Origin of the sequence: Duganella sp. CT11-25, from assembly GCF_047302815.1 — a bacterium.
In the GTDB taxonomy this organism is placed as follows: domain Bacteria; phylum Pseudomonadota; class Gammaproteobacteria; order Burkholderiales; family Burkholderiaceae_D; genus Rugamonas.
This window is the reverse complement of sequence record NZ_JBKBFD010000001.1, coordinates 3,878,176-3,935,846: the sequence shown is the minus strand read 5'-3', so window position 1 is coordinate 3,935,846 and position 57,671 is coordinate 3,878,176. Positions and strand designations below refer to the sequence as shown.

Annotated in this window: 47 protein-coding genes and 1 tRNA gene (2 of these 48 only partly in view); 33 read left to right on the top strand and 15 right to left on the bottom strand. The window is 65.3% G+C overall.

Annotation, left to right across the window (positions count from 1 at the left end):
* A protein-coding gene (locus tag ACEN9F_RS16880) for a Spy/CpxP family protein refolding chaperone (RefSeq protein WP_413421501.1) crosses the window boundary here: on the bottom strand, window positions 1-311 show its 5' portion. 178 nt of this gene lie to the left of the window's left edge; 311 of the gene's 489 nt are visible here — the first part of the coding sequence; the start codon lies at window positions 309-311; its stop codon lies off the left edge, out of view.
* A 198-nt stretch (window positions 312-509) separates the two neighbouring features.
* Here ACEN9F_RS16880 and ACEN9F_RS16875 point away from each other — a divergent pair, with 198 nt between their 5' ends.
* The 6 genes from ACEN9F_RS16875 to ACEN9F_RS16850 all read left to right on the top strand — a co-directional run bounded on the left by ACEN9F_RS16875 (window position 510) and on the right by ACEN9F_RS16850 (window position 10,137).
* The gene (locus ACEN9F_RS16875) at window positions 510-1,238 is read left to right on the top strand and encodes a response regulator (RefSeq protein ID WP_413421499.1); all 729 of its coding nucleotides are present in this window, start codon (window positions 510-512) and stop codon (window positions 1,236-1,238) included.
* A complete protein-coding gene (locus tag ACEN9F_RS16870; RefSeq protein ID WP_413421497.1) occupies window positions 1,235-2,590 on the top strand; it encodes an ATP-binding protein in 1,356 nt (451 codons plus the stop codon). The genes ACEN9F_RS16875 and ACEN9F_RS16870 overlap by 4 nt, the downstream gene beginning before the upstream one ends.
* A gap of 149 nt (window positions 2,591-2,739) precedes the next feature.
* Complete coding sequence (locus ACEN9F_RS16865; RefSeq protein WP_413421495.1) at window positions 2,740-3,921, top strand: efflux RND transporter periplasmic adaptor subunit; 1,182 nt, start codon at window positions 2,740-2,742, stop codon at window positions 3,919-3,921.
* Window positions 3,922-3,924: 3 nt separating this feature from the next.
* Window positions 3,925-7,086: an efflux RND transporter permease subunit gene (locus ACEN9F_RS16860; RefSeq protein WP_413421493.1), complete on the top strand. Its 3,162-nt coding sequence runs from the start codon at window positions 3,925-3,927 to the stop codon at window positions 7,084-7,086.
* Between the two features lie 73 nt (window positions 7,087-7,159).
* Entirely contained in the window at window positions 7,160-9,061 is a 1,902-nt protein-coding gene (locus tag ACEN9F_RS16855; RefSeq protein ID WP_413421491.1) for an FAD/NAD(P)-binding protein, read from the top strand.
* Between the two features lie 176 nt (window positions 9,062-9,237).
* Window positions 9,238-10,137, top strand: coding sequence for a hypothetical protein (locus tag ACEN9F_RS16850; RefSeq protein ID WP_413421489.1), 900 nt, complete (start codon window positions 9,238-9,240; stop codon window positions 10,135-10,137).
* Between the two features lie 35 nt (window positions 10,138-10,172).
* Here ACEN9F_RS16850 and hemB read toward each other — a convergent pair whose 3' ends face one another.
* Together hemB and yihA are read right to left on the bottom strand one after the other, a co-directional pair.
* The gene (gene hemB, locus ACEN9F_RS16845; protein ID WP_413421487.1) at window positions 10,173-11,186 is read right to left on the bottom strand and encodes a porphobilinogen synthase; all 1,014 of its coding nucleotides are present in this window, start codon (window positions 11,184-11,186) and stop codon (window positions 10,173-10,175) included.
* A 26-nt stretch (window positions 11,187-11,212) separates the two neighbouring features.
* Window positions 11,213-11,941, bottom strand: a complete 729-nt coding sequence (gene yihA / locus ACEN9F_RS16840) for a ribosome biogenesis GTP-binding protein YihA/YsxC (protein WP_413421485.1) — start codon at window positions 11,939-11,941, stop codon at window positions 11,213-11,215.
* A gap of 148 nt (window positions 11,942-12,089) precedes the next feature.
* Here yihA and ACEN9F_RS16835 point away from each other — a divergent pair, with 148 nt between their 5' ends.
* The 5 genes from ACEN9F_RS16835 to ACEN9F_RS16815 all read left to right on the top strand — a co-directional run bounded on the left by ACEN9F_RS16835 (window position 12,090) and on the right by ACEN9F_RS16815 (window position 17,843).
* Window positions 12,090-12,770, top strand: a complete 681-nt coding sequence (locus ACEN9F_RS16835; protein WP_413421483.1) for a c-type cytochrome — start codon at window positions 12,090-12,092, stop codon at window positions 12,768-12,770.
* Window positions 12,771-12,875: 105 nt separating this feature from the next.
* Window positions 12,876-14,978 carry a cytochrome c biogenesis protein ResB gene (locus ACEN9F_RS16830; protein ID WP_413421480.1) on the top strand — a complete coding sequence of 701 codons (2,103 nt, stop codon included), beginning with the start codon at window positions 12,876-12,878 and terminating at the stop codon, window positions 14,976-14,978.
* A 39-nt stretch (window positions 14,979-15,017) separates the two neighbouring features.
* On the top strand, window positions 15,018-16,184 hold the full coding sequence (ccsB, locus tag ACEN9F_RS16825) for a c-type cytochrome biogenesis protein CcsB (protein WP_413421478.1): 1,167 nt from the start codon (window positions 15,018-15,020) through the stop codon (window positions 16,182-16,184).
* A gap of 67 nt (window positions 16,185-16,251) precedes the next feature.
* Complete coding sequence (gene msrP, locus ACEN9F_RS16820; protein WP_413421476.1) at window positions 16,252-17,232, top strand: protein-methionine-sulfoxide reductase catalytic subunit MsrP; 981 nt, start codon at window positions 16,252-16,254, stop codon at window positions 17,230-17,232.
* Entirely contained in the window at window positions 17,232-17,843 is a 612-nt protein-coding gene (locus ACEN9F_RS16815; protein ID WP_413421474.1) for a sulfite oxidase heme-binding subunit YedZ, read from the top strand. The genes msrP and ACEN9F_RS16815 overlap by 1 nt, the downstream gene beginning before the upstream one ends.
* 67 nt (window positions 17,844-17,910) lie before the next feature.
* Here the strand turns inward: ACEN9F_RS16815 and lysA are convergent, their stop codons facing one another.
* Both lysA and lptM read right to left on the bottom strand, forming a co-directional pair.
* Entirely contained in the window at window positions 17,911-19,188 is a 1,278-nt protein-coding gene (lysA, locus tag ACEN9F_RS16810) for a diaminopimelate decarboxylase (RefSeq protein WP_413421472.1), read from the bottom strand.
* 4 nt (window positions 19,189-19,192) lie between these two features.
* Complete coding sequence (gene lptM, locus ACEN9F_RS16805) at window positions 19,193-19,375, bottom strand: LPS translocon maturation chaperone LptM (RefSeq protein WP_413421470.1); 183 nt, start codon at window positions 19,373-19,375, stop codon at window positions 19,193-19,195.
* Between the two features lie 39 nt (window positions 19,376-19,414).
* On the opposite strand from lptM, the gene cyaY reads away from it, so the two are divergent.
* Complete coding sequence (gene cyaY, locus ACEN9F_RS16800; RefSeq protein ID WP_413421468.1) at window positions 19,415-19,744, top strand: iron donor protein CyaY; 330 nt, start codon at window positions 19,415-19,417, stop codon at window positions 19,742-19,744.
* A 49-nt stretch (window positions 19,745-19,793) separates the two neighbouring features.
* On the opposite strand, the gene ACEN9F_RS16795 is transcribed toward cyaY, so the two are convergent.
* Window positions 19,794-22,151: a penicillin-binding protein 1A gene (locus ACEN9F_RS16795; protein WP_413421466.1), complete on the bottom strand. Its 2,358-nt coding sequence runs from the start codon at window positions 22,149-22,151 to the stop codon at window positions 19,794-19,796.
* A gap of 353 nt (window positions 22,152-22,504) precedes the next feature.
* Here ACEN9F_RS16795 and ACEN9F_RS16790 point away from each other — a divergent pair, with 353 nt between their 5' ends.
* From ACEN9F_RS16790 to ACEN9F_RS16750, 9 genes are read left to right on the top strand one after another with little or no spacing between them, the layout of a single operon-like run.
* Window positions 22,505-23,581, top strand: a complete 1,077-nt coding sequence (locus tag ACEN9F_RS16790; RefSeq protein ID WP_413421464.1) for a pilus assembly protein PilM — start codon at window positions 22,505-22,507, stop codon at window positions 23,579-23,581.
* Complete coding sequence (locus ACEN9F_RS16785) at window positions 23,581-24,249, top strand: PilN domain-containing protein (protein WP_413421462.1); 669 nt, start codon at window positions 23,581-23,583, stop codon at window positions 24,247-24,249. Before ACEN9F_RS16790 ends, ACEN9F_RS16785 begins: the two co-directional genes overlap by 1 nt.
* Window positions 24,249-24,929, top strand: a complete 681-nt coding sequence (locus ACEN9F_RS16780) for a type 4a pilus biogenesis protein PilO (protein WP_413421460.1) — start codon at window positions 24,249-24,251, stop codon at window positions 24,927-24,929. Before ACEN9F_RS16785 ends, ACEN9F_RS16780 begins: the two co-directional genes overlap by 1 nt.
* Window positions 24,926-25,468, top strand: coding sequence for a pilus assembly protein PilP (locus tag ACEN9F_RS16775; protein ID WP_413421458.1), 543 nt, complete (start codon window positions 24,926-24,928; stop codon window positions 25,466-25,468). The genes ACEN9F_RS16780 and ACEN9F_RS16775 overlap by 4 nt, the downstream gene beginning before the upstream one ends.
* Window positions 25,465-27,663: a type IV pilus secretin PilQ gene (gene pilQ / locus ACEN9F_RS16770; RefSeq protein ID WP_413421456.1), complete on the top strand. Its 2,199-nt coding sequence runs from the start codon at window positions 25,465-25,467 to the stop codon at window positions 27,661-27,663. Before ACEN9F_RS16775 ends, pilQ begins: the two co-directional genes overlap by 4 nt.
* 45 nt (window positions 27,664-27,708) lie before the next feature.
* Window positions 27,709-29,886 (top strand): beta strand repeat-containing protein, encoded by a 2,178-nt coding sequence (locus ACEN9F_RS16765; protein WP_413421454.1) that lies wholly within the window; start codon window positions 27,709-27,711, stop codon window positions 29,884-29,886.
* Between the two features lie 11 nt (window positions 29,887-29,897).
* Entirely contained in the window at window positions 29,898-31,541 is a 1,644-nt protein-coding gene (gene aroKB, locus ACEN9F_RS16760) for a bifunctional shikimate kinase/3-dehydroquinate synthase AroKB (RefSeq protein ID WP_413421453.1), read from the top strand.
* A gap of 12 nt (window positions 31,542-31,553) precedes the next feature.
* Window positions 31,554-32,690: a deoxyguanosinetriphosphate triphosphohydrolase gene (locus ACEN9F_RS16755; protein WP_413421452.1), complete on the top strand. Its 1,137-nt coding sequence runs from the start codon at window positions 31,554-31,556 to the stop codon at window positions 32,688-32,690.
* A gap of 58 nt (window positions 32,691-32,748) precedes the next feature.
* Window positions 32,749-32,940: a hypothetical protein gene (locus ACEN9F_RS16750; protein ID WP_413421450.1), complete on the top strand. Its 192-nt coding sequence runs from the start codon at window positions 32,749-32,751 to the stop codon at window positions 32,938-32,940.
* Between the two features lie 3 nt (window positions 32,941-32,943).
* Here the strand turns inward: ACEN9F_RS16750 and mutY are convergent, their stop codons facing one another.
* The 3 genes from mutY to mutM are packed head-to-tail and all read right to left on the bottom strand — an operon-like array spanning window position 32,944 to window position 36,862.
* Window positions 32,944-34,074, bottom strand: a complete 1,131-nt coding sequence (gene mutY / locus ACEN9F_RS16745) for an A/G-specific adenine glycosylase (RefSeq protein WP_413421448.1) — start codon at window positions 34,072-34,074, stop codon at window positions 32,944-32,946.
* 11 nt (window positions 34,075-34,085) lie between these two features.
* Window positions 34,086-36,014, bottom strand: coding sequence for a dynamin family protein (locus ACEN9F_RS16740; RefSeq protein ID WP_413427090.1), 1,929 nt, complete (start codon window positions 36,012-36,014; stop codon window positions 34,086-34,088).
* A gap of 14 nt (window positions 36,015-36,028) precedes the next feature.
* Window positions 36,029-36,862 (bottom strand): bifunctional DNA-formamidopyrimidine glycosylase/DNA-(apurinic or apyrimidinic site) lyase, encoded by an 834-nt coding sequence (gene mutM / locus ACEN9F_RS16735; RefSeq protein ID WP_413421446.1) that lies wholly within the window; start codon window positions 36,860-36,862, stop codon window positions 36,029-36,031.
* 136 nt (window positions 36,863-36,998) lie between these two features.
* On the opposite strand from mutM, the gene ACEN9F_RS16730 reads away from it, so the two are divergent.
* The 8 genes from ACEN9F_RS16730 (at window position 36,999) to ACEN9F_RS16695 (ending at window position 44,400) form a co-directional block, all read left to right on the top strand.
* On the top strand, window positions 36,999-38,786 hold the full coding sequence (locus ACEN9F_RS16730) for a tetratricopeptide repeat protein (protein WP_413421444.1): 1,788 nt from the start codon (window positions 36,999-37,001) through the stop codon (window positions 38,784-38,786).
* Entirely contained in the window at window positions 38,783-39,394 is a 612-nt protein-coding gene (locus ACEN9F_RS16725) for an outer membrane lipoprotein LolB (protein ID WP_413421442.1), read from the top strand. Before ACEN9F_RS16730 ends, ACEN9F_RS16725 begins: the two co-directional genes overlap by 4 nt.
* 10 nt (window positions 39,395-39,404) lie before the next feature.
* A complete protein-coding gene (ispE, locus tag ACEN9F_RS16720) occupies window positions 39,405-40,295 on the top strand; it encodes a 4-(cytidine 5'-diphospho)-2-C-methyl-D-erythritol kinase (protein ID WP_413421440.1) in 891 nt (296 codons plus the stop codon).
* 79 nt (window positions 40,296-40,374) lie between these two features.
* Window positions 40,375-40,451: transfer RNA gene (locus ACEN9F_RS16715), tRNA-Gln, on the top strand.
* Between the two features lie 151 nt (window positions 40,452-40,602).
* Complete coding sequence (locus ACEN9F_RS16710; RefSeq protein WP_413421438.1) at window positions 40,603-41,553, top strand: ribose-phosphate pyrophosphokinase; 951 nt, start codon at window positions 40,603-40,605, stop codon at window positions 41,551-41,553.
* Between the two features lie 163 nt (window positions 41,554-41,716).
* Window positions 41,717-42,349, top strand: coding sequence for a 50S ribosomal protein L25/general stress protein Ctc (locus ACEN9F_RS16705; RefSeq protein ID WP_413421436.1), 633 nt, complete (start codon window positions 41,717-41,719; stop codon window positions 42,347-42,349).
* 107 nt (window positions 42,350-42,456) lie between these two features.
* Complete coding sequence (gene pth / locus ACEN9F_RS16700; RefSeq protein ID WP_413421434.1) at window positions 42,457-43,038, top strand: aminoacyl-tRNA hydrolase; 582 nt, start codon at window positions 42,457-42,459, stop codon at window positions 43,036-43,038.
* Window positions 43,039-43,095: 57 nt separating this feature from the next.
* On the top strand, window positions 43,096-44,400 hold the full coding sequence (locus ACEN9F_RS16695; RefSeq protein ID WP_413421432.1) for an amidohydrolase: 1,305 nt from the start codon (window positions 43,096-43,098) through the stop codon (window positions 44,398-44,400).
* Here the strand turns inward: ACEN9F_RS16695 and ACEN9F_RS16690 are convergent.
* The 6 genes from ACEN9F_RS16690 to ACEN9F_RS16665 form a co-directional block, all read right to left on the bottom strand.
* Window positions 44,363-45,751 carry a DUF3999 family protein gene (locus ACEN9F_RS16690; RefSeq protein WP_413421430.1) on the bottom strand — a complete coding sequence of 463 codons (1,389 nt, stop codon included), beginning with the start codon at window positions 45,749-45,751 and terminating at the stop codon, window positions 44,363-44,365. The two genes, ACEN9F_RS16695 and ACEN9F_RS16690, sit on opposite strands and share 38 nt — an antisense overlap.
* Window positions 45,748-48,918, bottom strand: a complete 3,171-nt coding sequence (locus ACEN9F_RS16685; protein WP_413421429.1) for a DUF2339 domain-containing protein — start codon at window positions 48,916-48,918, stop codon at window positions 45,748-45,750. The genes ACEN9F_RS16690 and ACEN9F_RS16685 overlap by 4 nt, the downstream gene beginning before the upstream one ends.
* A 78-nt stretch (window positions 48,919-48,996) precedes the next feature.
* Window positions 48,997-50,826 (bottom strand): DUF885 domain-containing protein, encoded by a 1,830-nt coding sequence (locus ACEN9F_RS16680; protein ID WP_413421428.1) that lies wholly within the window; start codon window positions 50,824-50,826, stop codon window positions 48,997-48,999.
* A 77-nt stretch (window positions 50,827-50,903) separates the two neighbouring features.
* Entirely contained in the window at window positions 50,904-52,076 is a 1,173-nt protein-coding gene (locus ACEN9F_RS16675) for an acyltransferase family protein (RefSeq protein ID WP_413421426.1), read from the bottom strand.
* 2 nt (window positions 52,077-52,078) lie between these two features.
* Entirely contained in the window at window positions 52,079-53,107 is a 1,029-nt protein-coding gene (locus tag ACEN9F_RS16670) for a hypothetical protein (protein ID WP_413421424.1), read from the bottom strand.
* Window positions 53,108-53,159: 52 nt separating this feature from the next.
* A complete protein-coding gene (locus tag ACEN9F_RS16665; protein ID WP_413421422.1) occupies window positions 53,160-53,390 on the bottom strand; it encodes a hypothetical protein in 231 nt (76 codons plus the stop codon).
* Here ACEN9F_RS16665 and ychF point away from each other — a divergent pair.
* From ychF to ACEN9F_RS16645, 4 genes are all read left to right on the top strand, one after another.
* Window positions 53,379-54,470, top strand: a complete 1,092-nt coding sequence (gene ychF / locus ACEN9F_RS16660) for a redox-regulated ATPase YchF (RefSeq protein WP_413421420.1) — start codon at window positions 53,379-53,381, stop codon at window positions 54,468-54,470. The two genes, ACEN9F_RS16665 and ychF, sit on opposite strands and share 12 nt — an antisense overlap.
* 196 nt (window positions 54,471-54,666) lie before the next feature.
* Window positions 54,667-56,193 carry an NYN domain-containing protein gene (locus ACEN9F_RS16655; protein WP_413421418.1) on the top strand — a complete coding sequence of 509 codons (1,527 nt, stop codon included), beginning with the start codon at window positions 54,667-54,669 and terminating at the stop codon, window positions 56,191-56,193.
* Window positions 56,194-56,264: 71 nt separating this feature from the next.
* Window positions 56,265-57,116 (top strand): MOSC domain-containing protein, encoded by an 852-nt coding sequence (locus ACEN9F_RS16650; RefSeq protein ID WP_413421416.1) that lies wholly within the window; start codon window positions 56,265-56,267, stop codon window positions 57,114-57,116.
* A gap of 61 nt (window positions 57,117-57,177) precedes the next feature.
* Window positions 57,178-57,671 carry the 5' end (the start) of a DUF484 family protein gene (locus tag ACEN9F_RS16645; protein ID WP_413421415.1) on the top strand. Its footprint extends 688 nt past the window's final position, so 494 of the gene's 1,182 nt are visible here — the first part of the coding sequence; it begins with the start codon at window positions 57,178-57,180; the stop codon falls past the right edge of the window.

Here is a 57,671-nt window from a genome sequence, read left to right as displayed (position 1 = left end):
ATCTTGGCCATGCGCTCCGGCGCCGGCAGCTTGGCGAAGGCGCCGCGTTCCGGCGGCGTGCCGCTCATCGGCGCCGGCTTGATCGCCGCCTGATAGGTGGCCCAGGCCGACTCCTGCTGCGCGGTCAGCTTCAGCAGATCATGCAGCCTGGCCTGGCGCTTGGCGAACATATCGGCCATCTTGGCCTGCATGTGCTCCTTGCGCGCGCCGGCGTCGTGGCTGCCGGCCGTTGCGCTGGCGTCCTGGGCGTGGGCGGCGGCCATGCCCAATACCGTGAAACCGATCAGTATGCTTTTGCGTAAGACGTTCATGGTCGTTCCTTTATCATTGAGGTTGAGGTCATCGCGGCTCGTTTGTTGCCGCGCTTGAACCCATGTTGGCAGTCCAAGGTTGCCCTTACGTTTCTATGGCCGAAGTTTTTGTATCCAGATGTTTCGTCCCTAGGGGGATATACAAGACGATACAATTGGTGATTGGTCACGCGTGGCCGAACTGGGGATAATTGGCACATGGAACCCACATCTACTATTCTGATCGTCGACGACGATCGCGACATCCGCACTTTGCTGGCCGACTACCTGGAATCGAACGGCTACCGCGCCCTGTGCGCGGCCGATGGCACGGCCATGTGGAAGCTGCTCGATGAAGCCCGCCCGGACCTGGTCGTGCTCGACCTCAACCTGCCGGGCGACGACGGCCTGACGCTGTGCCGCAAGCTGCGCGCGCACTCGACCCTGCCGGTCATCATGCTGACCGCGCGCAACGAACCGCTGGACCGTATCCTCGGCCTGGAGATGGGCGCCGACGACTACCTGCCGAAACCGTTCGAGCCGCGCGAGCTGCTGGCCCGCATCCGCAGCGTCCTGCGGCGCAGCAACGCCATGCCGTCCGGCAGCGGCGCCGACAAGGCGCAGCAGATGCGCTTCTCCGGCTGGACGCTGGACCTGACCGCGCGCCACCTGCTCAATCCGGACGGCATCGTCATCATGCTGTCGGGCGCGGAATTCCGTCTGCTCAAGGTCTTCCTCGAACACCCGAACCGCGTGCTCAACCGCGACCAGCTGCTGAACCTGACGCAAGGCCGCGACGCCGATCCGTTCGACCGCTCGATCGACATCCAGATCAGCCGCCTGCGCCAGAAGCTGGGCGAGGATGCGCGCCTGCCGCAAATCATCAAGACGGTCCGCAACGGCGGCTACGTGCTGGCCGGCCAGGTCACCGTGGAGCCGCAAGCGTGAAAGCCTTCCTCGGTTCGATGACCGGGCGCGTGTTCCTGGTCCTGCTGCTGGGTATCGTCGCTTCGGCGGCGCTGACCCAGTGGCTGGCCGTGGGCGAACGCACGCGCGCGCTGGAGCGCTACCGCGACTTCCATGCGCTGGAACGGGCCGAGCAATTGATCACCACCGCCGACGTCATGCCGGACAGCGCGCGCCCGACCTATCTGGCCGCCACCAGCCGCGGCACGGTGCGGCTGGAAGCGACCGACATGCCGGTCGCGACCGCGCTGCCGCCGACCGATTTTTCCACCTCGCTGCAGCAGCGCCTGGGCGAGCGCTACAAGCTCGGCCCGCTGGACGAGCACCCACCGGCCTGCGACCTGCCGCGCCAGAGCAGCAACATCTTCGCGCCGACCCAGTGGCGCGGCACCTGCGAAACCATGAACGTGCAGCTGCACGACGGCCAGGTGCTCAAGCTGTCGGTGCTGCCGCCGCGCCCGCCGCCGCCGTCCACCCATAGCGAACTGCTGGCCATGCTGCCTTTCCTGCTCAGCATCGCCTTCCTGGCCTACCTGGTCACGCGCATGACCATGCGGCCGCTGAAGCAGCTGGCGCAGGCCGCCAAGGACCTGGGCAACGACATCAACCACCCGCCGGTGGTGCTGAGCGGCGCGGCCGAGATCCGCCAGGCCAGCGCCGCCTTCAACGCCATGCAGGCGCGCATCCGCCAGCACATCATGCAGCGCACGCAGATGCTGGCCGCCATCACCCACGACCTGCAGACGCCGCTGACCCGCCTGCGCCTGCGGCTGGAAAAGGTCAACGACGCCGACCTGCAGCAGCGCCTGATCGACGACCTGTCGGCCATGCAGCAGATGGTCAAGGAAGGCTTGGACCTGGCGCGCAGCATGGACACCACGGAAACCATGCAGGCGCTGGACCTGGATGCGCTGCTCGACAGCGTGTGCAGCGACGCCACCGACGGCGGCCAGCAGGTCGAACTGCGCGGCCGCGCGGCGATGGCGCTGATGGGCCGGCCGCTGGCGATCCGCCGCTGCCTGGTCAACCTGATCGACAACGCGGTCAAATATGGCCATTACGCCAACGTTACCGTCGAGCGCATGGTCGGCGCGGCCCGCATCCGCATCCGCGACGGCGGTCCGGGTATTGATCAAGATCAAATGGCGCGCGTGTTCGAGCCGTTCTACCGCATCGAGACATCGCGCTCGCGCGAGTCCGGCGGCACCGGCCTGGGGCTGACCATCGCCCGCAATATCGCCGAGCAGCACGGCGCCAACGTCATGCTGTCCAACCATGCGGACGGCGGCCTGGAAGTGACGCTGATCGTGCCGGAGTACTACGCCGGCCACTAGCCGATTGTGACCACTTCATGACCAACACTGGTCGATAAAAAACCGTCTGGCGGTAGCAACGACGCGGTTTTTCGCACAAATACTATGCGACAATGTTCCGCCTTATGCACGGCGGCAATATTTTTCAGCGGCAAAACCTAGTTCAAAAAATGAAAAAATCTTCCTTAGCATCTCTGGTCGGCGCGGTCGTCGTGGTCGGCGGCGGCATCTGGTATCTGACCCACGGCGCACCGGCCCATGAAGCCGGCGGCAAAGCGCTGAACGGCAACGGCCCGCAAGGTCCGACCACGGTCAGCATCGTCGCGCCGAAACGGCAGGATGTGCCGGTCACGCTGCAGGCGAACGGCACCGTCACGCCGATCAGCACGGTGGACCTGCATCCGCAAACCACCAGCACCATCGCCAAGGTGCACATCAAGGAAGGCCAGTTCGTCAAATCCGGCGAGCTGATGTTCACGCTCGACGACCGCAGCGAGCGCGCCAACGTGGACAAGGCGCAGGCCCAGGTGGCGCGCGACCAGGCCTCGCTGGCCGACTACGAGCGCCAGTACAAGCGCGCGCTGGAACTGCTGGACAAGAAATTCATCGCCCAGGGCGCGGTCGACACGCTCAAGAGCCAGGTCGATTCGGCGCGCGCGCTGCTCAACGCCGATATCGCCGCCGCCCGCGCGGCCGGCGTCGACGCCAGCTACACCGTGATCCGCGCGCCGATGAACGGCCGCGTCGGCGCCATCAACGTCTATCCGGGCAGCCTGGTGCAAATGGCCACCTTGCTGGCCACCGTCACCCAGCTGGACCCGATCACCGTCGCCTTCACCTTGCCGGAATCGGCGCTGTCCGGCCTGATGCAGGCGCAGCAGGACGGCATGGTGCCGGTCACGGTCGCCACCGGCGGCGGCGAGCAGCAGATCAGCGGCAAGCTGAGCTTTATCGACAACACGGTCGACCCGGTGGCCGGCGTGATCCGCGTCAAGGCCCAGTTCGACAACAAGGACACCAGGCTGTGGCCGGGCCAGTACGTCAACACCCAGCTGGTCTCGCACATCATAAAAGATGCGATGGTGATCCCGCAAAACGCTATCATTAGCAATACCCGCGGCACCTTCGTCTACGCGGTTGATACGGACCAGTCCGCAAAGGTGGTCAATATCAAGCGCTTGCATGGCTTTGGCGACAGTGCCGCCGTGTCCGGATTGAGCGGCAATGAACAAATCATCGTCGACGGCAAGCAAAACCTGCGGCCGGGCGGCAAGGTGCGCATCGCCGGGGCCGACAAGCCTGCCGATGCCAAGATTGGCGACAAGGTTAGTGACACTAAGCAGAAGGGCTAAGCGATGAACCTTTCAGAGTTGTGCATACGGCGTCCGGTGATGGTGGTGCTGCTGTCGCTGAGCCTGATCCTGGCCGGCGTGCTGTCCTACTTCTACATCCCGGTCGCGGCGCTGCCGAGCTATAACACCCCGGTCATCAACGTCTCGGCCGACCTGCCGGGCGCCTCGCCCGACACCATGGCGTCGTCGGTCGCCTTGCCGCTCGAAAAGCAGTTCTCCACCATCGCCGGCCTGTCGCTGATCACCTCGACCAACACGCTGGGCAATTCCTCGCTGACCTTGGAGTTCGATCCCAGCATCAACGTCAACGAAGCGGCGGTCGACGTCCAGGCCGCGCTGCTGCGCGCCCAGCGCCAGTTGCCGATCGAGATGACCGACCTGCCGTCCTACCGCAAGGTCAACCCGGCCGACGCGCCGGTGCTGTTCATGACCATGAATTCGCCGTCGCTGACCTTGGCCGAGCTGAACGACTACGCCGAGAACCTGATCGCGCCGAGCCTGTCGACCCTGCCGGGCGTGGCGCAGGTCTCGGTCAACGGCCAGAAGCGCTTCGCCGTGCGCATCCGCGCCAAGTCGGACCTGATGAACGCGCGCAACCTGACGCTCGATGAACTGCAGCAGGCGATCAAGTCGGCCAACGCCAACACCCCGCTGGGCATCCTGGACGGTCCGAGCCAGACGCTGACCATCCAGGGCAACGCCCAGCTGATGAAGGCGTCCGACTACGCCAACCTGATCATCGCCCAGCGCAACGGCGAGCCGGTGCGCCTGAAGGACGTCGCCGACGTGCAGGACAGTTTCCAGTCGATCAAGGCGGCCGGCAGCTACAACGGCGAGCGCTCGATCGTGCTGCTGGTGCAGCGCCAGCCGGACGCCAACACCGTGCAGGTGGTGGACGGCGTGCGCCGGCTGTTGCCGCAGTTTAAGGCGCAACTGCCGGCCTCGATCAACATCAACCTGGTCAACGACCGCTCGGTCTCGATCCGCGAAGCGATCCACGACGTCAACCTGACCCTGCTGCTGACGGTCGGCCTGGTGGTGATGGTGATCTTCCTGTTCCTGCGCCGCGCCGCCGCCACCTTCATCCCGGCCATCACGATGCCGATCTCGCTGCTGGGCGCGCTGGCCCTGCTGTACGCCTTCGGCTACAGCCTGGACAACGTCTCGCTGCTGGGCATCACGCTGGCGGTCGGCCTGGTGGTCGACGATGCGATCGTGGTGCTGGAAAACATCGTGCGCCACATCGAGATGGGCAAGAAGCCGTTGCAGGCCTCGCTGGTCGGCGCCAAGGAGATGGGCTTCACCATCATCTCGATCTCGGTCTCGCTGGTGGCGGTGTTCATCCCGATCTTCTTCATGCCGGGCGTGATCGGCCTGATGTTCCACGAATTCGCCGTGGTGGTGGCGCTGTCGGTGCTGGTGTCGGCGGCGGTGTCGCTGATGCTGGTGCCGATGCTGGCCAGCCGCCTGCTGCCGGCCGACGCCATCGATCCCGAGCACGACAAGGGCGGCTTCATCGGCCGCTGGTTCGAGGCCGGCTTCAGCGCGCTGCGCAACTTCTACGCCCGCACGCTGGACGTGGCGCTGCACCACCGCTACATCGTGCTGGCGGCCGCGCTGGGCACCTTCGCGCTGACGGCGGTGCTGTACATCACGATACCGAAAGGCTTCTTCCCGGAGGAAGACCTGGGCCAGATCCGCGTCAGCACCGAGGCGTCCGAAGACATTTCCTCGTCCTCGCTGATGGAGTTGCAGGACAAGGTGGCGGCCGTCATCAAGGCCGACCCCAACGTGCAGGACGTGACCTCCTTCGTCGGCGGCGGCAACACCGGCCGCATGTTCCTGGTGCTCAAGCCGCGCGACCAGCGCAAGAAGATGCCGCAAGTGCTGGACAGCCTGCGCAAGGCCACCAAGCAGGTGGCCGGCATCGCCGTCTACCTGAGCCCGGTGCAGAATCTGCAGCTGGGCGGACGCCAGTCCAAGAGCCGCTACCAGTACACGCTGCAATCGGTCAGCCCGGGCGCGCTGAACGAATGGGCGGACAAGTATATGGACCGCATGCGCGCCGACCAGGACTTCCGCGACGTCACCAGCGATTCGCAGAACAAGGGCCTGCAAGCGTCGCTGAAGATCGACCGCGACAAGGCCAACAACCTCGGCGTGGCCATCGGCGACATCCGCACCGCGCTGTACCTGGCCTTCGGCGAGCGCCAGGTGTCGACCATCTATTCGCCGGCCGCCAGCTACTACGTGATCCTGGAAGCGGCCGACGCCGACCGCCAGTTCGACAGCGCGCTGACCAAGATCTCGGTGCGCAACAAGACCGGCCAGCTGGTGCAGCTGTCCAGCTTTGCCTCGGTGGAGCGCACCATCGGCCCGACCGCCGTCAACCACCAGGGCCAGCTGCAGGCGATCACGCTGTCGTTCAACCTGGCGCCGGACGTGCCGCTGGGCACGGCCACCGCCAAGATCGACCAGTGGGCGGCCGACATGCATCTGCCGCCGTCGATCATCACCAACTACGGCGGCGACGCGGCGGTGTTCCAGAGCTCGCAGGGCAGCCAGCTGATCCTGATCATCGCCGCGCTGGGTGTGATCTACGTGCTGCTGGGCGTGCTGTATGAAAGCTATATCCACCCGCTGACCATCCTGGCCGGCCTGCCGTCGGCCGCGGTCGGCGCGCTGATCACGCTGCGGCTGTTCAACCTGGACCTGACGATGATCGCCATCATCGGCATCCTGATGCTGATCGGTATCGTCAAGAAGAACGCCATCATGATGATCGACTTCGCGCTGCACGCGCAGCGCAACGAAGGGCTGACGCCGGAGGTGGCGATCCGCCAGGCTTGTATCCTGCGCTTCCGCCCGATCATGATGACCACCATGGCGGCGCTGATGGGCGCCTTGCCGATCGCGCTGGGCCTGGGCGCCGGCGCCGAGCTGCGCCAGCCGCTGGGCCTGGCCGTGGTGGGCGGCTTGATCTTCTCGCAAGTGATCACGCTGTACATCACGCCGGTCATTTACCTGTTCCTCGACAAGTACAGCGGCACCGGGCCGATGAGCGACGACGCCATCGCCGCCGACGCCCTGGCCGCCGAGCCGCCGCAGTTGCACGAAGGTGTGCACGCCGTGCCGCTGAAAGCCGTGAACATTGTCAAGCATTGAGCGGTGACAAGCTGATCTGAAGGTTGCCTCTTTATCATAGACAAGTTGGCTATGATAAAGAGGGCGATCGAAGATGAAACGCTACAGTGTCACCATCATCGGCATGGGCCCGCGCGGGCTCAGCGTGCTTGAGCGCATCGCCGCCATCGCCGGCAGCCGGCAACTGCTGCTCGACATCATCCTGATCGAACCCGGCGAATGCGGGCCGGGCGTGCATGCCGCGCGCCAGCCGCAGCATCTGCTGATCAACACCCTGGCCAGCCAGGTCACCATGTTTCCCGCCGCCGGCGCCGTGCAGCATGCGCCGGTGTGCGCCACGCCGTCGCTGACCGCCTGGGCCCGCCAGCAGGGCTACCGCCGCGTCGGCGAGCGCTACTACCCGCTGGGCGATGCCGGCGCCGGCGCCGGCATCGGCGACGCCGACTACCTGCCGCGCAGCCTGCTGGGCGCATACCTGGCCTGGGTCTACCAGCAGATCGCCGCCGCGCTGCCCGCCTGCGTGAGCCTGACGCATCACCGCCTGCGCGCCTGCGACCTGTGGCAGCAGCCGGACGGCCGCAGCGCCATCGAGCTCGACAGCGGCTACATCGTGCTCAGCGATTTCGTGTTCCTGACGACCGGCCACGGCGCCAGCCTGCCCGGCGACCTCGACGCCTGGCTGGCCAAGTTCGCGCAAGACCACGCGCGCTACAACAGCCGGCTGGCGTTCGTGCGCCAGGTCTATCCGCTGGACCAGCTGGTGCGCATCGGCGCCGACGCGCGCGTGGCGATCCAGGGCCTGGGCCTGAGCGCGCACGACGTGCTGGCCGAGCTGACGGTGGGACGCGGCGGCGCCTTTGTGCGCCTGGAGGACGGGCGGGGCGGCTTGCGCTACCAGCGCTCGGGGCGCGAACCCAGGCTGACGCTGTGCTCGCGCAACTGCCTGCCGTACGCGGCGCGCGGGATCAACCAGAAGGGCCTGGACGGCCGCCACCAGCCGCACTACTTCACCCCGGATGCGGTGGATGCGCTGCGGCGCCAGGCGCTGGCCACGCGCGGCAGCCGCCAGCTGGATTTCGACCGTGAACTGCTGCCGCTGCTCAAGCGCGAAATGGCGTATGTGTACCGCCGCGCGCAGGATCCCGCCATGCCGGACGACCCGGCCGCCTTCCAGCTCGGGGCCGGCGACGCCGCGCTGATCGACGCGCTGCTGTTTCCGCTGCAGGACCAGCAATTCGCCACGCTGGAGGCGTTCCGCCAGTTCTTCACCGGCTGGCTGGCGGCCGACCTGGCCCAGGCCCGGCTGGGCAATGTTGCCAGTCCGGTCAAGGCCGCCACCGACGTGCTGCGCGACGTGCGCGCCACGCTGCAGGCGGCGATCGAGCACGGCGGGCTGACGCCGGCCTCGCACCGCAAATTCCTCAACGTCTACCACCCGGCCATCAACCGCGCGGCGTTCGGGCCGCCGCTGCGCCGCAACGAGGAGCTGCTGGCGCTGCTCGACGCCGGCGTGGTCGAGCTCCTGTCCGGTCCTGGTTGCACGGTCGACATCGATGAGAACGATTCGACCTATGTGCTCACCACCAAATTTGCCGGCGGCGTCGAAAAACGGCCGGTCGACGCCCTCGTCATCGCCCGCCTGGACGGCTTTTTTCCCGAAACCGAGACATCCTTGCTCATCCGTAATGTGTTAAAACGCGGCCTTGCGCGGCCGTACTACAACGGCGTCTTCCACCCCGGCGGCATCGATATCGACCACGCCAGCCAGCCGCTCAATACCCAGGGCGAGCCGTCCCGCAACATCTGGGCGCTGGGCTATCCGGTCGAGGGCGCGCACTACTACACGCACGCCCTGCCGCGCCCGCAGATGCGCTCCCGGCAGGTGCTGGACGCCGACCGCTGCGTCATCGCCATGTTCGCCCAGATGGCCGACTATCCCCATCCCGGCGCCCACCGCCGGCCCGCCGCCGCGGTCCAATCCCATGCCACCTTGTAAAGCCTCGGATACATACGGTAACACCCGTCAAGACCCGAAAATTGTAAAGTGGACACCCTGAAGCGCGCGCGCCCGTCGGCCGGTGCGCTATCATGCCTTGCGGAGCGGTTCCCAAAATTGCGGGACTCTGGCACTATGGCCCCATTTTGACGACTTCGTTCCACAAGGTTTGTATCTTGCACCACGATTCCCACATCCTTACTGCAAATTCCGAATATTGCGAAACTTGCGGCCAGCGTTTGCCGGCGGCGGGGGAGGGCTATGCCACGTGGGACCGCAAGTCGAAATCCAACCGCATCGGCATCGGCATTTCCATCGCCTTGCACCTGATCGGCGTGCTGTACTACCTGCTGTCGCCGTCGCCCAAGCCGGTGATGCCGACCAAGTCCAAGGGCGGCCAGATGGTCTATATTGCGCCGCTGCCGGAAAAGGTCCCCAACAAGCCGCAGCCGAGGAAGCCCGAGGTGGCCAAGGCCGCCAAGCCGCCGCCGCCGCGCAAGCAGGTGGTGACGAAGGATGCGCCGTCCGCCATCCGGCCCAAGCTGGAAACCTATGTGCCGCCGGTGCAGGCCACGATGACGCCGCCGCCCGAGGCGGACATGTCGGAAATGATCGCCAAGCGCCGCGCCGCGCGCGAGGCCAACAATCCGCAACCGGCGCCGCCGGCCCCGGCCGAGACCGCGGACGAACGCGCCAACCGCATCGCCAAGGCCAACATCGGCCGCGCGCAGGGCGGCAATAACGGCGCCGACAAGGACGACACCGGCGGCATCTTCTCGGTGGACAAGAGCTTCCACAGCGCCGAAGTCAAGTTCCGCGGCTGGAACACCAACTTCAAGCGCCGCTGGCTGCAGCAGATCCACGTCGAGCAGGGCGCCGAGCAGGATATCGAGACAGCGGTGGCCAAGGAAATGGTCAAGATCATCCGCAAGGAAAAGCAGGGCGACTTCGAATGGGAATCGCGCCGCCTGGGCAAGGTCGTGACGCTGAGCGCGCGCAAGGAAGACGAGAAGGAACTGATCGCCTTCCTGCTCAAGGAAATGTTCCCCGAATACACGCGGGGCGCTGGTCGATAAACATCGGTGTCAGTGCCGACATTCGGACACCGGGGTTATCTGGCTTTGAGCAGTCGCGCGACGTCGAGCGCGAAGTAGGTCAGCACGCCGTCGGCGCCGGCGCGCTTGAAGGCCAGCATCGATTCCATCATCACCTTGTCGTGGTCGAGCCAGCCGTTTTGCGCGGCGGCCTTGAGCATCGCGTATTCGCCGCTGACCTGGTAGGCGAACGTCGGCACCTTGAATTCATCCTTCACCCGACGGACGATGTCCAGGTAGGGCATGCCCGGCTTGACCATCACCATGTCTGCCCCCTCGGCCAAGTCCAGCCCCACTTCGCGCAGCGCTTCGTCGCTGTTGGCCGGATCCATCTGGTAGGTGTTCTTGTCGCCCTTGCCGAGGTTCTTGGCCGAGCCGACCGCGTCGCGGAACGGGCCGTAGAAGGCCGACGCGTACTTGGCCGAGTACGCCATGATGCGCGTATGGATGTGGCCCGCCGCCTCCAGCGCGGCGCGGATGGCGCCGATGCGGCCGTCCATCATGTCCGACGGCGCCACCACGTCCACGCCCGCTTCCGCGTGGCACAGCGCCTGGCGGATCAGCATGTCGGTGGTGATGTCGTTGATCACGTAGCCGTTGTCGTCGATCAGGCCGTCCTGGCCGTGGCTGGTGTACGGATCGAGCGCGATGTCGGTCAGGATGCCCAGTTCCGGGAAGGCTTGCTTCAACGCCCGCACCGCACGCGGCACCAGGCCGTCGGGATTGGTGGCTTCGATGCCGTCCGGGGTTTTCTTCGCCACGTCGATGACCGGGAACAGCGCCAGCACCGGGACGCCCAGCGCCACGCATTCCTCGGCCACCTTCAGCAGCAAGTCCACCGACACCCGCTCCACGCCCGGCATCGACAGCACCGGCTCGCGCTGGTGCGTGCCTTCGAGGATGAACACCGGATAGATCAGGTCCGAGGCCGTCACCGCGTTCTCGCGCATCAGCGCGCGGGAGAACGGGTCGCGGCGCATGCGGCGCATGCGGATGGCAGGGAATTGGGCGGCGGCGTGTGGCTTGCTCATTACGGGGGGATTCCTCAATCTGAAGGTTATTTTTCGTCCGGCTCGACGTCGTCTTCCATCTCGATCAGCTCGACCTGGGCGGCGGCCTCGTCGTCGGTGACGCCGGCCAGCGCCAGGATCTTGTCGTTGGCTTCCTCGATGCCGATGCGCTTGAGCGCGGAGAACAGTTGCACGGTGAACGGGAAACCTTCGCCGTCCTCGTCGACATAGCTGTCGAGCTTGGCTTTTGCCTGGCGCAGCACGTTGACCGATTCGTTGCGGTTCAATTTGTCAACCTTGGTCAGGATGCAATGAATCGGCTTGCCGGTCGGCGCGAACCATTCCAGCATCTGGATGTCCAGGTCGGTGAACGGGCGGCGCGAATCCATGATCAGGATCAGCGCGGCCAGTTGCTCGCGGCGCTGCACGTAGTCGCCCAGCAGGCGCTGCCAGTGCAGCTTGGCCGAACCGGACACTTCCGCGTAGCCGTAGCCCGGCAAGTCGACCAGCAGGCACTCGATTTCCGCGACGATGGTCGGGTCCTTGCGGTGCTGCGCCACGTGGGCGCCGCCGATCGAGAAGTAGTTGATGTGCTGGGTCCGGCCCGGGGTCTTGGAGGCGAACGCCAGCCCTTTCTGGTTGCACAGGATGTTGATGGCGGTCGATTTGCCGGCGTTGGAGCGACCTGCAAAGGCGATCTCCGGCACCTGGGTGTCGGGCAGATCGCGCAATTGGTTGACGGTCGTAAAGAAGCGGGCTTGCCAGAGTTTGGACATGGGATGGGGAAAAATGCAACAAAATGGAGCAAATATGCTGGAAAGCTATTGTACAATGAGTGGTTGCGAAGTGCTGCCATGCATATTTCGTGCTAGGGTGGACGATAGGTTCAAAAAAATCTTTTTAGACTAGTCTCAGGGTGCTTGAATGAATAGTGTGTTTTCACCGTTTGTAAAATCCTTGCTCGTCGGTCTGCTGGCCGTTGCCGCCACCGCCGTTGCCGCCGAAGAGAAAAAGCCTGCCCACGCCGAAGCCGCCGCGCCGAAAATCGACGCGGCCAAAGGCGGCACCCTGTACACCGACGGCGACGCCGCGCGTGGCCTGCCGGCCTGCGTTTCCTGCCACGGCGCCGGCGGCAATTCCACCATCGCCGTCAATCCGAAACTGTCCGGCCAGCACGAAGGCTATCTGTACAAGCAGCTGGTGAACTTCACCACCGCCGACCGCAACCAGGCCGTGATGACCACCTACGCCAAGATGCTGAGCGACGAAGAGAAGCACAACGTCGCAGCCTGGCTGGCGACCCAGGCGCACAAGCCTGGGGCCGCCAAGAACAAGGACACGGTTGAGCTGGGCAAGAAGATTTATCGCGGCGGCATCGCCGAGAAAAGCGTCCCGGCCTGCGCCAGCTGTCACGGCGCCGGCGGCGCCGGCATCCCCGTGCAATATCCGCGCATCGGCGGCCAGCACCAGGATTACACGGTGGCCCAGCTGAACCTGTTCAAGGCCAAGGGCCGCAAGAACAGCGCCGAGATGACCACCATCGCCATGCGCATGTCGGACGATGAGATGAAGGCCGTCGCCGACTACGTGGCCGGCCTGAAATAAGTTACACCGGGTAGTCCGGCCAATCCGAGAAGGGCGGCAGCGCAAGCATGCTGCCCTTTTTGTTGTATGCTGCCGGCTGCCTCCCTTTTTTGAGATTCCCAGCGCATGAGCAGCCCCAGCACCACCGGCATCCAGCTGAAAACCCGCCGCCCCATCGTCGGCGAAATCGTCGAACTGATTTCCTCCATGCGTTTCGCCATCGCGCTGCTGGCGATGATCGCCATCGCCGCCGTGATCGGCACGGTGATGAAGCAGGGCGAGGCCAGTTCCAACTACCTCAACCAATTCGGCCCGTTCTGGTTCGAGGTGTTCCGCATGGCCGGCCTGTACACCGTGTACTCGGCCTGGTGGTTCCTGCTGCTGATGACCGCGCTGGTGACCTCGACCACGCTGTGCATCGTGCGCAACGCGCCCAAGATGCTCAAGGACATGCGCAGCTGGCGCGAGAACGTGCGCGAGCAGTCGCTGCTGAACTTCCACCACAAGATGCAGTGGCGCTCGCCGCTGGCGCGCGCCGCGCTGGCGCAGCAGACCGCGGCCCGCCTGGCCGACGCCGGCTACAAGGTCAAGCTGGTGGAGAAGGAACACGGCACGCTGCTGGCCGCCAAGCAGGGCGCGGCCAACAAGTTCGGCTACATCTTCGCGCACTCGGCCATCGTGGTGATCTGCATCGGCGGCCTGCTCGATTCGGACATCCCGATCCGCCTTCAGGAATGGTTCTTCGGCAAGGTGCCGTTCGCCGGCAGCGGCCTGATCTCGCAAGTGCCGCCGCAGCACCGCCTCGGCACGTCCAATCCCACCTTCCGCGGCAACACCATGATTCCGGAAGGCGCGTCCAGCGACACCGCCATCCTGGCCCGCCCGGACGGCGTGCTGATCCAGGAACTGCCGTTCACCATCAACCTGAAAAAATTCACCATCGACTTCTACTCGACCGGCATGCCCAAGCTGTTCGCCAGCGAGGTCGAGGTCCGCGACCACGCCACCGGCGAAGTGGTCAAGGCCACCATCGAAGTCAACAAGCCCCTGCTGTACAAGGGCCTGGCGGTGTACCAGTCCAGCTTTGAAGACGGCGGCAGCAAGCTCAAGCTGACCGGCTTCCCGATGAACGGCACCGACACCAAGCGCTTCGAGATCGGCGGCGAGGTCGGCGGCGCCACGCCGCTGAACGACGCCTACACGGTGGAGTGGTCGGGCTTCCGTCCGTTCAACGTGGAGAACGTCGGCGCCTCGCAGGATGCGCGCGCCGTCACCAAGGGCCAGAGCCTGGAAGAGCAGTTCGCCTCCAGCCTCGACAAGCACACCGGCTCGGCCGGCAAGAACGCCAACAACAAGGATTTGAAAAACGTCGGCCCGAGCGTGCAGTACAAGCTGCGCGACAAGACCGGCCAGGCGCGCGAATACCAGAACTACATGCAGCCGGTGACGGTGGACGGCGCCACCGTGTTCCTGGCCGGCATGCGGGCCAATCCGTCGGACAACTTCAGCTTCCTGCGCATCCCGGCCGACGACGCCCACGGCGTCACCGAGTGGATGCGCCTGCGCGCCGCGCTCAACGACGCCGGCCTGCGCGCCGCCGCCGCCAGGCGCTACGCCGAGCGCGCCACGCCGCAGGCCGGCAGCTCCGACGTGCTGCGCGGCCAGCTGCAGGCGTCGGCCGAGAAAAGCCTGACCATCTTCGCCGGCGACGACAAGGCGGCCGGCTTCGTCGCCATCTCGCAGTTCCTGGAAAAGGTCCCGGCCGCCGAGCAGGAAAAAGCCGCCGACGTCTTCATGAAGATCCTCAACGGCAGCCTGTGGGACCTGTGGCAGGCCGCGCGCGCCAAGGACGGCCTGGAGCCGGTCAGCGCCGACGAGAACCACGCGCGCTTCCTGCAGCTGGCCACCAACGCGCTGTCGGACGTCTTCTTCTACGGCGCGCCGGTCTATCTGCAATTGGACGACTTCACCGAGATCAAGGCCTCGGTGTTCCAGGTCACGCGTTCGCCGGGAAAAAATGTTGTGTATTTGGGCTGCCTGTTCCTGGTACTCGGCGTATTCTCGATGTTTTACATCCGCGAGCGCCGCCTGTGGGTCTGGATCAAGGATGAGGCCGACGGCGCCGCGCCTGGAACCGAGGCGCTGATGGCGATGAGCACCCAGCGCAAGACGCTGGACTTTGAGCGCGAATTTGAGGTATTGAAGGAAAAGCTGCCACAGGCAAGTTAATATACTTTAATATATTGCCATATTGCAACACCGGAGAACATGATGGAACTGACGCAATCCCCGCAAACCCAGCAAAAATATAGCCAGGCGCCCGGCTACTTCAAGCGCCTGAACGCGGCCGACTGGCTGTTCGCGCTGGCGCTGCTGGCCGGCGCGGTGTTCGGCCTGAACCGCTACCACCACAATATGGACATCTACGAGCAGGCCATCCTGCTGCTGGCCGCGCCGACCTTCGCCGCGCTGGGCTGGCACTGGAAGCCGGTGCGCTGGCTGATGCCGCTGGTGGCGCTGCTGACCTTGTGGGCGATCTCGATGTACGCCGGCCAGCTCGACATGGGCAGCAAGAAGTTCTGGCTGCGCATGATGCTGTCGAGCCAGTCCGCGGTGCTGTGGATGAGCGTGATGTTCTGCATCTCCACCGTGTTCTACCTGATCGGCCTGGCGGGCCGCTCGGACTCGGCCTCCAGCATCGGCTCCAAGCTGTGCTGGGCCGCCGTGGTGCTGGGCTGGACCGCGATGATGGTGCGCTGGTACGAGTCCTACCTGATCGGCGCCGACGTCGGCCACATCCCGGTGTCCAACCTGTATGAAGTGTTCATCCTGTTCTCGCTGATCACCGCCATGTTCTACCTGTACTTCGAGCAGCGCTACGCCACCCGCCAGATGGGTCCGTTCGTGCTGCTGGTGATCACCGCCGCCATCGGCTTCCTGTTCTGGTACACCACCTCGCGCAATGCGGCCGACATCCAGCCGCTGCTGCCGGCGCTGCAAAGCTGGTGGATGAAGATCCACGTGCCGGCCAACTTCATCGGCTACGGCAACTTCGCCCTGGCGGCCATGGTGGCCTCGGCCTACCTGCTGAAGACCTCGGGCTACCTGAAGGACCGCCTGCCGTCGGAGGAAGTGCTGGACGACGTCATGTACAAGGCCATCTCGGCCGGCTTCGCCTTCTTCACCATCGCCACCATCCTGGGCGCGCTGTGGGCGGCCGAGGCTTGGGGCGGCTACTGGTCGTGGGACCCGAAGGAAACCTGGGCGCTGATCGTCTGGCTCAACTACGCGGCCTGGCTGCACATGCGCCTGATGACGGGCCTGCGCGGCCGTCCGGCGGCCTGGTGGGCGCTGGTGGGCCTGCTGGTGACCACCTTCGCCTTCCTGGGCGTGAACATGTTCCTGTCCGGCCTGCATTCCTACGGCAAGTTGTAAACATAAGTTTAAGTTTGACTTCGGAAGATTGGTGTAAGGTTGAGCCTTCACTTCTTTCGGAGTCAGCATGTTGATCAAGCGCAGTCCCAACGGCATCGAGTTGCCGTTCTCATCGGAAATCACGCCGCGCGGCGTGTACGAATCGCGCCGCAACTTCATGAAGCAGATCGCCATGGGCGCCGTCGGCAGCGCCGCGCTGCTGGAGATGGCCAACCGCGAAGCGTTCGCCCAGGGCGGCGGCAATCCCAAGCTGGCCGCCAGGCTCAACCCCGCCTACTCGGCGCTGGACAAGCAGACCCCCTACAAAGACGCCACCAGCTATAACAACTTCTACGAGTTCGGCACCGACAAGAGCGAGCCGGCGATGTACGCCAACACGCTGAAGACGCGGCCGTGGACGGTCGCCATCGAAGGCGAGGTCAAGAAGCCGATGACCTTGGACATCGACGCGCTGCTGAAGCTGGCGCCGCTGGAAGAGCGCGTGTATCGCCTGCGCTGCGTCGAGGGCTGGTCGATGGTGATCCCGTGGATCGGCTATTCGTTCTCGGAAATCATCAAGAAGGTCGAGCCGACCGGCAACGCCAAGTACGTCGAATTCATCACCTTGGCCGACAAGAAGCAAATGCCGGGCGTCGGCAGCCGCGTGCTGCAATGGCCGTACACCGAGGGCTTGCGGATCGACGAGGCCAACCATCCGCTGGCGCTGCTGACCCTGGGCATGTACGGCGAAACGCTGGCCAACCAGAACGGCGCGCCGGTGCGCATGGTGCTGCCGTGGAAGTACGGCTTCAAGTCGGCCAAGTCCATCGTCAAGATCCGCTTCGTCAAGGAGCAGCCGCGCACCTCGTGGAACCTGTCGGCGCCGAACGAATACGGCTTCTACTCGAACGTCAATCCGGATGTCGACCACCCGCGCTGGTCGCAGGCGTCGGAGCGCCGCATCGGCGAAGACGGCTTCCTGGCCCGCAAGCGCAAGACGCTGATGTTCAACGGCTATAACGATGTCGCGCCGCTGTACGCCGGCATGGACTTGAAAAAATTCTACTGATGGCGTTCAATCCGACCGCGCGGCAGGTCAGCTGGATCAAGGCCGCCATCTTTGTGCTGGCGCTGGTGCCCTTGCTGCGCATGGTCTACCTGACGCTGACCGGGCAGCTGGTGGAGCCGCTGGAGTTCATCACGCGCGGCACCGGCGACTGGACCTTGTACTTCCTGTGCATCACCCTGGCGGTGACGCCGCTGCGCCGGCTGGGCAAATGGAACTGGCTGGTCAAGCTGCGCCGCATGCTGGGGCTGTATGTATTCTTCTACGGCCTGCTGCACTTCATGACTTTCCTGTGGTTCGACCATTTCTTCGATGTGCAGGAGATGTGGAAGGACGTGCTGAAGCGGCCGTTCATCACGGTGGGCTTCATCGCCTTCGTGCTGCTGATCCCGCTGGCGGCGACCAGCACCAACGGCATGGTCAAGCGGCTCGGAGGCAAGCGCTGGCAGTGGCTGCATCGCGTGATCTACGTGATCGCGCCGCTGGCGATCCTGCACTTCTGGTGGATGAAGGCGGGCAAGCACAACTTCACGCAACCGATCATCTTCGGCACGATCCTCGGCGCGCTGCTGCTGATGCGCCTCTACTGGGTGCGCAAGAAGGCCGCCGCGTAAGCCAGCGTTTGCGCATGAAAAAAGCCGCCGGCGGTGAGGCGGGCGGCTTGCGCTTTGCTTGCGCTGCTTACTTGATCAGCGATTCCAGCGCGTACAGGTCTTGCGGCTGCTCGCGCTGGCGCACCAGGTGGCAGACGTCGCCGTCGACGATGATCTCGGCCGCGCGGCCGCGCGTGTTGTAGTTGGACGCCATCGTCATACCATACGCGCCCGCCGTATGCATCACCAGCAGGTCGCCCGCCTCCACCGCCAGCGCGCGGTCGCGCGCCAGCCAGTCGCCCGATTCGCAGATCGGCCCCACCACGTCATACGCCCGCGCCTCGGCCTGGCCCCGCACCACCGGCTGCATGTCCATCCACGCCTGGTACAGCGCCGGACGCGCCATGTCGTTCATCGCCGCGTCGACGATGCAGAAGTTCTTCTCTTCGCCGTGCTTGATGAATTCCACCTTGGTCAGCAGCACGCCGGTGTCGCCGACGATCGAGCGGCCCGGCTCGAAGATCACCTTGATTGCCTTGCCGTCGTGGTGCGCGGCGCGCCAGGCGTCGATGCGGGCGAACAGGCGGCCCAGGTAGTCGCCCACCGGCACCGGCGGCGCTTCGCCCGCCTCGCCGTAGTTGATGCCGATGCCGCCGCCGATGTCCAGGTGGTGCAGCACGATGCCTTCCTCGCCCAGCTTGTCGATCAGTTCGATCAGGCGGTCCAGCGCTTCCAGCAGCGGCGCGTCGTCCAGCAATTGCGAGCCGATGTGGCAGTCGATGCCGGCCACTTCCAGGTGCGGCAGCTTGGCGGCCGCGCGGTAGGTGTCCAGCGCGTCGTCGAAGGCCACGCCGAACTTGTTGGCCTTCAGGCCGGTGGCGATGTAGGGGTGGGTCTTGGCGTCGACGTTCGGGTTGACGCGCAGCGAGATGCGCGCGGTCTTGCCCATGGCGCCGGCCACGTCGTTCAGGCGGTGCAGCTCGGGGATCGATTCGACGTTGAAGCACAGGATGTCGTGCGACAGCGCCAGGCGCATTTCGTCGACGCTCTTGCCGACGCCGGAGAAGATCACCTTGCCTGGATCGCCGCCCGCGGCCAGCACGCGCAGCAGCTCGCCGCCGGAGACGATGTCGAAACCGGCGCCCTGGCGCGCCAGCAGGTCGAGGATGGCCAGGTTGGAGTTGGCCTTCATGGCGTAGCAGACCAGCGCGTCGCGGCCGGCGCAGGCGTCGGCGTAGGAGGCGAAGTTGGCCAGCAGCTGGGCCTTGGAATACACATAGGCCGGCGTGCCGAACTGCTCGGCGATCGCGCTCAGCGAGGCGTTTTCGGCGTGCAGCACGCCGTCTTTATACGAAAATTGCGACATAAGATTATTGTTGAGGAGCTGGAGTGGTGGTCGGAGGCGTGGTCGGGGCAGGGGCGGCGCCGCTCTTGGCGGGCTTGGCCGCTGGAGGCTTGGGCAGGTAAAGCGGGCCGGGTTGGCCGCAGCCGCTCAGCAATACGGTCAGGCTCAGGGTCGCTGTGCCGATAAACAAACGGAAAGTGGACTTCACGATAAAATCATGGATTGAGTATAGATATTGGAGTGTAGCATGGGCGAATCAGAATTCCTGGCGCAGGCCGAGGCCACCCTTAGTGCCATCGAGGCCAAACTGGACGACTTGAACGACGAGGACATGCTCGACGTCGAGTGCAGCCGCAGCGGCAATGTGCTGGAAATCGAGTTTATCGACAATGGTTCTAAGATCATCGTCAACAGCCAGGCCGCGATGCAGGAGCTGTGGGTGGCGTCGCGCTCGGGCGGCTACCACTACAAGCAGCGCGACGGCCAGTGGATCAATACCCGCGACGGCTCGGAACTGTTCGCCGCGCTGTCCGAGATGGTCAGCGCCCAGGGCGGCAGCCCGGTGCACCTGGGCTGATTCCCGCTGCGGCCGCACGGCGGCCTTGGCCGTCGCGCGCGCACCGGGATCAGAACAGCTCGTTTTTCACGGCATCCTTGGCTTTTTCCTCGGCCGGCGTGCCCTGGCTCGGGCCGTCGAGGTTGTGCACCCCGGTGCCCGGCGGATTCTCCGCATAGTAGTACTCGTCGCCCACCAGCATCACGCCTTCCGGCACCGCCCGCTCCTCGATCGGGATATTCTTCAGCGCCTTCTGCATGTAGTTGATCCAGATCGGCAGCGCCAGGCCGCCGCCGGTCTCGCGGTTGCCCAGGTTCTTCGGCTGGTCGTAGCCGATCCAGGCGATGCCCACCAGCTTGGGCTGGTAGCCGGCGAACCAGGCGTCGATCGAATCGTTGGTGGTGCCGGTCTTGCCCGAGATGTCGGGGCGCTTGAGCGCCAGCGCCTTGGTCGCCGTGCCGAAGCGCACCACGTCCTTGAGCATGCTGTCCATCAGGAAGGCGTTGCGCTCGTCGATCACCCGGTTCTTCTCGTCGCCGGCCAGGTCCGGATTGGCCTGCGACAGGATCTTGCCGTCGGCGTCGGTCACCTTGGAGATCAGGTAGGGGCTGACCTTGTAGCCGCCGTTGGCGAACACCGCGTAGGCGCCGGCCATCTGCAGCGGCGTGACGTTGCCCGCGCCCAGCGCCAGCGTCAGGTAGGGCGGGTTCTTGTCGGGGTCGAAGCCGAAGCGGGTGGTGTATTCCTGGCCGTACTTGGCGCCGATGCGGTGCAGGATGCGGATCGAGATCATGTTCTTGGACTTGGTCAGGCCCTTGCGCATGGTCATCGGACCATCATACTTGCCGTCGTAGTTCTTCGGCTCCCAGGCCTGGCCGCCGGTCTGGCCGGCGTCGAACGAGATCGGCGCGTCGTTGATGATGGTGGCCGGCGACAGGCCGCGCTCCAGCGAGGCCGAATAGATGAAGGGCTTGAACGACGAGCCCGGCTGGCGCCAGGCCTGGGTCACGTGGTTGAACTTGCTGCGGTTGTAGTCGAAGCCGCCCACCATGGCCTTGATCGCGCCGTCGGTGGTGCTGGCCGCGACGAAGGCCGATTCGATCTCCGGCATCTGCGTCACTTCCCAGTCCTTGCCCTCCTGCATGACGCGGATCACCGCGCCACGGCGGATGCGCTTGTTCGGCGCCGCCTTCTCGGACAGCCACGAGCGGCCCATCTCCAGCCCCGGGCCGGTGATCTTGATTTCCTCGCCCGAGGCGGTCACGGCCGTGATCAGCTGCGGCGTGGCGGCCAGCACCATCGCGGCGACGATGTCGTCGCTGTCCGGGTGGTCGGCCAGCTCGGTCTCGATGGCGTCGTCGGCCTCTTCCTTGTTCTGCGGGATGTCGATATACGCTTCCGGGCCGCGGTAGGCGTGGCGCCGCTCGTAGTCCATCACGCCCTTGCGCAGCGCCAGGTAGGCGGCGTCCTGGTCGGACTTGGTGATGGTGGTGAAGACGTTCAGGCCACGCGTATAAGTGTCTTCCTTGAACTGCTCGTACACCAGCTGGCGCGCCATCTCGGCCACGTACTCGGCGTGCACGCCGAACTCGCTGCTGTCGGTCTTGACCTTGAGCTGCTCGGCCTTGGCGGTTTCATACTGCTTGTCGCTGATATAGCCGAGGTCGTGCATGCGCTGCAGGATGTACTGCTGGCGGGTGCGCGCGCGCTTCGGATTGACCACCGGGTTGTAGGCCGACGGCGCCTTCGGCAGGCCGGCCAGCATGGCCGCCTCGGCCACGCTAATGTCCCGCAGATTCTTGCCGAAATAGATTTGTGCGGCCGACGAGAAGCCGTAGGCGCGCTGCCCCAGGTAGATCTGGTTCATATACACCTCGAGGATCTGGTCCTTGCTCAGGTTCTTTTCGATCTTCCAGGCCAGCAGCACCTCGTAGGCCTTGCGCTTGAGCGTCTGTTCGCTCGACAGGAAGAAGTTGCGCGCCACCTGCTGGGTGATGGTCGAGGCGCCCTGCTTGGCGCCGCCGGTCGCATTGTGCAGGGCCGCGCGCAGGATGCCGGTGTAGTCGACGCCGCCGTGCTCGTAGAAGCGGTCGTCCTCGATCGCCAGCACGGCTTTCTTCATGACGTCGGGGATGTCCTTGATGCGCACCAGGTTGCGGCGCTCTTCGCCGAATTCGCCGATCAGCACGTTATCGGCGGAGAAGATCCGCAGCGGCATTTTCGGCCGGTAGTCGGTCAGCGTGTCGAGCTCGGGCAGGTTGGGATAGGCCATCGCCAGGCCGAACACCACCAGCAGCAGCGCCGTCAGGCCCAGCCCGACCACGGTCAGGCCGGCCATGAGGAAGAAGCGCGAAGGTGGTTTGCCCTTGGATTTGGCCGCGGCGTCGGCGGCGGTCGATGGTGGAGGTGCCGAATTGGAAGAAGCCATGCAGTTCGATCTTTCTGTCTTATGTACCTGGATTATGTACGCGAATCATTATAAGCGAGCGTTCAAGCCCATGGCGCGCCGTGCCATATGACAAAAATATTACATGCTAGCAACAAAGCAACTGAGTTGTTTTTGCTGCCATAAGAGCAAAAATAAGTGTGGTGAAACCCTCACACTGCATTAATCGTGCACAGTAGAAATACCTTTACACTTATATAGGCAAGATTTAATGTACGGTCTTACATAAGCAGTCTAAACGCTGGTTTTCAAACGAGTTCCCATATGCAAACAGGTCGGATGGTTGTTCGGAAGCACTGTGGTGCGGGCGTCAGCCGTGGCGCCGGGGGGCACGCATGATCGATATCAAGTCCCTGTTCGGGCAGGGCAATCCGCCGCTGGTGGGGATCGATATCAGCACCTCCAGCGTGCGGCTGGTCGAGCTGGCGCAGGGCGCCAAGGGCGAGATCCGGCTGGAGCGCTATGCCGCCGAGCCGTTGCCGCGCAACGCCGTCACCGACGGCAACATCGAAAACATGGAGCAGGTGGTCGAAGTGGTGCGCCGGGTCTGGAAGAAAAGCGGCACCCGCGCCAAGCACGCGGCGCTGGGCATGCCGCCGGCCTCGGTCATCACCAAGAAAATCATCCTGCCGGCCGGGCTGTCGGAAGACCAGCTCGAAGTGCAGGTCGAATCCGAGGCCAGCCAGTACATCCCGTTCGCGCTCGACGAGGTCAGCCTGGACTTCGACGTCATCGGCCCGGCCGCCAACTCGGCCGAGGATATCGAAGTCATGCTGGCCGCCTCGCGCCGCGAAAAGGTCGAGGACCGGGTGGCGATCGCCGAAGCGTCCGGCCTCAAGGCCACCGTGATGGACATCGAATCCTATGCCGCGCGCGCCGCGCTGGACCGCGTCACGGCGCAGCTGCCGGAAGCCGGCGCCGGCCAGATCGTCGCGCTGTTCCAGATCGGCGCCCAGGTCACCCATATCTCGGTGATGCTGGACGGCGTCACCGTCTACGAGCGCGAGCAGCCGTTCGGCGGCAACGCGCTGACCCAGGACATCGTGCGCTCCTACGGCCTGGCCTTCGACGAGGCCGAGGCGCGCAAGAAGACCGGCGACCTGCCGGACAACTACAACGCCGACCTGCTGATGCCCTTCCTTGAAAGCGCCGCGCTGGAAGTCACGCGCGCGATCCAGTTCTTCTACACCTCCACCCCCTACACCCGGGTCGACCAGCTGTTCCTGGCCGGCGGCTGCGCGCTGATCCCCGGCCTGCTGGAGCTGGTGGCCAGCCGCACCAAGATTTCCAGCGCCGTCATCTCGCCGTTCAAGGGCATGCAGCTGGGCCCGGCGGTGCGCGAATCGCAGTTGCGGCTCGACGCCCCGGCCTACCTGGTCGCCTGCGGCCTGGCCCTGCGGAGGTTCGGCTGATGATACGGATTAACCTGCTGCCGCACCGCGAGGAAAAACGCAAGCAAAAGAAGGCCGCCTTCTTCGCGCTGCTGGCGCTGGGCGGCATCATCGGCGTCGGCATCGTGCTGCTGGTGGGCGGCTACAACGCCCGCGCCATTTCGATCCAGGAGCAACGCAACGCGGTGCTGAAGGGCGCGATCACCGTGCTCGACACGAAGATCGCCGAGATCGCCACGCTGAAGCAGGAAATCGAAGCGCTGAAGGCGCGCCAGCAGGCGGTCGAGGACTTGCAGGGCGACCGCAACCAGCCGGTCTACCTGATGGACGAGCTGGTCAAGCAGACCCCGCCCGGCGTCTACCTCAAGGGCTTCAAGCAGGAGGGGCAGAAGGTCACGGTCAACGGCTACGCGCAATCGCAGGAGCGGGTCTCCGAATTCCTGCGCAACCTGGCCGGCGTCTCGCCGTGGCTGGAGCGTCCCGACCTGATCGAGGTCAAGTCCACCGGCCTGGGCCAGGGCAAGACCGCCAAGAAGGTGGTCGAGTTCAACCTGGTGGTGAATATCAAGCGTCCGCGTGACAAGGATGTGCCCGCCGGTGGCGCCAAGGGAGCGCCCGGCAAGCCCGCCGCCACCGTGGCGGCCACGGCGGCCGGCGCCGCGCCCGTCCATGCGCAGGAGGGCACGTAATGGCCAACGTCAACATCAACCTGAACCAGCTCGGCGCCGAGCTGGCCGACCAGTTCCGCGGCCTCAGCGGCCGCCATCCCGGCCAGTGGCCGGTGGCGCCGCGCGTGCTGTGCGCGGTCGGCGTGGCGGCGGCGGTGTGCGTGGCCGGCTACTTCGGCTACTGGAGCTCGCAGTTCGAGGAGCAGGAGGCCGGCGCCCAGCTGGAAACCAAGCTGCGCGGCGAATACGAGGTCAAGACCGCGCAGGCGGTCAACCTGGAAGCGCTGCGCGCGCAGAAAGTGCAGGTCGACCAGTATGTCGACCGCCTGCAGAAGCAGTTGCCGAGCAAGGCCGAGATGGCCGCGCTGCTGACCGACATCAACCAGGCCGGTTCCGGGCGCGGCCTGCAGTTCGAGCTGTTCAAGCCGGCCCAGGTGGTGGTCAAGGATTACTACGCCGAGCTGCCGATCGACATCAAGGTCACCGGCAGCTACCACGACATCGGCGCCTTCGCCGGCGACATGGCCAACCTGCCGCGCATCGTCACCCTCAACAACATGACGCTCAGCACCGGCAAGGATGGCGGGCTGACGCTGGACGCGGTGGCCAAGACCTTCCGCTACCTGGACCCGGACGAGGTCGCCGCCCAGCGCAAGGCCGAGGCCGACAAGAAGAAGAAAAAAGCGGGGAACAAATCATGAGGACGCTGATCGCCGGACTGGCGGCCGCGCTGCTGCTGCCGTTGCTGGCCGGCTGCGGCGACAGCAACGTACAGGAGGTGCGCACCTGGATGAAGCAGGTCGACGCGCAGGCCAAGGTGGCGGTGCCGCCGCTGGCCGAGCCCAAGACCTTCATCCCGTTCGCCTACCAGCAGAAGGACGAGCTGGACCCGTTCAACCCCAACAAGCTGCTGGCCGAGCTGGCCAAGGCCGCCAAGAGCGGCGGCGGCCTCAAGCCCGACACCGAGCGCCGCAAGGAGCTGCTGGAGAGCTATCCGCTCGACACCGTGAAAATGGTCGGCACCATCGAGAAGCGGGGCGTGATCCACGCCGTGCTGCAGATCGACCGCTCGGTGCACCAGGTGGTGGTCGGCCAGCACGTGGGCCAGAACTACGGCCTGATCACCGGCATCAACGAGAGCGCCGTCAACATCAAGGAAATCGTACAGGATGCGACCGGCGATTGGGTCGAACGCATGTCGAAGTTGGAACTGCAGGAAAGCAAGGAGAATACCAAATGACCGCTCATATCACGGCTCGGCGCGCCTTGGCCGCCGCCACTTGGGCGCCTGTGCTGGCCTTGGCGCTGGCCTTGCAGTTGGCCCTGCCGGCCCATGCGCAGACCGCCGCCCCGGCCGCGGCCAGCGCCGGCAACGCCATCGAATCGATCACCGCCAACCAGCAGGGCGCCAACGTCATCGTCAAGATCGCGCTGAAAAACCCGCCGGCGCAGATGCCGATCGGCTTCGCCATCACCAATCCGCCGCGCGTCGCGCTGGACTTCGGCGCCACCGTCAACGCCACCGGCAAGAACACGCTGGACTTCAACGTGGGCGAGCTGCGCGGGGTCAACGTGGTGCAGGCCGGCGAGCGCTCGCGCCTGGTGTTCAACCTGAAACGCACGCTGAACTACGCCACCGCCATCGACGGCAACGCGGTGATCCTGACCATCGACGGCTCCGGCGGCCTGGCCACGGCGGTCGACGCCAGCGGCTTGCCGAGCGCCGCCGCCAAGGCCGCCGCCGCCGCGCCCGCCACGCGCCAGCTGCTGCGCGACATGGACTTCCGACGCGGCGCCAACGGCGAAGGCCGGATCGTGGTCGACCTGCCCAACAACCAGGTGGCGGTCGACGTGCGCCAGACGCCGACCGGCGTGGTGGTCGACTTCATCAAGACCGGCCTGCCGGAAACGCTGCGGCGCCGGCTCGACGTCGGCGACTTCGGCACGCCGGTGGCGCTGATCACCACCGTGCCGCAGGGCGACAACACGCGCATGACCATCGAGGCGCGCGGCCTGTGGGAACAGACCGTGTACCAGAGCGACACGCAGCTGGTGGTCGACGTCAAGCCGATCAAGGAAGACCCGAACAAGCTGACCCAGGGCTCGCAGGGCTACCGCGGCGAGAAGCTGTCGTTCAACTTCCAGAACGTCGAGGTGCGCGCGGCGCTGCAGGCGATCGCCGACATCTCCGGCCTGAACATCATCACCAGCGACAGCGTCAGCGGCAACCTGACCTTGCGCCTGAAGGAGGTACCGTGGGACCAGGCGCTGGACGTGGTGCTGCAGGCCAAGGGCCTGGACATGCGCAAGAACGGCAGCGTGCTGTGGATCGCGCCGAAAGAGGAATTGCTGACCAAGGAAAAGCTGGAGCTGGAACAGCGCGCCCAGATCGCCGACCTCGAGCCGCTGAAGTCCGAGATCTTCCAGCTGAACTACCAGAAGGCCGAGGCGTTTAAAACCGTGTTCGGCCTGGAGGGCGGCGACGCCAAGAACCGCATCCTGTCCAAGCGCGGCAGCGCCATCATCGAGCCGCGCACCAACCAGCTGTTCGTCACCGACATCGCCTCCAAGCTGGAGGACGTGCGGCGCCTGATCGCCAAGACCGACATCGCCACCAAGCAGGTGCTGATCGAGGCCCGCATCGTCGAGGCCAGCGACACCTTCACCCGCAACCTGGGGGCCAAGCTCGGCTTTGCCGACATGCGCACCATCCGCGGCGGCGATTCCGGCTACCAGATCGGCAGCAGCAACACCCGGGTGGCGATCGGCGGCAACCTGACCGGCGTCGGCCAGACCACCGGCCAGGTCGCCGTCACCGACGGCAGCTTCAACAACACCCAGTTCATCAACCTGCCGGCCGCGGCCATCAACGGCGCCGACGCCGGCTCGCTGGCCGTCAGCCTGTTCTCGTCGGCCGCCAACCGCTTCCTCAACCTGGAGCTGTCGGCGCTGGAGGCGGACGGCACCGGCAAGATCATCTCCAGCCCGCGCGTGATCACCGCCGACAAGGCCATCGCGCTGATCGAGCAGGGCATCGAACTGCCTTACCAGGTGGCCACCAGCAGCGGCGCCACCTCGATCCAGTTCCGCAAGGCCAACCTGCGGCTGGAAGTGACGCCGCAGATCACGCCGGACGGCAACGTCGTCATCGACGTCGACGTCAACAAGGACAGCGTCGGCCAGGAAACCCGCGCCGGCTTCGCCATCGACACCAAGCACGTCAAGACCCAGGTCATGGTCGAGAACGGCGGCACCGTGGTGCTGGGCGGCATCTACCAGCAGACCGAACGCAACACCACCACCAAGGTGCCGCTGCTGGGCGACGTGCCGCTGCTGGGCTATCTGTTCCGCAGCAACAGCCGCACCAACGACAAGACCGAACTGCTGGTGTTCATCACGCCGAAGATCGTCGCCGAACGCCTGTCCACGCGGTAAGCCGCTTCAATCTGATTAATTATTTGTTCAATGGGAAATAGCGTCATGAAAAAAATCACAGGATGGCTGGCGGCACTGGCTAGTGCCGGCTTGCTGGCCGCTTGCGGCGGCGGCGGTGGTTCGCCCGGCAGCAACAGCAACGGCGTGGCGCCGTCGAAGGTGGCCAGCGTCACGGTGCAGTCCAGCGCCCCGACCATCGCCTCGTCCGGCCTGACCGGCACCGAAGTGACGCTGACGGCGATCGTCAAGGATGCCGGCGGCAACGCGCTGTCCGGCGAGACCGTCAGTTTCACGGTCAGCTCCGGCACCGTCTCCAGCAACAACCGCATTTCCGATGCCTCCGGCCAGGTGGTGGAAAAGCTCAGCGTCACGGGCGACTCCTCGCTGCGCACCATCACCATCACCGCCAAGAGCGGTTCGGCGACCTCGGCGGCGATCACGGTGCAGGTGGTCAACGCCGTGCCGACGCTGTCGCTGACCACCGACAACGGCACGCTGGCCTCGGCCGGCACCGCCGGCAATGAAGTGACCGTGCGGGCGCTGGTGCGCGACGCCAACAACACCGTCATGCCGGGCGTGACCGTGGACCTGAAGTCCGACTCCGGCAGCCTGTCGCTGACCAGCCGCGTCACCGACGCCCAGGGCATCGTGACGGAAAAACTCGGCACCGGCGGCGACGCCACCACCCGCGCGATCAAGATCACCGCCACCGTGCCGGGCGCGGCGCCGGCCACCGCCATCGTCAACGTCTCGGGCAACAAGCTGACCATCAACGCGGCGCCGACCATCAACGTCGGTTCCAGCGCCGACGTCACCGTCAAGCTGGTCGATTCGGCCGGCAATGCGCTGAGCGGCAAGGCGGTGACCTACACCTCCAACGCCAATACGCTCAGCGTCAAGGGCGGCGGCTCGGCGCTCACCAACGCGGCCGGCCAGCTGATCCTCAGCTACGCGGCCAGCGGCGGCAGCTCCGACGTGATCTCCGTCAAGTCGATGGGCGAACTGGCCTCGGCCAGCATCGCCATCAACTCCTCGTCCTTCGCGGTGCGCGTGCTGGACGCCGGCGGCAATGTCGCCACCTCGGCCGCCATCGGCGGCTGCCAGCAAGTGTCGATCACCGGCGCGCCGGGCGCCAGCGTCACCGTCAGCAGCTCGCGCGGCACCATCTACACCGACGCCGGCTGCACGTCGGTGCTGGGCGGACCGCTGGTCGTGAGCGGCGGCGCCGCCAACGCCTACGTCAACGCCACCGGCCCCGGCGTGGCCACGCTGACGGCCAACGCCGGCGGCCTGACCACCCAGACCGACCTGGAATTCATCGCGCCGGTGACCGCGCTGTCGACCATCACCGTGCAGGCCGATCCGGCCGTGGTCGGCGTCAACATCAGCGGCAGCACCAGCCAGCAGGCGACGCTGCGCGCCATCGTGCGCGACGGCACGGCGCAGAACAACCTGGTCAAGAACGCCACCGTGGCCTTCTCCATCCTGTCCGACCCGAGCGGCGGTTCGCTGACCCAGCCGGCGGTGGTGACCACCGGCGCCGACGGCACCGCCACCACCAGCTTCATCGCCGGCACCACCGCCTCGGCGCTGAACGGCGTGCAGATCCAGGCCCGCCTGGTCGGCGGCTCCAACGCCACCGCCGTGGCGCGCCTGACGGTGGCGCAGAAATCGCTGTTCATCAGCGCCGGCACCGGCAACACCGTCGGCGTGCCGACCACCGCCACCTACCGGATGGATTACGCGGTCATCGTGACCGACGCCGCCGGCAACGCCGTGCCGGGCGTCAAGCTGACGGCCTCGGTGCTGCCGGCCAGCTACTACAAGGGCTCGCTGGGCTTCGCCGCGCCGTCCGGCCCGTGGCAGCCGGTCACCCGCACCGCCTGCGCCAACGAGGACGTCAACAACAACGGCATCCTGGACGCCGGCGAGGATATCAACACCAACGGCACGCTGGAGCCGGGCATCCCGGTGACGGTCACGCCGAGCGTCACCACCGACGCCAGCGGCCAGGCCAGCGTCTCGCTGACCTACCCGCGCGACCGCGTGTATTGGCTGGATGTCAACCTGACGATCCGCGGCCAGGCCAGCGGCAGCGAGTCGACCTACACCTCTCTGGTACACTTGCTGGGATTGAGCACAGACTACGCCTCCCTGACCCTCACCCCGCCGGGTGTGAACAGTCCATACGGGGTGGCGACGTCGTGCAGTAACCCGCTATAGTTGGATCGTGCATGCAAAATGTGTTTCTAGTCGGCCTGATGGGGGCAGGGAAAACCACCATCGGCCGCATCCTGGCCCGCAAGCTTGGGCTCAGGTTCATTGATTCCGACCACGAGATCGAGGCCCGCACCGGCGCCTCCATCCCGTGGATCTTTGAAATTGAAGGCGAACCGAGCTTTCGCCGGCGGGAAGCCGATGTCATCCGCGAGCTGACCGGCCAGGAAGGCCTGGTGCTGGCCACCGGCGGCGGCGCCATCCTCAATCCGGACAACCGCGCCTATCTGCAGGCGCGCGGCACCGTCATCTATCTGCGCGCCAGCGTGCACAGCATCCTGCAGCGCACCGCGCACGACAAGAACCGGCCGCTGCTGCAAACGGCCGATCCGCGCAAGAAACTCGAAGAATTGATGGCGATCCGTGATCCTTTGTACATGGAAATTGCCGATGTAGTAATCGATACCGGCCGACCTAACGTACAATCGATGGTCCAAACCATCATGACCCAGCTGGAAACGATGGCCTGCGAGGCCTCGCCCCACTGCGTCACTCACGCCGAACCATCGATGAACGAACAATCCACCATCCTGTTAAATGTAGAGCTGGGCGAGCGCAGCTACCCGATTTCGATCGGCCCGTCGCTGCTGAACGACGCCGCGCTGCTGGCGCGCCACGTCAACGGCGGCAAGGTCGCCATCGTCACCAACACCACCATCGCCCCGCTGTACCTGGAGCGCATCGAGGCCGGCCTGCGCAGCGCCGGCAAGCAAGTCATGTCGGTGATCCTGCCGGACGGCGAAGAATTCAAGAACTGGTCCAGCCTGATGCGGATCTTCGACGCGCTGCTGGAGAACAAGGCCGACCGCAAGACCACGCTGATCGCGCTGGGCGGCGGCGTCATCGGCGACCTGACCGGCTACGCGGCCGCCAGCTATATGCGCGGCATCGATTTCATCCAGGTGCCGACCACCTTGCTGTCGCAGGTCGATTCCTCGGTGGGCGGCAAGACCGGCATCAACCATCCGCTGGGCAAGAACATGATCGGCGCGTTCTACCAGCCGCGCGCGGTGATCGCCGACACCGCGACCCTGGAAACCCTGCCGGCGCGCGAGCTGTCGGCCGGCCTGGCCGAAGTGATCAAGCACGGCGCCATCATCGACGCCGCCTTCTTCGACTGGATCGAGGCCAACATCGGCAAGCTGATGGCGCGCGACAAGGGCGCGCTGGCCTACGCCATCGCCCGTTCCTGCGAGATCAAGTCCGACGTGGTGCGCCAGGATGAACGCGAAGGCGGCCTGCGCGCGATCCTGAATTTCGGCCACACCTTCGGCCACGCCATCGAAAACGGCCTGGGCTATGGCGAATGGCTGCACGGCGAAGCGGTCGGCTGCGGCATGGTGATGGCGGCCGATCTGTCGCAACGCATGGGCCTGGTCGACGAAGCCACGGTGGCGCGCGTGCGCGCGCTGGTGGCGGCGGCCGGCCTGCCGGTCAAGGCGCCGGACCTGGGCACCGCCCGCTGGCTGGAGCTGATGGAGGTCGACAAGAAGAACGAGGGCGGCGCCATCAAGTTCATCCTGCTCAAGCCGCTGGGCGCGCCGAGCATCACCAACGCGCCGCAGGAGCTGCTGCTGGCCACGCTGGCGGCCTGCGTCTAAGCGGAGCGCCACATGCTGCCCGACGCATTCCTCGCCCCTTACGCGGCCCATTCGGCGGGCGGCGTCGGCCGCCGTTTCGAGGAGACTGCGCACGCCTCGCGCAGCCAGTTCCAGCGCGACCGCGACCGCATCATCCATTCGTCGGCCTTCCGCCGGCTCGAATACAAGACCCAGGTGTTCCTGAACCACGAAGGCGACCTGTTCCGCACCCGGCTGACGCACAGCCTGGAGGTGGCGCAGGTCGGCCGCTCGCTGGCGCGCAACCTGCGCCTGAACGAAGACCTGGTCGAGGCGATCTCGCTGGCGCACGATCTCGGCCACACGCCGTTCGGCCACGTCGGCCAGGACGTGCTCAACGAATGCATGAAGGACCACGGCGGCTTCGAGCACAACCTGCAGAGCCTGCGCGTGGTCGACGAGCTGGAAGAGCACTACGGCGCCTACAACGGCCTGAACCTGATGTTCGAGACGCGCGAGGGCATCCTCAAGCACTGCTCGCTGAACAATGCCAAGCTGCTGGGGCCGGTCGCGGTGCGCTTCATCGACCGCACGCAGCCGTCGCTGGAGGCGCAGCTGACCAACCTGGCCGACGAGATCGCCTACAACAGCCACGATATCGACGACGGCCTGCGCTCGGGCCTGATCACCATCGAGCAGCTGGAGCAGGTGGAATTCTTCGCGCGGCTGTGGCGCGACGTGCAGCAGGCCTTCCCCGGCCTGTCGGGCCGCCGCGCGATTTATGAAACCCTGCGCCGCCTGATCACGGCGCTGGCCGACGACCTGATCGCCACCAGCAGCGCGCTGATCGCCGACGCCGCGCCGAACAGCCTGGACGACGTGCGCGCCGCGCCGCCGCTGATACGCTTCTCCGATCCGATGCGCAAGGATGCCACCGAGCTCAAGCGCTTCCTGCGCGAGAATCTCTACCGTCACTACAAGGTCAACCGCATGCGGGTCAAGGCCAGCCGCATCGTGCGCGAGCTGTACGCGGCCTTCATGGCCGAGCCGGTCTTGTTGCCGCCGGATTACCAGGACAAGTCGGGCGATGTGGGCAAGCAGGCGCGCAAGATCGCCGACTACATCGCCGGCATGACCGACCGCTACGCCATCCGCGAACACCGCCGCCTGTTTTCCCTCGACGAACTTTGAGCCGGCTCAATCGTGCAGCCTTGACGTCGGTGCTTGCTCGATCCAGGATTGCCAGATCATGGATAAAGACGCGCGAGTCGAGAGCTTGGAACGTGACGTGCTCACGCTTAAGTCAGAGCTGGCCGTTCTGCGAGCTAATTACGCCAGCAAGCAGGATCTTGCGCAGTCGGAAATCGCCACGACAAAATGGGTGGCCTTGGTCGTAGGGATCGTTTTCGTTGTCGCCATTATTGCTGGTTTCCCCAACTGACTTCTAAAACATCCGTTGCTGCGCGGCGCTGCTGTCGCCGACCAGTTCCAGCAGCAGCTTCTTGACCGGCGCGGGCAGGGCGGCGTCGGCCAGCCTGGCGGCGTCGTACCAGACGTGGCCGGATTCGGCGGCCAGCTGCAGCCGGCGCGCCAGGGTCACGCGGTACGGCGCGATGTGCAGCTTGTAGTGCGTGAACACATGCGTCACCGTCGACAGCCGCTCGTGCGACTCCATCTCGCCGAACCGGCCGACCGCCAGCATCAGCGCGTCGTCGTCCGCCGGCGGCACGTCGTCATCCCCGGCCGGCAGATGGCCGTCGAGTTCCGGCAGCGACAGCAAGCCGCCCCAGATCCCGCTTGGCGGCCTTTGTTCCAGCAGCACCTGGCCGCGATCGATAATCGCCAGCATCACCGCATGTTTTTCCGGCGACGTCTTCTTCGGCTTGCGCACCGGCAGGTCCTTGGTGCGGCTGGTGGCGAAGGCCACGCAGCGCGGCTGCATCGGGCAGCGCTCGCACGACGGGCTGCTGCGCGTGCACAGGGTGGCGCCCATGTCCATCAAGCCCTGCGTATAGGATTCGATGCCGGCCTCCGGCAGCAGCGCCTCCGCGCGGCGCCACATGGCTTCCTCGGTCTTCTTTTCGCCAGGGAAGGTATCGATGCCGAACACCCGCGCAAACACGCGCTTGACGTTGCCGTCCATGATGGCCGCGCGGGTGCCGCTGGAAAACGCCGAGATCGCCGCCGCCGTCGAGCGGCCGATGCCCGGCAAGTCCGCCAGCAGCACCGGATCGGACGGGAACACGCCGTCGTACTCGGCCACCACGCGCTGGGCGCACTTGTGCAGGTTGCGCGCGCGGGTGTAGTAGCCCAGGCCGCTCCACTGCGCCATCACATCCTCGACCGGGGCCGCCGCCAGGTCGCGCAGCGTCGGGAAGCGTTCCAGGAAGCGCGCGTAATAGCCCAATACCGCAGAGACTTGGGTCTGCTGCAGCATGATTTCCGACAGCCAGATCAGATACGCATCGCGGGTGTTTTGCCAAGGCAGCACATGGCGTCCATGCACTTTTTGCCAGCCGATCAGATCCGCCGAGAAACTGGGATCCGCAAAATTCTCTACTGCGACAACCTTCATTCTTTTCCTAACTAAGCCGCGGCGTCCAGCGCCACGAATTCCGCATTGATGGCGATGCTGATATTGCCCGCCAATTCGTTCAGACGCGCCTTCTGCGCCTCCAGCTGTTGCTGGCTGCTCTCGAACGCATCGATTTTCTGTTCCAGGCTGTCGGTCGCATCGTGGATGCGCTGGATCGACGCCAGCCGGTGTTTCAACTGATCCTTGTGCTGGCGGATCTGCGCCTCCAGCGGCGCCATGATGACCTTCAGCCAGGCCTCGGCATCGCTGTTGGCCGACTTGAAGCAGCCGCGCACGCGCGAGGCGATGGTATCGAAGAACTTCTCCATCAGCACCACGCGGCTGGTGGTGATCAGGGTCGCGGTGCCGAACTGCTTGTAGTAGATCGCCTCGATGGACGCGATCTCGTCGCGGTAGCGCTCCAGCGAGAACGGCATCGGCAAGGCCAGCGTCAGCCCGTGCTCGTTGGAGAAGCGGCGGTACATCACGCCCATCATCTCGCTGATCTCCAGCGTCTTGTGCTCGGACGCATCGAGGTTGGCGCGGATGCGCTCGAAGTAGCCGCGCACCGCTTCGCGCACGCCGGTGAAGAAGCGGCTGCGCTGCATTTCCTCGCGCACCAGTTCGATGTCGTCGCGCACGATGTCCATGCCCATGCTGGTGTACAGCTCGGTCGACAGGCGCGTGAACACCGCGCGCGTCGCCTGCAGCTTGAACAGGCTGGCGTCGAACTCTTTTTTCTCGACATCGATGCGGCGCATCATGTGGGTGATCACGCTCTGGTTTTTGCCGCGCAAGCTCTTCAGCTCGTGCAACTGCTCGACGATGCCGCGCACGCGCGCGTTCAGCATCGCCAGCTGCGCCGCGCTGACCGCCTGCAATTCCTCGCTCAACTGCTTGCGGACGATTTCCTTCTTGGCCGGGATCAGCTCGTCGAACAGCGCGCCTTCCAGCGCCTGCAGGCGGCTGCGCGCCAGCAGCGCCTCGTCGTTGGTGATCTTGCCGACCAGCGCCTTTTGCGCCGACACCGGAAACACCTGGCGCGGCTCCAGCGCCAGCACGTGCGCGACGCTGGCCTGCTGGCGTTCGATCTCCAGGTTGACCTCGGCCTCGCTGCGCAGCTCGTCCCACATGCTGTCGATCTTGTTCAGCACCACCAGCCGCCCGGCGCCGGCGCCGATGTGGTTGCGCCAGACCTCGATATCGCTCTTGGTCACGCCGGTGTCGGCGGCCAGGATGAACAGCACGGCGTGCGCGTTCGGGATCAGGTTCAGCGTCAGCTCCGGCTCGGTGCCGATGGCGTTCAGGCCCGGCGTATCGAGGATCACCAGGCCCTGCTTGAGCAGCGGATGCGGGAAGTTGATGATCGCATGGCGCCACAGCGAAATCTCGACCAGGCCGTGGTCGTCCAGCGTGACCGGCATGTCGGGGTCGTCCTCGTCGTACAGGCCGTAGCGCTTGGCTTCCTCGACCGGCACATGGCGCGTCAGGCTGACCTGCTTGAACACCTCGTGCATGTCGGCGCCGGCGTCCAGGTTCAGCGGCAGCACGGTCCATGCGCCGGGCTGGTCGCGGTAGTCGCTGGTGGACAGGTTCTCGGCCCGCGTCTCGATCGGCAGCAGCCGGATCGACGGCGCGAAGCTCGGGTCGTACAGCAGTTCGGTCGGGCACATGGTGGTGCGGCCGGCGGCGGACGGCAGGATGCGCTGGCCGTAGTCGGCAAAGAAGATCGCATTGATCAGCTCGGACTTGCCGCGCGAGAATTCGGCCACGAAGGCCACCGACAGCTTGTCGTCGGCCAGCCGCGCCAAGGTGCGGGCGATGCGCTGGTCGGTGGCGGCGTCGGCCAGCGAGGCGCCGGCCACCCAGGACTGGTAATTCTTCAGTGCCGTCACCACGCCTTGCCGCCATGCGCTGTATTGCTCGAAATCCCTGACCATCATGCTGGCTGTCCTTATTTTTGACAATTCACACAGTAGAATGTGGATCGCTGCCCCTGCTTGATCTGCCGTACCGGCGCCGCGCAAATGCGGCAGGGTACGCCAGCTCGATCATAGACGAAATACGTCTGCTGGAAATACCCTGACTGGCCGTTGACGCTAATAAAGTCGCGCAGGGTGCTGCCGCCCTGGACAATGGCCTCGGCCAGGATCTCGCGCACCGCCTGCGCCAGTTTCTCATAGCGCGCCAGGCTGATGCGCCTGGCGGGCGTTTTCGGGTTGATACCGGCCCGGAACAGGCTTTCCGATGCATAAATGTTACCGACGCCAACCACGATATCCCCGGCCAGCAGCACCTGCTTGACCGGCGCGCTGCGCGTCCTGGTCTGATCGTACAGCAATTTGCCGGTGAAGCCCGCTTCCAGCGGCTCGACGCCCAGGTCGCGCAGCAGCACGTGGTGCTCCAGCAGGCCGTCGGCGTCGTCGTGCCACAGCACGGCGCCGAAGCGGCGCGGATCCTTCATGCGCAGCACCTGGCGGCCTTCCGGCCCCTGCACTTCGAGATCAAAATGATCATGTTTTTCCGGCGCGATGCCGGGATCGAGCACCCGCAGGTGGCCGGACATGCCCAGGTGGATGATCAGCGTGCCGTGCTCGAAATGCAGCAGCAGGTATTTGCCCCGGCGGCCGGTGCGCACCACCAGCCGCCCCGCCAGCAGCTGCGGCAGCGCGGGCGGAAACGGCCAGCGCAAGCCCGCGCGGCGCAGCACCACGGCATGCACGGTGCGGCCTTCGATATGGGGCGCGACGCCGCGCCGGGTAACTTCGACTTCTGGTAATTCTGGCATCTGGATGGCTGGCTACGGAAATAATGGGGGAGCACGCCTGGCTGTAACGGAATATTTGGTTACACTAGTCAAAACACGCAATCGATGCGATGGGCGTAAAATCTGACCGTACCTTCCGACCTGCCAGGATCTCCCTTTGAAAAACGCTTTCGCCATTGTAACCCTCTCCGCCTTGCTGTCGGCGTGCGCCGTTGCTCCGCAAAAACAGGCCGGCTCGGCCCCTGCGCCGCAGCCGGCAACGCCGGCCGCCGACCCGGAGGCCGCGCTGGCGGTGGCCGAGACGCCGGCGACGCCCGAGGTGTTGCCGAATAATGAACTGACCGGCGATCTGCTGTTCCGCATCACCAAGGCTGAACTGGAATTCAAGCAGGGCCAGTGGCAGGGCGCCTACATCACCATGATGGCGCTGGCGCAGCAGACCCGCGACCCGCGCCTGGCGCGCCGCGCCGCCGAAATGGCGCTGACCGCCAAGCAGGGCTCGGAGGCGCTGTCGGCGATCCGCCTGTGGCGCAGCCTGGCGCCGGACTCGGACGAGGCCACCCAGTACTTCCTCGGCTTCGCCGTCGTCATGGACGACCTGACCGAGGCCGAACAGATTTTCGAGAAACGCCTGAAAGAGGCGCAGCCCGCCGTGCGCGGGCTGGCGATGATGCAGATGCAGCAGTTCCTGCTGCGCGCCAAGGACAAGCAAGCCGCCTTCAGGCTGGAAGAGCGCGTGCTGATGCCGTATGACGACATGCAGGAATCCCACCTGATCCTGGCGCAGGGCGCCTTTGCCTTGAACGACGTCGATCGCGCCCGCACCGAAGCGGCCAGGGCGCTGGCCATCAAGCCCGATTCGGAACTGGCGATCCTGACCACGGCGCAAGTCTCCGGCGACCTCGACGCCGCCATCAAGGTGCTGACCGGCTTCCTGGAGAAATACCCGAACGCCCGCGAAGTGCGCGCCGCCTATGCCCGCATCCTGGTCGACGCCAAGCAGTACGAGCCGGCCCGCCAGGAGTTCCTGACCCTGCTGAAGGACCAGCCGGACAACATCGCCACCCTGTACGCGCTGGGCGTGATGGCGATGCAGACCAACGACGTGCCGAACGCGGAAAAATACTTCACCCGTTTCGTCGTCGTGCTGGCCGACCATCCGAGCGACGACCGCGATCCGTCCAAGGTGCTGATGATACTGGCGCAGATCGCCGAGCAGCGCGGCGACGCCGACGCCGCCTACAACTGGCTGGAAAAGGTCGACGGCAGCGACGAAAAGATCTACCTGGCCGCGCGCATGAAGATGGCGACGCTGACCGCGCGCAAGGGCAATGTCGACGAGGCCCGCCGCCAGCTGGCCGAGCTCAAGCCGGCCGACCCCGCCGACCAGGCGCAGGTGTTCCAGGCCGACGCCCAGCTGCTGCGCGACGCCGGCGACCACCGCACCGCCTACGTGGTGCTGGAAAACGCCGTCAAGCGCTATCCCGACAATCCCGACCTGCTGTACGACTTCGCGCTGGTGGCCGAGAAGATGGGCCGGCTGGAGCTGATGGAAACCGCGCTGCGCCAGGTGATGATCGCCGCGCCCGACAACCAGCACGCCTACAACGCGCTGGGCTATTCGCTGGCCGAACGCAACGAGCGGCTGCCGGAAGCGTATTCGCTGATCGACAAGGCGATGAAGATGGCGCCGGGCGATCCCTTCATCATGGACAGCATGGGCTGGGTGCAGTTCCGCATGGGTAACCTGAAGGAGGCCGAAGCCTTCCTGCGCCGCGCCTACGCCTTGCGCAACGATCCTGAAATCGCCGTGCACCTGGGCGAAGTGCTGTTCGCCAAGGGCGACACCAGCGGCGCGCAAAAGATGTGGCAGGAAGCGCACAGCAAAGATCCGAAAAACGACGCGCTGAAGAGCACGCTGGCGCGCCTCAACCAAAGCCTATGATGCGAGTCCTCATCCTTGCCGCGGCGCTGTCCATCCTGGGCGGCTGCGCCACCACCACCTCCGCGCCGCGTTCCGGCGTCGCCGTCGCGCCTTACCGCGACAGCGTCGAACTGGCCGGCCGCATCGCCATCAACTACAGCCGCGACGGCAAGCAGGAATCGCTGAACGGCAAATTCACCTGGCAGCAAAGCAAGGCCAATACCGACGTCAGCCTGATCTCGCCGACCGGGCAGATCGTGGCGGTGATCAACGTCACGCCATCCTCGGCGACGCTGAGGCAAAGCGGCAAGGAGCCGCGCAGCGCGCCCGACCTCGACAGCCTGACCACGCAAACGCTGGGCTGGACGCTGCCGGTGTCCGGCCTGCGCGACTGGCTGCAAGGCTATGCGACGGCGCGCGACGGCAGCCGCTTCGTCGCCACGCCGGCCAACGACACCGTCATCACGCCCGACGGCTGGAAGCTCGATTACGTGTCGTGGCAAGAGCCGTTGCAAGGCAACGGCGCCGCCTATTCGCAGCCGAAACGCATCGACGCCACCCGCATCGCGCTGGGCCAGGCGGTCGACGACATGGCGATCCGCATCGTCATCGACCCCGTCGCGCAGTAAAATGCCGGCCATGACCGAATTGAAAACTGCGCTGAAAAACTGCCCGGCTCCGGCCAAGCTGAACCTATTCCTGCACGTGAACGGCCGCCGCGCCGACGGCTATCATTTGTTGCAGACCGTATTCCAGTTGATCGACCACGGCGACACGCTGCACTACACGCTGCGCGACGACAGCGCGCTGCGCCGCGTGACCGACTTGCCCGGCGTGCCGGAGGAGAGCGACCTGATCATCCGCGCCGCCAGGCTGCTGCAGGCCGAGGTGCTGCGCCGCAGCGGCGCGCTGCCGCGCGGCGTCGACATCGCGATCGACAAGGTGCTGCCGATGGGGGGCGGCGTCGGCGGCGGCTCGTCCGACGCGGCCACCACGCTGATGGTCTTGAACAAGCTGTGGAACGCCGGGCTGGACAAGGACGAGCTGATGGCGCTGGGCCTGCCGCTGGGCGCCGACATCCCGTTCTTTATCTTCGGCGAGACCGCCTTTGCCGAAGGGGTGGGTGAAGCGCTGCGGCCGGTGCGGGCGCCGGAGTGTTGGTATGTCGTCATCGAACCGGGCGTTGCCGTTCCGACAGCAGCAATTTTTTGCTCAGAACATTTGACAAGGGATACTCCGCCCGTCATAATAACGGACTTTTCCAGCTACCTCGAAAATCAAACTGGTTTGAAAGGGTACGGAAAGAACGATTTACAGCAAGTGGCAACGAGTTTGTTCCCGCCGGTAGCAGAGGCGATAGAATGGCTCAGTGCTCACGGTGATGCCAGGATGACTGGTTCCGGTGCTTGTGTATTTTGTGCGGTGGCAAACCAGGCTGAAGCCGACGCGGTGCTGAAACAAGTGCCTGCCAGGTGGACTGCATGGAAAGCCCAGGCGCTGACACGGCATCCACTCACTAAAATGTTGTAGACGGGTAAAAAAAGATTTGGCTTGGCGTGAATTTGGCGATAAAATACTCGCCGTTGTAGCGACAAGCAGTCAGTTGCGTAGGGGAATCGCCAAGCTGGTTAAGGCACTGGATTTTGATTCCAGCATACCAAGGTTCGAATCCTTGTTCCCCTGCCATTCGTTTGTATCTGGATCCGTCGAGGCGCAAGTCTCCGGCCAGGTAGAGCAAAGATGGCTTCGCTCAGCGCGATCATCCTACTAAGTACAGCGTCACGCGGCATCCGCTGGCGATCTTTCAAAAATTTCTACGACTATCTCTGGGACTCCCATGGCTTACGAAAACCTGATGGTTTTTACCGGCAACGCTAATCCTGCGTTGGCAGAAGGAGTCGCAAAAAATCTCGGCATCCCTCTCGGCAAGGCAAACGTTTCGAAGTTTTCCGACGGCGAGATCATGGTCGAAATTAACGAAAACGTCCGCGGTAAAGACGTCTTCGTCCTGCAATCGACTTGCGCTCCCACCAACGACAGCCTGATGGAGTTGATCCTGATGGTCGACGCCCTGAAACGCGCGTCCGCTGGCCGTATCACCGCAGCCATCCCTTACTTTGGCTATGCCCGTCAAGACCGCCGCCCACGTTCGGCGCGCGTTGCGATCTCGGCCAAGGTAGTGGCCAACATGCTGGAAGAAGCGGGCGTCGAGCGCGTCCTGATCATGGATCTGCACGCGGACCAGATCCAGGGCTTCTTCGATATCCCGGTTGACAATATTTACGCTTCGCCAATTCTGCTGGGCGACCTGCAGAAGAAGAACTACCAGGACCTGCTGGTGGTGTCGCCGGACGTCGGCGGTGTGGTGCGCGCGCGCGCTTTGGCGAAACGCCTGGGCTGCGACCTGGCCATCATCGACAAGCGCCGTCCGAAGGCCAACGTGTCCGAAGTGATGAACATCATCGGTGAAGTCGAAGGCCGCAACTGCGTGATCATGGATGACATGGTCGACACCGCAGGCACGCTGGTCAAGGCTGCCGAAGTGCTGAAAGAGCGCGGCGCCAAGAAAGTCATCGCGTATTGCACGCACCCTGTGCTGTCCGGCCCGGCAATCGAGCGCATCACCAATTCGTCGCTGGACGAGCTGGTCGTGACCGACACGATTCCGCTGTCCGACGCGGCCAAGGCTTGCGGCAAGATCCGTCAGCTGACCTGCGCACCGCTGCTGGCGGAGACGTTCAAACGCATCATCAAGGGCGATTCGGTGATCTCCCTGTTTATCGATTAAGCGATAAACGACGCTACAGTTTTTAGCGGCGCGCCCGGCGAAAATGCCTGGCGCGCCGTTGTACTTCCCGGTTTCATGAGCGCAGTCAGCTCATTTTCGAAGCACCCTGGTCGCGGGGGCTTCATAACACGGGGCGCGAGCCCTGTTATTTTTGGAGTATCACATGAAAGTTGTTGCATTCAAACGCGAATTGCAAGGTTCCGGAGCGAGCCGCCGCCTGCGCAATTCGGGCCAAACCCCAGGCATCATCTACGGCGGTACCGAAGCGCCAGTGACCATCTCGCTGGACCACAACGCGCTGTACCACGCGCTGAAAAAAGAAGCCTTCCACTCGTCGATCCTGGATCTGGAAATCGACGGCAAGACCCAGCAAGTGCTGCTGCGCGACTTCCAAGTCCACGCATTCAAGCAACTGGTTCTGCACGCTGACTTCCAGCGCGTTGACGCGAACCAAAAAGTGCACATGAAAGTGGCTCTGCACTTCGCTAACGCTGACGTGTCCCCGGCAGTCAAACTGCACGGCGCCACCATCAGCCACGTCGCCAACGAAATCGAAGTGTCGTGCCTGCCGAAAGACCTGCCAGAGTTCATCACCGTTGACCTGTCGACCATCGACGTCGGTCACTCGCTGCACATCGGCGAACTGACCCTGCCAGCCGGCGTGACCGCGATCACCCACGGTGCCAACCTGACCATCGCTACCGCTTCGGTACCAGCTGGCCACGTTGCTGCCGAAGCCGCTGCTGCCGAAGCGCCAGCTGCTGACGCCAAGCCAGCCGCTAAAGCCAAGAAGTAATCACTGACGCCGCCCTTGGGCGGCCGATGTTCTAAGCCCGCCGGCCATGCCTGGCGGGCTTTTTTGTTTTTCAGGCGATAATCGCGCTTATTTACCGAACACATACCATGCCCATACGTCTCATCGTCGGTCTCGGCAATCCTGGCGCCGAATACGAACAAACCCGCCACAACGCCGGCTTCTGGCTGGTGGACAACCTCGCCAACGACGTCGGCGCGCGCCTGCAGCGCGAGACCAAGTACAACGCGCTGATGGCCAAGGCCTCGATCGCAGGCCAGGAAGTCTATCTGCTGGAACCGCAGACGTATATGAACCGCTCCGGCCAGTCGGTCGGCGGCCTGTGCCGCTTCTTCAAGATCACGCCGGACCAGGTGCTGGTGGTGCACGACGAGCTGGACCTGATGCCGGGCACCGCGCGCCTGAAGAAGGGCGGCTCCTCGGGCGGCCACAACGGCCTGAAGGACATCACCGCCGCGCTCGGCACGCAGGATTACTGGCGGCTGCGCCTGGGCATCGGCCATCCGCGCACGCTCAGCCTGCAGCAGCAGGTGGCGGACTTCGTGCTGCACCGTCCGCGCCGCGAAGACCAGGACCTGATCGAACAGGCCATCGACAAATCGCTGCTGGTGATGGCGCAGATCGTCGAAGGCAAATTCGAGGCGGCCACCATGAAACTGCATACGGCCTGAAGCGCCTGGGCGATGGTATGCTGGAGGAATTCTTTCTCCAGCAAAAGGACTCCATCGATGAAGCTACTTCCCATAGCCGCGCTGCTGCTGGCGCAAGCCGCCCACGCCCAGGACAACGCCGCGGTCGCCGGCCAGATCAACGGCATGTATCCGCAGCTGGAAACGATTTATAAGGATTTGCACGCGCATCCGGAGATCGCCTTCCAGGAAGTGCGCACGGCCGCCAAGCTGGCCGCCGAGATGCGGGCGCTCGGCTTCGAGGTCACGGAGAAGGTCGGCAAGACCGGCATCGTCGCCATCTACAAGAACGGCAAGGGACCGACGGTGCTGGTGCGCACCGAGATGGACGGCTTGCCGATGGAGGAAAAATCCGGCTTCCCGTATTCCAGCAAGGCCCACGCCCAGCTTGAGGGCAAGGACGTGATGGTGGCGCACAGCTGCGGCCACGACATCCACATGGCCGCCTGGCTGGGCACGGCGCGCGCGCTGGTCGCGCTCAAGTCGCAATGGAAGGGCACGCTGATGTTCGTCGGCCAGCCGGCGGAGGAAATCGTCGCCGGCGCCAAGGCCATGCTGGACGACGGCCTGTACACGCGCTTCGGCAAGCCGGACTACGCGTTCGCGCAGCACTCGTGGCCGCGCCCCTACGGCACCATCGGCTACAACAGCGGGCCGGTGTCGTCCAACTCGGACGCCATCGAAATCACCTTCAAGGGGCGCGGTGGCCACGGCTCGGCGCCGGACAAGTCGGTCGATCCGGTCACCATCGCCGCGCGCTTCGTGGTCGATGTGCAGACGGTGATCAGCCGCGAAAAAGATCCCAAGGAATTCGGCGTGGTCACCATCGGCGCCATCAACGGCGGCACGGTCGGCAACATCATCCCCGACTCGGTACGGGTGCGCGGCACGATCCGCACCTACAGCCCGGAAGTGCGGGAGAAGATCCTGGCCGGCGTGCGCCGCATCGCCAACGCCTCGGCCGCGATGGCCGACGCGCCGGCGCCGGATGTGGAGTTGATCGCCGGCGGCGTCGCCATCGACAACAACGACGCGCTGGTCAAGCGCACCGAAGGCGTATGGAAGCAAGCCTTCGGCGACGCCAACGTGCAGCGCATGCCGGCCATGACGGCCAGCGAAGACTTCTCGCAATTCGTCAACGCCGGCGTGCCGGGCGTGTTCTTCTTCACCGGCGTCTACGACCCGAAAGCGGTGGCCGAGGCGGACAAGCCGGGCGGCAAGCCGATCGCCTTCAACCATTCGCCGTACTACGCGCCGGTGCCGGAACCGTCGATCAAGACCGCCGCCCAGGCGCTGACCCTGGCGGTCATGAACGTGATGGGCGCAACAGCCGCCAAACCATAAACCCCAGCACCGCCACGCCCAGCAGCAGCACGCCCCACAGCACGACGAGGCGGCGCTGGGCGGCGGTGGCGGCTTCCAGCGCGGCGCCGGCGTCCTTGGCGCCGCTGCCTTGCTGCTGCGTGGCCGCGCCGGCGGTGGCCAGTTCCAGCTTCAACAGTTCCGCCTCGGAGAACCCGGGCGCCACCTGCGCTATGCCTTGCGCGGCGGGCGCGGCGCGCTCGCGGCCGACCGCCAGCGTGTACGGGCCGTTGCCGCTGGCGAGGAACACCAGCGTCGCCGGCTGCCAGCTCAGGCGCAAGGCCGGCCTTGCCGCGCTTGGCGCGGTGGTGCGCAGCACCCATTGCGCGGCGTGCACGGCCGGCACATCCAGGTCCCCTGAACTGCGCACCTGATCGTTCTGCGTGATGCGGTAGAACGTCGAGCTGACCAACGGGTCGAAACGCCACGCCGGCCCTTGCCCCACCTGCCGCGCGGGCAGTTCCCTGTAGACGCCGAGCGTGCCGGCCAGCACCACGTTGGCCTCGCTGAATTGCAGGCCGGCTTTGAGCGGCGCAATCGCCGGCGGCGCTGCATAGACCAGGTCTTTCGGCTCCCTGCCGGCGGCCGGCTGCAGCAGCAGTTGCTCGCCGGGCGGGGCGGCATCGGATTGCACCGGTTGCTCCGCCGTGATGCCGGCGAACTGCAGCGGCGTGCCGCTGCGCCAGCTCAGGCGCGCGTAGCGGAACTTGCGCGTATCGAAATCAAGGCGGTCGTTGGCCAGCGTCTGGGCGTCCTGATTGACCAGCCAGTTCAGTTCGGCCGCGCCCACGGTATCCCAGCGCTTCATGTCGCTGCTGGTCTCCAGCCACACTTGCGCGCTGTATTCCTGCTGGCCGGACGGCGGCGTGAAGCGCAGGGCGTTGACGGCTTCGGCGTCTTTGCCGAGATCGAGTACCAGCGCCGACAGGCGCGGGGCCGCCGACTGGCCGCCAGCCTCGGGCTTGACCTTGACCGACAGCAGGCGTCCATCAGCCGCCGTGCTGACGTCCAGGTCCAGCTGTGATGCGCGCTCGCTGCCGGCCATCAACGGGAAGATCGTCACCGCCAGGTCGCGATGGCTGGTCTTCGCTGCGAACGCCGGCGTGCGCAGCGCGAATGGCTGCGCGACGCCCTTGGCATCGAACACCCGCACATCGTCCAGCATCGGCGAGCGCGCGTGAAGGTACACCTCCTTCGGCAGCCGCAGCTGCAATACGCCTTGCTTCGCGCCGGCGCTCAGCGGCAGTACATGCGTGTAGTCCTGCGGCGTGTCGCTGGGCGCCGCCGTGGCGGCGGCAGAGACGATCCATGCCGCCAGAAGGAGATTCCTCATACCGGCTCCGTTGCTGTTTCAGTTTGTGAAGGATACGGGGCGAGGTAGCCGATGCCAACCATCAGCGCGCCCACGCCGACGAAGGAGACGATGCGCTCGACGCCGCCGACGTTCGACAAGTCGACCAGGAACAGCTTGGCTACCACCAGTCCCAGCAGCGCCGCGCCGCCGATCCAGATGGTGCGCAGCGTGCGGCGTGCGGCGTAGCGCATCATCAGCAGCGCCGTGATGCTCCAGGCCAGCGACAGCATCGCCTGCACGAACTGCGAGGCGAACATCGCATCGAACCGATACGGCACGCCCATGTAGTTCGAGACGGTGCGCAGCAACGCCAAGTTGAACCACAGGTAGCCCAGCAAGGCGCCCGCCAGCGGCAGCGGTGCGACCCAGTGTGCGGGCCAGGCCGTCAGCCACGGGGCGCGGGCAGCACCGGCCGGCTGATGTTCGCGCAGCAAGCGCTGGCAGGCGTAAACCATCAACATGGCGAAGCAGGTGCTCAGGTCCAGCGGGTTCAGCAGCGGAATGTAGGGCAGCGGCGCCATCGCGCCGTCCTGCGTCAGGTTCCACGCGGCGACCAGCAGCGCGGCCCAGCCGCAGGCCAGCGGGATCAGGCGGCGGCGGTACCACTCGGCGATCGGCGCCACCGGCCATCCGCCGGCGCGGCTGCGCTGCATCAGCCAGGCGACGGCGGCCATCATCAGCCATGCCGGGATGAAGCGGGCCCAACTGGCATCGGTGGTCCAGCCCGCGTTGGCCAGCAACTGCGCTTCGGCGCTATCGCTGCCGGGCAGCCAGTGCGTGATCTGGTAGGCGGCCACCGGCCAGATCATCAACCACGGGCCGGCGGTGCGTACCGCGTGCAATATGCGCAGCGGGATGGCGCGGATATTCCAGCCGCTGGCCGGCCAGGCGCGCAACAGCCATTCGCCCGACAGCCATAGTGCGAGGTAGCTGATCCAGGCTTCCACGCCCGGCGGCGAGTCGAGATACAGCACCGCCAGCAGCGGCAGGCTGGCTGCTGCCAGGGTGATCCATGCCGGGATCGTGAACAGGCGCAGCCCAGGCCATTGCAGGCGCCGCGCCATCAGCACGGCGGGGATGGTGGTCAGCGCCACAAGCAGGAAGCCGGCGTAGCAAGCCATCTCGGCGTGGTTGCGGTAGCCGCCGGCGCCCAGCGCGTACTGCAATGCCAGCCAGCCGGCCAGGTCGGGCAGCACCTGCGCGAACCACCACAACGCGGACCAGGCCAGCGTCAAGCGGTACACCGCATGCAGATTGCCGCCATTCTGCGGACGCTGCCGCATCAGCGCCCAGCTGCTGAACAGCGCGCCGGCAAAGATCATCAGCGCGCCGAGGAAGGGCCGCTCGAACAGGTTCTCCGTATCGAAGCTGGTGAACCAATTGCTGAACGAATGTTCCAGCATCATGACACCGGCGATCACCTGGGCCGCCAGCGCCAGTGCGCCGGCCAGCGACCAGGCCATGCGCCTGGCGATGAAGTACAGCGCCGTGGCCGTCAGCAGCGCACTGGCCACCAGCAGGTCGGCCTGCATGGCGCCATGCGCGCGCAGGAAGATCTCGGTCCATGCGCCGGCCAGCAGCCACACGGTGGCGAACGCCAGAAACACGCTGGCCAGCACGGTGAACGCCCTGGAGCCGGCCTCATCCTGCGCGCGGAACCGCGTCGCCATCAGGAAGGCGGTGATGGCTAGCAGCACGAAGCCCAGCCACAGGTTCGATTCCAGCGCGGCGACCGGCGACAACCCGCTGACCGTGCCGATGAAGGATAGCCAGGCGCCGCCTTGCACCAGCAGGCCGAACATCCATGCCAGCTTCTGCTTTTGCCGCAGGCCGATCCAGACGATGCCGGCGCCTTCCAGCGCCCACGCGGCGGAAGTCCAGCGGCCGTCGAGCGCAAACGGAATCGCCAGCGTGCCGAACACGATGCCGAGCGCAAGGAAGGCGTCCGACAGCAGCGCATATTTCTCGCGCTGGCGTCGCAGCGCGGTCGCCAGCATGATGTAGAACAGCCCCAGCGCCAGTGCGGAGTAAGCCATGCCGAACTCAAAGCCGCGCACCAGGCTGAACTGCAATCCGAAGCCCAACATCGGCGTGCCGAAGATCAGCGTGCCGTCGACATAGTTCTTCAGCTTGACGGCCTGCTGGCGCGCATACGCGAGCGGGATCGAGACATAGAAGGCGAAGAACAGCAGCAGGAATAACTGTACCGACAGATAGTTTTCCGGCGTGTAGCGCAGCACGCCCCAGGTGGTGCCGATGGCGAACGTAAACGCAAAGCCCAGCAGGTTCAGCGGGCGCCACGAACGCAGCAGGGCGAGGGTGAAGACGCCGGCGTTGAGCAGCGCGTAGTACGAGAACAGGCCGACATGGCTGCCGCCGCCGCTAGAGGCGAGGATGGGCGCGGCGAAACCGCCGGTGATGCCGAAGATGGCCAGCCACATGGCGTTCTGCAGCACCGCCAGCACGCAGGTGAACACGGTCAGCACGAACAGCAGCGCGAACGCCAGGCCGCCGGGAATCAAATGGTACAGGCGGAACGCGCCGAACGTCACCAGCATCAGCACCGCCAGCGCAGCGCCCTGCACCGGCAGGCTGATCGCGGGACGGCTCAGGCGGATGCGCCAGCCCCAGGCCAGCAAGGCGATGTCGGCCAGCACGATGCCGGCCAGGCGGAACTCGATCGGCACGCTCACGCGGGCGGCCGTGTATTTGAGCAGGAAGCTGACGCCGATGAACAAGATCAGCAAGCCGAGCTTGGCTACCAGGTTGCCGCCGAACAGCCAGGCCTTGGCGGCAATCAGCCATTGCGGTGGCGGCTGGACGGGGCGTGGCGCCGGCTTCATCGGCGTACGGGGCGCAGCCGGCATCGGAGTCGGCGCCGGCATCGGCGCGGTTGGAGGCGGCACGTCGGCCGGAGTTGGAATCAGTCTTGCCGGTGTCGGTGCTGTGGCTGCCGCTGCTGCGTTCGCGGATGCGGCAGACGGGGAGGGCGGCGCGGCGGTTTGTGGCGCGGCTCTGACGCTGCGCAGTTCCGCCAGCTCCCGCTGCAGCTCCGTCGCTATTTTCCGTGCCTGGCGCGCTTCGGTGCGCGCGCGCCAGGCGATACTCAGCGTAAAGACGCCGAAGATAAACAAAAGGAATTCCATTGAACGGCCCCTGGAGATGACGTTGCAAGGTATCACAAATGCAACGTTGTCTCAATCTGAAGCCGTAACGTCCTTCCTTTACTTGCTGGCGGCGATCCAGCGGTCCACGCGCGCTTCGAGGATGGGCATCGGCAGCGTGCCGTCGCCGATCACCACTTCGTGGAATTTCTGGTAGCTGAACTTGTCGCCCAGCGCCTGCTGCGCGCGGGCGCGCAATTCCAGTATCTTCAACGAGCCGATCTTGTAGCTCAGCGCCTGCGCCGGCAGCACCATGTAGCGCTCGATCTGGTTGCGGGCACGCGGCTCGCTCCAGCCCAGCGTGTCCGTCAGATAGGTGATCGCCTGTTCGCGGGTCCAGCCATTGGCGTGGATGCCGGTGTCCACCACCAGGCGCGCGGCGCGCAGCATTTCCGCGTTCAGGTGGCCATAGTAAGCGACCGGATCGTCATACAGTCCCAGCTCCTTGCCCAGCGTTTCCGAGTACAGCGCCCAGCCTTCGGTGTAGGCCGCGCTGTTCGGGTTTTCGGTGCTGAACTTGCGGAAGTCCGGCAAGTCGATCTCCTTCAGCAGCGCCGCGTGCAGGTGGTGGCCCGGGATGCCTTCGTGCAGGAACAGGCTGACCATGTCGACCCGGCTGTACTTCTTCGGGTCGTTGACCACCGGCCAGAACACGCCCGGATGCGAGCCGTCCGCCGCCGACGGCGTGTAGTGATCGGACGCCGTGGCCCGTGTCAGTTCCGGCTCCAGGTGCAGTTCCAGCTTGGCCTTCGGAATCAGGCTGAAGTAGGTTGGCAGCTTGGCCTGCACTTGTGCGTAGATGGCGCGGTAGGCGTCCAGCACCTGTTCGTCGGTGGTGAAGATGTTGTATTTGGTTTGCGCGCCGACCCACTGCGGCAGTTGCTTCTCCGGGCCGTCGTAGCCGAGCTTGGGCGCGAGCGCGGCCATCTGCTGCTGGATGCGCGCCACTTCCTTCAGGCCCAGCGCGTGGATCTCTTCCGGCGACAACGGCAGGTTGGTGCTGTCCTTGATGTGGGCCGCGTACCAGGCGGCGCCGTTCGGCAGCGCACTCCAGCCGGCGCTGGCACGGCCGGCCGGCAGGTATTCGTTTTCCAGGAAGCTCACCAGGCGGTTCAGCGCCGGCGCGATCTTGCCGTCCACCGTCTTCAAGTAGGCGGCGCTCAGCTTTTGCTGGTCGGCCGCAGAGAACGAGGCCGGAAAGCGCGTCGCCGGCGAATAGAACACGCTGGCTTCCGGCGTCGCGCTGCGCAGGTTCTGCAGCTGCGGCAGCATCGCGACGGTGATCGCCTTCGGATGCACCACGCCGCTGCGCATGCCTTGCTTCATGTTGGCGATGGCCTGGTCTATCCATGCCGGCAGCTGGTTCAAGCGGCTCAGGTAGTCCTGGTATTGCTTGACCGTGCCCAGCGGCTGCGATCCGGTGCCGCCGGCGTAGTTGGCCAGCGTGCTCGGCACGTTATCCATCTGGTTGATCGGCAGCAGGTGGTCCGGGAAGGACTCCATCTGCATCGCGTTGTTCAGCTCGTAGGTCAGCAGGTCGTAGGTCAGCTGGTCCTGGTTGCCCAGCTGGTCGCGGCGCACGGCCATCAGCTGCTTCTGCATCTGGCGGTACAGCGTGAACTGCTGCGCCCGCACTTTCGGCGCGATGGCCAGGCCGAGCTGGTCGTTGTAGCGGCTGTCGCCGTTCGCGGTGGCGAACAGCAGCGGATCGAATTTGCAGCGTGCGGTGTGGAAGGCGGCGGCGATTTTGGCCAGCTGCTTCTGCGCCTGGCTGGCTTGCACGGCGCTCGCTTGCGCCGCCTGCGCGGGCACGGTGGCGACGCCGGCCAGCAGCAAACTGGTGATCAGAACGGAGGTCCGCAGCGAACCGCGGCAACGAGACAATGGCATAGGGGTTTCCTGGTCTGGGATGAGTTGTTCGAGCTCTACTGCAAACCAGTCTAGCACTAAACAAGTCGCCCCAAGTATCAGGAAGTTGAAGCGCTGGCGTTGGCGGGCGTGACCGGACGCAGCCGGTCACGCAATCGCAGGAATGGCTTCTCCAGCACGAGGTGCAACAGCAAAGCGGCGGCCCAGGACATGGCGCCGTAGACGATCAGGAACAGCAGGCTGGCCAGCGCCGGCGCCTGTTGCCGCCAGTCGCCCGGCACTGCCTGGCTCAGTTGCATGGCCGGCCCGATCAGCGGAAAGTGCACCAGGTACAGCGCGTACGACAGCTTGGCGATATAGCGCAGCGGCCGGGCGGCGCCAAAAGCAGGGTGGCGGCGGTTCACCGCCAGGCCCAGGCGCACCAGCAGCGCGAACAGGCAGGACGATAGCGCGATGATCCAGCAGACTTGCCGCCAGTCGCCCAGGCCCAGCCAGTCGCGCCATGTGTGCAGCAACAGCAGCAGCGCGGCGACCGCGAGGAACAGCGGCTTGGACCCGCCGCGCGTAGCGGATGCGCCGTGCCCGATGGCGACCAGGACACCCGCCAGGATGGCCAGGCCGGCATGATGAAACGGTGCGCGCACGGTCCAGAAGAAAGCGCCGTAGTCGCCTGGCGGCACTTGCCGCGCGCCGGCCAGCATGGACCAGCACACCCATCCCATGGCCACGGCCAGCAGGATGCAGCCGGCCTTCCTGCCCGCCCGCATCAGCAGGAACAGCAGCGCCGGCGCGGTCAGGTAGAATTTTTCTTCCACCGCCAGCGACCACAGCGTGACCATGACGTCCGAGCCGAGGTAGTCCTGCAGGAACAGCAGGTGGGTGGCGAACGACAGCGGCGAGAATGCCGGCGCCAGCGTCCATGGCGCAGCCAGCCAGAAAAGGAGGATGACGCCCCAGTACAGCGGCAGCGTGCGGAACGCGCGGCGCCGGTAGAACTCCAGCACGGCGGCCTTGCCGAACGGGCCGGCGTCCGGTCCCGCAAAATGGGTGCCGATCAGGAAGCCGCTCAGCACAAAGAACAGGTCGACGCCGATCCAGCCGTTGGCCGACAGGATCGCCAGCGGACCGCCCGGAACGGCGCCGAAAGCGCTCTGCGACGCCACTGCCCAATGCCGCGCCAACACCAGCACGATCGCCAGCGCGCGCAGCGCGTCGAGCACCGGGTAGCGGCCCGGGCTGCCTGCAAGGCCCGGGTGCATCGCGGCGGGCATGACTAGACGATCTTCAATGAGTGCTGGACCTCTCGCTTGCGCAGTTTCCAGATCAGCGAGTCGACGATGTAGTGGTGGAAGTTGAGCCCCTGGTAGACGATCACGACCAGCGGCACCAGCGTGTAGTTGGAGAGGTGGGCATTGGCGGCGTCGATCGACTGGTACACCACGCCCGTCAGCGCCACGCAGGCTATCAGGTAGATTGGCCAGCGGCCCTCCTGGCTGAGCCACGACAGCGCTAACTGTTGCCGGTCGATGCCACCCTTGAACTGATTCGAGTTAAACAGCCACACAAAAGCAATATATTGGGCGTTATGCCAGACGTTGATGACCAGCCAGCCGGTGGTGATGTCCTTGATGGCGACATAGGACACCAGGTAGATCGCGTAGTGCGAGCACAGGTAGGCGAAATGCAGCGTGCCCAGGGTGCCGGCGCGCAGCGCGCGCACCTGCATCGCCAACCACCACGCCATGCCGGCGCATGCCGCCGCCAGTACAACGCTGGCGGCCCATTGCGGCACCGGCAGTTTCCATACTTCCACGGACAGGAAGGTGGCGTCCGGGCGCGCGCTCATCATCAGGAAGGCCGCCGCCGGCACCAGGTAGAAGACGGTGCGGTTGAACTTGGGGTTGCCGGCCTGGACGCTGCGCGTCTTCATGCCGTAGGCCTTGTTGATGCCTTCGCTCTGCCGCGTGTAGTGGTACCACTGCCAGTGCATATACAGCGTGGTGACGGCGGCCACGCCGGCCCAGCTGGCCAGCAGGTAGACGCCGGCAAACACCGCCATCGGCAGGGGCAGCAGCAGCGCCCAGTGCTGGCGCGCCGACTTCATGTCGAACAGCAGCCGGGTGTAGGTCGAAATGACGTGGTGATAGCCCAGCAGCGCCAGATCCAGCGTCAGGATCAGCAGGAAGTAATCGGGGAAGCCGAGCGCCAGCGCCCCCACCGCCAGCGCGAGCAGCGGAATGCCGAGCACGAACAGGCGGTCGAAGCGCGCGCTGCGCATGTACATCGGGGCGGTTGCTTGCATGGGGCTGGCTCCAGGGGGCTGTTGCGACGGCATCTCTACATGATAGTGCTTTTCAGCAACAAGTCCAGCGCCACGCGCGGATGGAAGTGGCGGAACTGCTACCCCCGGCGTCGCGCATCGCCTTGCAAGCGCCGGTTTTTTGAAGAGTGGCGGCAAGGGAGGTACAATGGACCCCTTGAACGCTGTCATCAGCAAGAATATCCAAAAACGCCCGCGCCGGGCCGTTTTTCACCAGCCGCTTGCCGGCAATATTGATAATTAAAGGTTTTTCATGAGTCTCCAATGCGGCATCGTCGGCCTGCCCAACGTCGGCAAGTCCACCCTGTTCAACGCCCTGACCAAGGCTGGCATCCCGGCCGAGAACTATCCGTTCTGCACCATCGAGCCCAACGTCGGCGTGGTCGAAGTGCCGGATCCGCGCATGGGCGCGCTGGCCGACATCGTCAAGCCTGAGCGCATGGTCAACGCCATCGTCGAATTCGTCGACATCGCCGGCCTGGTGGCGGGCGCGTCGCAGGGCGAGGGCCTGGGCAACCAGTTCCTGTCGCACATCCGCGAAACCGACGCCATCGTCAACGTGGTGCGTTGCTTCGAAGACGAGAACGTGATCCACGTCGCCGGCAAGGTCAGCCCGCTGGATGACATCGAAGTGATCCAGACCGAGCTGGCGCTGGCCGACTTGGGCACGGTGGAAAAAGCCATCCACCGCGAAAACAAGAAAGCCCGTTCCGGCGACAAGGACGCCGCCAAGCTGCTGGCCATCATGGAGCGCATCGTGCCGCACCTGAACGAAGCCAAGCCGGTGCGCGCCATGGGCCTGGACGCCGACGAGATGGCCCTGATCAAGCCGCTGTGCCTGATCACCGCCAAGCCGGCCATGTACGTTGCCAACGTCTCCGACACCGGCTTCACCAACAACCCGCTGCTGGACCAGTTGAGCGCCTACGCCGCCACCCAGAACGCGCCTATCGTCGCCATCTGCGCCTCGATCGAAGCGGAAATCGCCGACCTGGACGACGCCGACAAGACCGAATTCCTGAACGACATGGGCATGCAGGAGCCGGGCCTGGACCGCCTGATCCGCGCCGCCTACAAGCTGCTGGGTCTGCAGACCTACTTCACCGCCGGCGTCAAGGAAGTGCGCGCCTGGACCATCCACGTCGGCGACACCGCGCCGCAGGCGGCCGGCGTGATCCACACCGACTTCGAGCGCGGCTTCATCCGCGCGCAGACCATCGCCTACGACGACTACATCCAGTACAAGGGCGAAGGCGGTGCGAAAGAAGCCGGCAAGATGCGCGCCGAGGGCAAGGAATATGTCGTAAAAGATGGCGACGTGCTGAACTTCTTGTTCAACGTCTAGGCTGCACACAGCGCGGCAGTGCGGGCATGCACTGCTGCCGCATATCGTGCGGTCGATGATGGTCTGGCTGGCGGCGTCGCGCAGGTGCTGCAGGCTGTGCGGTTAGACGTGCGCGGGCCGTTGTTCGGTATAATCGACGGATTGCTTGCGTTTGTCTCCCGCACCACCCCACTCCTCACTAGAAAAAATACTCTTCATGGCTTCTTCCAACGATAACGTCAGCATGGCGCTGTTCTGCGATTTCGAAAACGTGGCGCTCGGTGTGCGCGACGCCAATTACGACAAGTTCGACATCAAGCCTGTGCTGGAGCGCTTGCTGCTCAAGGGCAGCATCGTGGTCAAGAAGGCGTATTGCGACTGGGACCGCTACAAGGGCTTCAAGGCGCCCATGCACGAGGCCAATTTCGAGCTGATCGAGATCCCGCACGTGCGCCAGTCGGGCAAGAACTCGGCCGACATCCGCATGGTCGTCGATGCGCTGGACTTGTGCTACACCAAGTCGCACGTCGATACCTTCGTCATCATTTCCGGCGATTCGGACTTTTCGCCGCTGGTCTCCAAGCTGCGCGAGAACGCCAAGAAGGTGATCGGCGTCGGCGTCAAGCAATCGACCTCCGACCTGCTGGTGGCCAACTGCGACGAATTCATCTTCTACGACGACCTGGTGCGCGAGAGCCGCCGCGCCAAGCGCGAGTCCAGCAGCGAGGCCAAGCCGGCCACCAAGCGCTCGCCGGAAGAGGAGCGCGTGCGCCGCGAGGAGATGGACAAGCGCCGCAGCCAGGCGGTGGAAATCGCCGTCAATACCTTCGAGGCGCTGGTCTCGGAGCGTGGCGACAGCGGCAAGATCTGGGCTTCGGTCCTGAAGGAAGCGATCAAGCGCCGCAAGCCGGACTTCAGCGAGTCCTATTATGGCTTCCGCACGTTCGGCAACCTGATCGAGGAATGCAAGGCGCGCGGCCACCTGGAATTCGGCCGCGATGAAAAATCCGGCGCCTATGTGTATCGCGGCAGCGGCGTGCCTGGCGCCATCGCCGGCGAATCGCAGGCGGCTGAAACGGATGCGGTGACGGGCGAGGCGCAGGAGTCGCAAGAGCCGCGTCAGGAATCGCGCCGTGGCCGCGGCCGTGGCCGCACCGCCGCCGAGCGTTTCGCCGAGCGTCAGGCCGAGCGTCTGGCGCGCCAGGCGTCGCCGCCTGCGCAGGACGCGGGCCAGCAGGAAACCGTGGCCTACGCCGAGCCGGAGCAGCCAGAGGCGCCGGTCGAGGCCGTGGTGGATGCCGCTCCGCAAGCCGATGCCGACCGTGGACGCGGCCGTGGCCGTGGCAATCGCGGCGGCCGCAAGCAGCAGGGCGATCAGCAGCAAGCCGCCGTTGCCGCGCCAGCCGAAGCGCCGGTCGTCATGGAAGCCGCAGTGGAATTGCCAGCCGTGGTGGAAGCCGCGCCGGCCCCCGCCAAGAAGAAAAGCGGCGCCAAGCCGCCTGCGCGCAAGGTGAAGAGCGCCGCCAAGGCCCAGGGCGACGATGCCAAGCCGGCCAAGGGCGGCAAGAGCGCCAAGGCCGCCGTGACGGAGGCGGTTGCCGCTCCTGCCCCAGCGCCGGCGCCGGTCGAGACGGCTCCGGCCGCCGAGGCCAAGCCGGCCAAGGCCAAGGCCGCTGCCAAGCCGGCCCGCAAGCCGGCGGCGCGCGCGCCGCGTCCCGCCAAGGCCGCCAAAACGGAAGAATAAGCCACGGACCAGCGGCGGCGGGCGTCAGATCGTATAATTGCCATGTTTTCATCTGACCTTGTCGCCGTGTCATGCCTATCCTGTCCGATATCACGCTCTATCCGATCAAATCCTGCGGCGGCCTGTCGCTGCGCGAAGCCACGCTGACCACCACCGGTCTGATGACCGGGCAGATCTACGATCGCGAATGGATGGTGGTCGACGCCGCCGGCGTCTGCCTGACCCAGCGCGAGCATCCGCGCATGGCGCTGATCACCCCGGCGCTGAAAGCCGACACGCTGGAACTGCGCGCGCCCGGCATGCTGCGCCTGGAAATCCCCCTCGGCCTGCCCGATCCCGACCACGCGGCCACCCTGACCACCCAGGTCTGGGACGACACCGTGCTGGCCTACGACTGCGACGACCTCACCGCCGCATGGTTCACCAAGGCCATCGGCGCGCCGTGCCGGCTGGCGCGCTTCCACGCCAAGGCTGAACGCGCGGTCAGCACCAAGTGGACCGACGGCGTGGCCGCCACCACCATGTTCTCCGACGGCTATCCGATCCTGGTGGCCGGCGCCGCCTCGCTGGACGACCTGAACGGCAAGCTGCGCGCGGCCGGCCGCGAGGCGATCCCGATGAACCGCTTCCGTCCCAACCTGGTGATCGACGGCATCGAAGCCTTCGAGGAAGACTATGCCGAATCGTTCCAGCTGGGCGAGGCCATGTTGAAGCCGGTAAAACCTTGCCCGCGCTGCCCGATGCCGTCGGTCGACCAGGCCACCGGCACCTTCGGCCCGGATCCGCTGGACATCATGCAAAGCTACCGCGCCAAGCCGGAAGTCGACGGCGCCCTGTGTTTCGGCATGAACAGCATCCTGATCGCCGGCGACGGCCAGCGTGTGCGCGTCGGCCAGGAAATCGTCGTGACGCTGGCGTTTTAAGACGGCTTGGCGTAAGGTTGCAGAACGCATGAAACAAGCATGAATCGGGTGAAGGGCTGATATGACGTACACTGCTACAGGCAAGTTGCCGCCGCAGACCGATCGCGCCGCGCCGGCGCATGATCTGGCCGCCGAGAACCAGGCCTTACGTGCGCGCATGGCCTACCTGCTGGAACAGGCGGAACGCAACCACTCGATCATGACCCGCCACCAGGCGTTCGACCTGGACATCGTCGGCGCCGGCAATTTCCCCGAACTGGTCGGCACCATTTTCCGCGTGCTGCCGGTGATCTCCGAACTCGACAGCGTGACCTTGACGCTGATCGACGAGGACGCCGACATCCGCACCGTGATGCTCAAGCTGGACGTGGTGTTCGAAGATTTCCCCGGCCTGATCTTCGTCGAGGAACTGGACGCGCTGGGTTTCGACCTGGGCCGCCGCAACGCCTATACCCCGACGCCCAGGCCGCTGCTGGGCATGTACGATCCGCAGCGCCACGCGCAGCAGTTCCCGAACGCGCCGGCCGGCTTGCAGAGCGTGGCGCTGGTGCCGCT

Excerpts from the sequence above, each read along its gene's own strand:
- ACEN9F_RS16875 (WP_413421499.1), top strand. The coding sequence starts at position 510 with ATGGAACCCACATCTACTATTCTGATCGTCGACGACGATCGCGACATC.
- ACEN9F_RS16865 (WP_413421495.1), top strand. The coding sequence starts at position 2,740 with ATGAAAAAATCTTCCTTAGCATCTCTGGTCGGCGCGGTCGTCGTGGTC.
- ACEN9F_RS16860 (WP_413421493.1), top strand. The coding sequence starts at position 3,925 with ATGAACCTTTCAGAGTTGTGCATACGGCGTCCGGTGATGGTGGTGCTG.
- ACEN9F_RS16855 (WP_413421491.1), top strand. The coding sequence starts at position 7,160 with ATGAAACGCTACAGTGTCACCATCATCGGCATGGGCCCGCGCGGGCTC.
- hemB (WP_413421487.1), bottom strand. The coding sequence starts at position 11,186 with ATGAGCAAGCCACACGCCGCCGCCCAATTCCCTGCCATCCGCATGCGC.
- yihA (WP_413421485.1), bottom strand. The coding sequence starts at position 11,941 with ATGTCCAAACTCTGGCAAGCCCGCTTCTTTACGACCGTCAACCAATTG.
- ACEN9F_RS16835 (WP_413421483.1), top strand. The coding sequence starts at position 12,090 with ATGAATAGTGTGTTTTCACCGTTTGTAAAATCCTTGCTCGTCGGTCTG.
- ACEN9F_RS16830 (WP_413421480.1), top strand. The coding sequence starts at position 12,876 with ATGAGCAGCCCCAGCACCACCGGCATCCAGCTGAAAACCCGCCGCCCC.
- ccsB (WP_413421478.1), top strand. The coding sequence starts at position 15,018 with ATGATGGAACTGACGCAATCCCCGCAAACCCAGCAAAAATATAGCCAG.
- msrP (WP_413421476.1), top strand. The coding sequence starts at position 16,252 with ATGTTGATCAAGCGCAGTCCCAACGGCATCGAGTTGCCGTTCTCATCG.
- ACEN9F_RS16815 (WP_413421474.1), top strand. The coding sequence starts at position 17,232 with ATGGCGTTCAATCCGACCGCGCGGCAGGTCAGCTGGATCAAGGCCGCC.
- lysA (WP_413421472.1), bottom strand. The coding sequence starts at position 19,188 with ATGTCGCAATTTTCGTATAAAGACGGCGTGCTGCACGCCGAAAACGCC.
- cyaY (WP_413421468.1), top strand. The coding sequence starts at position 19,415 with ATGGGCGAATCAGAATTCCTGGCGCAGGCCGAGGCCACCCTTAGTGCC.
- ACEN9F_RS16795 (WP_413421466.1), bottom strand. The coding sequence starts at position 22,151 with ATGGCTTCTTCCAATTCGGCACCTCCACCATCGACCGCCGCCGACGCC.
- ACEN9F_RS16790 (WP_413421464.1), top strand. The coding sequence starts at position 22,505 with ATGATCGATATCAAGTCCCTGTTCGGGCAGGGCAATCCGCCGCTGGTG.
- ACEN9F_RS16785 (WP_413421462.1), top strand. The coding sequence starts at position 23,581 with ATGATACGGATTAACCTGCTGCCGCACCGCGAGGAAAAACGCAAGCAA.
- ACEN9F_RS16780 (WP_413421460.1), top strand. The coding sequence starts at position 24,249 with ATGGCCAACGTCAACATCAACCTGAACCAGCTCGGCGCCGAGCTGGCC.
- ACEN9F_RS16775 (WP_413421458.1), top strand. The coding sequence starts at position 24,926 with ATGAGGACGCTGATCGCCGGACTGGCGGCCGCGCTGCTGCTGCCGTTG.
- pilQ (WP_413421456.1), top strand. The coding sequence starts at position 25,465 with ATGACCGCTCATATCACGGCTCGGCGCGCCTTGGCCGCCGCCACTTGG.
- ACEN9F_RS16765 (WP_413421454.1), top strand. The coding sequence starts at position 27,709 with ATGAAAAAAATCACAGGATGGCTGGCGGCACTGGCTAGTGCCGGCTTG.
- aroKB (WP_413421453.1), top strand. The coding sequence starts at position 29,898 with ATGCAAAATGTGTTTCTAGTCGGCCTGATGGGGGCAGGGAAAACCACC.
- ACEN9F_RS16755 (WP_413421452.1), top strand. The coding sequence starts at position 31,554 with ATGCTGCCCGACGCATTCCTCGCCCCTTACGCGGCCCATTCGGCGGGC.
- ACEN9F_RS16750 (WP_413421450.1), top strand. The coding sequence starts at position 32,749 with ATGGATAAAGACGCGCGAGTCGAGAGCTTGGAACGTGACGTGCTCACG.
- mutY (WP_413421448.1), bottom strand. The coding sequence starts at position 34,074 with ATGAAGGTTGTCGCAGTAGAGAATTTTGCGGATCCCAGTTTCTCGGCG.
- ACEN9F_RS16740 (WP_413427090.1), bottom strand. The coding sequence starts at position 36,014 with ATGGTCAGGGATTTCGAGCAATACAGCGCATGGCGGCAAGGCGTGGTG.
- mutM (WP_413421446.1), bottom strand. The coding sequence starts at position 36,862 with ATGCCAGAATTACCAGAAGTCGAAGTTACCCGGCGCGGCGTCGCGCCC.
- ACEN9F_RS16725 (WP_413421442.1), top strand. The coding sequence starts at position 38,783 with ATGATGCGAGTCCTCATCCTTGCCGCGGCGCTGTCCATCCTGGGCGGC.
- ispE (WP_413421440.1), top strand. The coding sequence starts at position 39,405 with ATGACCGAATTGAAAACTGCGCTGAAAAACTGCCCGGCTCCGGCCAAG.
- ACEN9F_RS16710 (WP_413421438.1), top strand. The coding sequence starts at position 40,603 with ATGGCTTACGAAAACCTGATGGTTTTTACCGGCAACGCTAATCCTGCG.
- ACEN9F_RS16705 (WP_413421436.1), top strand. The coding sequence starts at position 41,717 with ATGAAAGTTGTTGCATTCAAACGCGAATTGCAAGGTTCCGGAGCGAGC.
- pth (WP_413421434.1), top strand. The coding sequence starts at position 42,457 with ATGCCCATACGTCTCATCGTCGGTCTCGGCAATCCTGGCGCCGAATAC.
- ACEN9F_RS16695 (WP_413421432.1), top strand. The coding sequence starts at position 43,096 with ATGAAGCTACTTCCCATAGCCGCGCTGCTGCTGGCGCAAGCCGCCCAC.
- ACEN9F_RS16690 (WP_413421430.1), bottom strand. The coding sequence starts at position 45,751 with ATGAGGAATCTCCTTCTGGCGGCATGGATCGTCTCTGCCGCCGCCACG.
- ACEN9F_RS16685 (WP_413421429.1), bottom strand. The coding sequence starts at position 48,918 with ATGGAATTCCTTTTGTTTATCTTCGGCGTCTTTACGCTGAGTATCGCC.
- ACEN9F_RS16680 (WP_413421428.1), bottom strand. The coding sequence starts at position 50,826 with ATGCCATTGTCTCGTTGCCGCGGTTCGCTGCGGACCTCCGTTCTGATC.
- ACEN9F_RS16675 (WP_413421426.1), bottom strand. The coding sequence starts at position 52,076 with ATGCCCGCCGCGATGCACCCGGGCCTTGCAGGCAGCCCGGGCCGCTAC.
- ACEN9F_RS16670 (WP_413421424.1), bottom strand. The coding sequence starts at position 53,107 with ATGCAAGCAACCGCCCCGATGTACATGCGCAGCGCGCGCTTCGACCGC.
- ychF (WP_413421420.1), top strand. The coding sequence starts at position 53,379 with ATGAGTCTCCAATGCGGCATCGTCGGCCTGCCCAACGTCGGCAAGTCC.
- ACEN9F_RS16655 (WP_413421418.1), top strand. The coding sequence starts at position 54,667 with ATGGCTTCTTCCAACGATAACGTCAGCATGGCGCTGTTCTGCGATTTC.
- ACEN9F_RS16650 (WP_413421416.1), top strand. The coding sequence starts at position 56,265 with ATGCCTATCCTGTCCGATATCACGCTCTATCCGATCAAATCCTGCGGC.